Origin of the sequence: Komagataeibacter diospyri, from assembly GCF_006538165.1 — a bacterium.
GTDB lineage: Bacteria > Pseudomonadota > Alphaproteobacteria > Acetobacterales > Acetobacteraceae > Komagataeibacter > Komagataeibacter diospyri.
Genome location: NZ_BDLU01000054.1, coordinates 114,633 through 172,303, shown reverse-complemented (window position 1 = coordinate 172,303; position 57,671 = coordinate 114,633). Strand labels below are relative to the sequence as shown.

The following is a 57,671-nucleotide window of genomic DNA, read 5'->3' as shown; positions in this document are numbered from 1 at the left end:
CACATCATTTTTACCAATTGGCAAAAATGATGCCGGAACATCCCTGATCGCGGCTGCCCAAGGCTTTTTCACGGCGAGGGTGAACACATGGCCGCCAAGGTTTCCAGCGGTCCCTGTACGGCGTTACGCGCCGACTGTTCGATTTCACGATACAGGTGCAGTACGGCCTCGCCTTCGGGGGACAGGCCAGCACCCCCGCCACCGCCAGGCCGGGCGGACACCAGCGGCCGCACGAAGGTCGTATTCATGGCCTCGACCAGCAGCCACGCGCGACGATAGGACATGCCCATGGCGCGTGCCGCCGCCGAAATGGATCCGGTCTGGCCAATCTGTTCCAGAAGCTTGATCTTGCCATGCCCCAGCAGGGGCGAGCCATTCGCGTCCACCCGTAATGTCAGGCGCATTTCTGTCATGGTTTCAAAACTCCTGGCCACAGCTATATCATCGCCCCTTCTACCGGAAACGGCTTCACCTGAAACGGAATTTTCCCATAATGACCCAGCCCATTTCCCCGTCCGGGCCACTGTCAGGCACATGGCGGCCCATGCGGGCACAGGATCTGGCTGCCGTCATGGCGCTGGCCACCGCCATGCACCCCGGCTGCCCCGAACGGGCGGATGTGCTGGATGAACGCCGCAGGCTGTGCCCGGCGGGTTGCCTGATCCTGCCCGATGCATGGGGAAAACCTGGCGGTTATGTATTAAGCCATCCATGGCGCATGGACCGCCCGCCCGCGCTGGATACCTACCTGCGTCACCTGCCCGCGCGGGCGGATTGCTGGCACCTGCACGACATCGCCATTTCCCCCCCCCTGCGCGGACGGGGTGCAATGCATGATGCCCTGCGCATCCTGACACGTCACGCCCGCGAGCATGGCGTGGGATGGATGACGCTAATGGCAGCGGAAGGGGCGCGCCCGGTCTGGACGCATATGGGGTTTGAAACCATGACCGATATTCCGGCGCACATTACCGCATCCTACGGGGCGGATGCCTGCCCCATGCGCCGCGCCATTTCCACAACAATGCAGGCATAAGGTTTCAAGGGAACGCCGCCTTTTTTCAAAAAGGCGGCACCCGAAAACTTCTATTATTTATTATTGCCGGTTTGTTCTGAAACCATTTCCTGTGCAGGCAGGCTGGCCCGCACGCCGCGATCACGGATGGCCCTGCGCGCGGCGACAACCGCCGCATCCAGTGCGGTGGTATCCATGTCCCGCCAGCCATCAAAGGCAGGCAGGCTCAGACCTGCTGCAAGATCACTGTCATTAACCAGCGCAATCTGGTCGGCATCCAGCGTGGGTTCAATCGGGGCATAGGCCTGGCCCTTTTCATCCTGCCCACGCAGCATCTCCAGATAGGCGGCGATGCCAAAGGCGATCCGGTGCAGATCATGCCCGCTGTCCAGTGACCGGCGCACGGTATCGGTCCAGAACACCCGCACCTTGGACGCCCCATCGCTACAGATCCGCAGCAGCGTATCCGCCACCGCACGGTTGGAAAACCGGCTGAGCAGACGCCTGCGATAGGCGTCCAGATCCACGCCCGCCGGGGCATCGATCTGCGGCATCGCATCCTTTGTCCAGTACGCATTGGCCAGACGGGCCAGATCGGCGTCCTCAACCGTTTCATGCGCATAGCGATGCCCCAGCAGAAGACCCGCCGAGCCAAGCAGCAGATGCGCCGCATTCAGCATGCGCACCTTCACCTGCTCATACCCCGCCACATCGTCCACGAATTCGACACCGACCTGTTCCAGCGCGGGGCGGCCATTGCAGAAGCTGTCTTCCAGCACCCACTGGCTGAAATCTTCCGCCAGTACCGGCAGGTCGTCATCCAGACCACCTGCTTCATTCAGTGCGTTGCGGGTTGCGGTATCCACGCCCGGCGTAATGCGGTCCACCATGGAACAGGGGAAGGTCACATTGGCGTCGATCCATTCCGCCAGATCCGCATCCAGCGCGCGGGCGTAGCCCACGAACGCCTCATGCGCGACATGGCCGTTACTGCGCAGATTATCGCATGACAGGACGGTAAACGGTCCCGCCCCCGCTTCCCGCCTGCGGCGCAGCCCTTCGACCACATACCCGAACACGGTCGTGGGACGGCGGGGATTTTTCAGGTCGGCCTGCACGGCAGGGGTATCGAGGCGGAACTGCCCGGTTTCCTCGTTGATGTTGTAGCCACCTTCCGTGATCGTCATGCTGACGATGCGCGTCTGCGGGTCCGCAAGGCGGGCCAGCACGGCTTCGGGATCGGCAGGCGCCAGCAGGTATTCACGCAGTGCGCCGATGATGGAAACCGTGCGCGCGCCATCGGCTGCGACTTCCGTCAGGGAATACAGGCAATCCTGCTGCGTGAAGGCATGGGCCTTGGCCTCACCGCGCGCGCCACCGCCCAGTCCCACGCCCACAATGCCCCATTGTGACTGCCCCGGCAGGGCAAGGCATCTGTTGACGTACCACGCCTCATGCGCGCGAAAGAAGTTGCCGACACCAAAATGAACGATCCCTCGCCCCACTTCCTCCCGCCTGTAACGCAGCGGCTGGACGCTGGCGGGAAGGTGATTCAGGGTTTTTTCATTCAACATGGTGTCTTTTGCACTCCTTTGGTTGTGGTATCGGCCCCCGCCCTATCGCTGCACGACCGTATCGGTGGGGGCAGGCTCGAACGAAGCCTCGGACAGGAACGGATGACCCGAAAGCGGGAACGGCCCGTCATCCGTCTGCCCGTCCGACCAGATGTTGCGCACGGCAAGCCGCATGTCGGCATGCAGCAGTCCGGTGGCAAAACGCATGACAGGGGTCCAGTGTTCCCCCTGACGTTCCAGTTCGTCCAGAATATCACGCATTCCGTCATCGGGCAGCGTGCGTCCGCGATGGAACGTGGCCAGTGTATCACATCGATCGGCCATCTGGGCCAGTATCCGCACCAGCATGTCACGCTCCTGCTGCAGGATATCGCCCGTCCGGGCGGTTTCCCCTTCCACCGCCGCGCGTGAAATGAAAATGGCATCAGAGCGGATCCGGCGCAGAAGCCCCGGCAGGCGCATCACCAGCGGATCATGCCGCGCCAGTGATCCGGGATGTTCGACCTCCGCCTCCTGCACGCCGTCATTGATGTCCTGCAGCAGGGAACGGCACATCACATCCACCGTGCCCAGCGCGTCATGATCGGGATGCGGGTGCAGCGCCGTGGACAGCAGGTCGGACAGGCGCCGCAGCAGGCTTGCGGCATTACGCAGCACTTCGCGCCGCGCTTCGTTGCGCAGGACAAAGAACGAGACCGCGAACGACACCACAACGCCTGTCATGATCGACGCGATACGCTGCAGCGGCCTTGAGAACGGTTCCCCCGTGGCGGGAAACAGCAGCACGACCATCAGGGTGACAATGGCCACCCGCATCTTGGGCCGCAACGCCACCAGCACCGCCAGCGGCATGAGCATGACCCAGAACACCATGCCCACCGACAGCGCGCACCACTGTTCCAGCGCGATGGCCGACATGCCGGCCGCCGCCCCGATCAGGGTGCCCACAATCTGTTCGCGCCCGGTGGACAGCGTCTGGGTCAGGCGGGTCTGGGTAATGACGATGACCGATGTAATCAGCGCCCAGACCGGTTCATCCAGATGGATGATGGTGGCGACAATACCCGACAGGATGAGCGAGACATTCATCCGCACGACCTGCCGCCACGTTCCCCGCCGCATGATGGACAGCAGCAGGTTCTTCAGGCGTTCATGCATACGGTTCAGTGCCCGGCGCCATCCGGCAGGGGAAAGGGCACCCAGCGCAGGCCATCGGAATTCTGCACCAGAAACAGCACGGTCTTGCGGTGCTGGCTGCGGGCGGTATCAAGCTGGCGGCGCAGGTCGGCAGGCGTATTCACGGCCGACTGCTGCACTTCGGTCACCACGTCACCGGGGCGCAGGCCGCGTTCGGCAGCCGGGCTGTCATCCGTCACACCGGTGACCAGCACACCCTTCTGCCCTTCCGCCATATTGTATTTCTGGCGCGCGATGTCATCCAGATCACCCACCGTGAAGCCCATGCCCGTAATGGCCATGCTGCCCTGTGCCGGTTTTTTCGCGGGCGGGTTGGCGCCATCGGCCTTGTCGGTCTTTTCCTCGGGCAGGGCGCCGATGGTGATGGCGACATTCATCTGCTGTCCCTTACGCCAGATCCCCAGATGGGCCACGCTGCCACCCGCAAGCTCGGCCACAAGGCGCGGCAGGGCGCGACCATCGATTTCCTTGCCATTCAGGCTCTGGATCACGTCGCCGGTCTGCAGGTGGGCCACCGCCGCCGGTCCCTTTGGCTCAACTCCCGCAATCAGCGCGCCATGGGGACTTGTCAGGCCCAGCCCATCGGCGATTTCCTGCGTCACGTCCTGAATGCGCACGCCAATCCACCCGCGCGTGACGCGGCCATGACGGCGAAGCTGTTCGATGATGCCCTGCGCCTCGGCCGAAGGAATTGAAAACCCGATCCCGATCGACCCGCCGGAAGGCGAGAAAATGGCTGTGTTGATGCCAATCACCTCCCCATGCAGGTTGAACAGGGGACCGCCGGAATTGCCCTTGTTGATCGGTGCGTCGGTCTGGATGAAATCATCATACGGACCCTGTTCGATATTGCGCCCGCGTGAGGAGACGATACCCGCCGTCACCGTGCCCGACAGGCCGAACGGGTTGCCGATCGCCAGTACCCAGTCGCCCACACGCGCATGATCGCTGTCACCAAAGGGCACGGCAGGCAGCGGCTTCGGGCTGTCCACCTTCAGCACCGCAAGGTCGGTGCGGTCGTCATGGCCCAGCAGCCGCGCCTTGAGCACGGTATTGTCCTGCAGCGTAATGGTGATCTGGTCGGCATGGCGCACGACGTGATTGTTGGTCACGATCACGCCCGAAGGGTCGATGATGAAGCCCGATCCCAGCGCCTGCATCTTGCGCGGTGGCGCGTTGGGGCTGTCCTGCCGGTTCATGAAATCGTGGAAGAATTTCTCGAACGGCGACCCTTCAGGGAAATTGGGCACCTGCGGCGTGTTGTCACCATCATCGCCATCATCATCATCCTCACCGGGGCGGACCATCTCGGTGGTGGATACATTGACGACGGCGGGCAGCAGTTTCGCCGCAAGGTCGGCAAAGCTGTCGGGCATGTTCCGCCCCTCGCCCGGCAGGCGCAGGGGGGCCGTGGCCGCGGGGGCCGCCGCATTCGGGGCGGGAACGGGATCAGCCGCGCGCGCGGCGTACCCCCCAAGGGCCGTAACCAGCCCCATGGCAAGGCAGGATCGGGAAAAGGCAGCGGCACGAAAGGACATGGGGCTTGTATATCCTGCTGAACGGGGTCTGACGCATTCCCTATATCACGCCCTTCATGCGCTCGGAAACCACAGCCTCAGTTCCCGCAAAGGGGCGCGTGCGCGGGCAGGCCGTCCGGTTTCGGCGCCGCCGGCCTGCGGGCCGCCGCACGGGCGCGTTCGCGGTTACGCGCCACCCACAGCAGCACCACGAACCCCACCACGTTCACCACCACCTGCATGACCCAGCCGGTGCCAAAACTGGTCAGCACCAGCCGCCCGTACAGGTCCACCAGCGTGCCCGCCGTAAAGATTTCCAGCGAATGCCGCCCGAACAGCGCCATAAGCTGGCCACCCCGCGTCCCCGCCAGCACGGTGGCCCGCGGCGAGGACTGCACCAGATAGAACAGCGCCAGCACATCCAGCAGCCGCCACGGGGCAAGGATCATCTTGTCCGGCACCGCCATGCCGACGGGCCGCAGGTCGGCGAAGCCCCAGTCCGTCCATGGAAAGGACTGCACGAAGGAAAAGACCAGATACAGCCCGCACACCCCCGCCAGCACGCGCGAACGCGGCAGGCTGCCATCATGCCGTCCGGCCAGACGCGCCCCGCATACACCCAGCACGAACAGGAACTGCCACGCCAGCGGGTCGAAATACCACCCGTCGGGATCAAGCCAGTTGGGAAAGTTCAGGCGCGGGTCCAGGTTGACCAGCAGCCAGACCGCCCCGCTTACCCCCAGCACCACGGGCGTCCCCACCCCGCGCAGCAGCGCGTATAAGGGCGCGAACCCCAGCAGCAGCACGATATAAAGCGGCAGGATGTTCAGGTTGCCCGGCAATGCCTGCAACGACAGCACCCGCCATGCCGAATCCAGACCGTGCGCCAGTTCGGGTTCAAGGAAATCGACCGGCACCGGCCAGAAATGCCGCCATATGCGGATGGTGGAAATGCACACCACCACCATCACCATCTGGAAGACATAAAGCTGCCAGCACCGCCGTCCGATCCGCGCCAGCACCGACATGACCGGCTGCTTCCTGCCAAACGCACGGCCATAGGCCAGCCACGAGGCATAGCCCGCCAGCAGCACGAACACCTCCGCCGCGTCGGCAAAACCGACATTGCGCATGGTGAAACGGTTCAGCACGTCCTGCGGGATATGGTCGATGCACATCATGAGCAGCGCCACCCCGCGCAGCGCATCAATCCGGTGATCGCGCCGGTGGGGTACCGCCCCCCGCGAAGTGGAAATGCTGCCCATCGTATCCCCTGTCCGCCTGAACGATGCACAAAATGGCTGCAACCATCATGGCGCAGCGAGCGTAAAGCAGCAAACCGCGCAGTCAGCCATTCCCCCAATGACAGGGATGCCCCGCATGCCGGGCATGACATGTGACCGGCATGCGGTCGGGTGCCCACCGTTTCATGACTCGACCAGCACGGGCCGCCCCTTCTATACCCGCACGGGCCAGATAGCAGACAGCAGGGAGCGCACAACCATGACCAGTCCCGACAGGACAACCATCGAGACCGTGCTGCAACGCGTGCGCACCGCGGATCATGCCGCCAGTGTTGCGGATATGGGCAGCCTGGACGCCTTCATGGTGCGCGATGGCGTCCTGCATGTCGCCATCGCGACCGACCGTACGCGGGCGGGATCGCTGCAGCCATTGCTGCCCGAACTGGAACGTGCCCTCGTCGCCGCGGTTCCCGGCTGCACGGCGGCCAGCGTCATCCTGACCGCGCACCGCCCGGCACCAGCCGCACCCACGCCACAGACGGCGCCTGCACCCACCGGCGGCGGCCACCGTCCCCTCAACCTTGGGGGTGGCAAGGCATCCCGGCCCGCCACCGGCCCCCTGCCGCCGGGTGTAGGCGTGGTCATTGCCGTGGCATCGGGCAAGGGCGGCGTGGGCAAGTCCACCACGGCCGTCAACCTTGCGGTGGGGCTCGGGCTGGAGGGGCTGAAGGTCGGGCTGCTGGATGCGGATGTGCATGGTCCTTCCCTGCCGCGCATGATGGGCGTGGGCGGGCAGCCCGAAGTGCGTGACAGTCGCCTGATCCCGCCACATAAATGGGGCATCAGCGCCATGTCGATCGGCATGCTGGTAGATGAAAGCAAGGCCATGATCTGGCGCGGGCCAATGGTCATGGGGGCGATCGGGCAGCTGCTGGGTGATGTGGAATGGGGCGCGCTGGACGTTCTGGTTGTGGACATGCCGCCGGGCACGGGGGATGCGCAGCTGACACTGGCGCAGAAAACCGCGCTGGCCGGTGCCGTGATCGTTTCCACCCCGCAGGATATCGCCCTGCTGGACGCCCGGCGAGGCGTGGCCATGTTCGAGAAGATGAACGTGCCGGTGCTGGGTATGGTGGAAAACATGTCCTATTTCTGCTGTCCCAACTGCAACCACCGCACCGAACTGTTCGGCCATGGTGGCGCACGGGCGGAAGCTGAAAAAATGGGCGTGCCGTTCCTGGGTGAAATCCCGCTGCTGGCCGATATCCGCGCCAGTGCCGACAATGGCGCGCCGATCGTGATTGCTGCCCCCGACAGCCCGGCGGGACAGGCCTATCGCGCACTGGCCCATACGGTCGGTGGGGCACTCCGTCGCCTGCTGGAACAGAAGAAAAAGGCTGCGCGCTGATCGGTACGATCCGCGTCATAACATAGGATGGCAGTGGCTTTTTTCGGTCGTCCCTCTCCCGCTGGCCTGATCCATGATCGGGCTGACTGCGCTGGATGGGCCAACGTGATCAATTAAATAACAAAAGTTTTCTGGGTACTGCCTTTTTTCAAAAGGACGGTGTTCCTCGAAGCTTTTGAAAAAAGCTCCACCAAAAACTGTTAATTTTCAGGGTGATTCACAGGCTGGTTTTTACAGCCTGCGGTCGCGCTTGATCCGGTCCCATGCCGCATTGATCTGGGCGATGCGGGCAGCCCCCTGCGCCTGCTGCGCGGATGTCGCCCCACGGGCGGTCATGACATCGGGATGGTATTCACGCACAAGCCTGCGCCAGACCACGCGCACTTCGTCATTACTGGCATCACGTGAGATACCCAGCACTTCATAAGCGTCAATCTCGCTCACGCCCGGCCGCGCGCCACCGTCACGCGCACGGTCCCATGCGCCGGGGCTGAGGTTGAAAGCCTTGTGCACCCCGCGCAGGAAGGTTTCCTCGCGCGCATTGATCTCGCCATCCGCGCGCGCGATCACGAACAGGGACGCCAGCGCGTCTTCCAGCATGCCGGTCTTGTTGGCGAAGGCGCGTCCCAGTTCGGTGGCGAAGGCCTTGTAATCGTCCGTGCGCTGCCGCGCGCTGTCGAACAGGCGGCCAACTTCGCGCATGTTTTCGGGCGGCAGGTGAAAACGGCGCTTGAAGGCATCGATCTCGGCCCGGTTCACCGCCCCGTCGCACTTCGCCATCTTGGCGGACAGGATGATGATGACCAGACCGTACATCTGGTCGCGCTTGCCCATCGCGGCCGCCATCTTGGCCGCCATGAAGGTCGCCGCCCCATTCGGGTCCGCGTTCAGCCGGGGGCCCCAGCGGTCGGTCCATCCCCCCACCGGCGTTTCCAGCAGGGAACCATTATCCGCCGCGTGCCCGAGCGCCGTGCCCACGACAGCGCCCATGGGGCCGCCAACCGCGAACCCCGCAACGCCACCAAAAAGTTTGCCCCAGATTGCCATGCCCCAAGGCTAGCACGGATGCCCGGTCAACCCAACTGATCTTCCCTGTCCGTACCGGCAATTTCCGGCAATGCAGGCATCCATTCCCGCAATGCCTCCACCCGCAGCGCGGATGCCAGCGGGCGGTCCGGCGGACGCCCCGCGTCAATGCGCCCCACCAGTCCGGCAAGGGTCAGACCACGCTTTTGCGCGATCAGGTGCAGGGCATGCCAGAACTCCGGCTCCAGCGCCACGCTGGTCCGGTGCCCTGACAGGTTGAGGCTGCGTTTGCGCAACAGCCGCGCGCCGCGCTGCGCGGGCAGCGGCATGCCCATGGCCTCCCGTCCCGTCACCGGGGCAGCCGCAACATGGCCCAGCGCGCGGCGTCCGCCACCACCGGATCAGCATCGTCACACAATGCCGCGACACTGGGGCGCAGGGCAGGCTGCGCGCTATTGCCAATGGCCACCGCCACGTTGCGCACGAAACGGTTCCGGCCAATGCGCTTGATGGGGGAGCCGGAAAACCGTGCGCGGAAACCGGCATCATCCAGTCCCGCGAGTGTGCGCAGCGCGGGCGCGCGCAGGTCGTCACGCGCGGCCAGCTTCATGTGATTCGTAGCTGCGGCGAAGCGGTTCCACGGGCAGACGGCCAGACAGTCATCACACCCGTAGATACGATTACCCATGGCGGGGCGCAGCGCTTCGGGAATCGGATCACGGTTTTCGATGGTCAGGTACGAAATGCACCGCCGCGCATCCATTACGCCGGGGGCGGGAAAGGCATTGGTCGGACATGCATCAAGACAGCGCGTGCAACTGCCGCACCCGCCACCCGACGGGGCCGATTGAGGCAGGTCCAGCGTGGTATAGACCTCGCCCAGGAACAGCCAGCTCCCATGCTGGCGCGACACCAGACTGGTATGCTTGCCCTGCCAGCCAAGGCCCGCGTTCTGCGCCAGCGGTTTTTCCATCACCGGCGCGGTATCGACAAAGACCTTCACCTGCGTGTCATCCATGCCCTGCCGTCGCCCCTCGTTCACCACGAACTGCGCAAGGTGCTTGAGCATCCCCTTGACCACGTCATGATAATCCCGGTTACGGGCATAAACGGAAATATTGCCCGCATCAGGCACCCGGGTCGTGGCCAGCGCGTCGCTTTCGGGCGCGTAATTCAGGCCAAGGGCGATCACGCTGCGTACTTCGGGCCAGAGGCCACGCGGGTCGCCACGTTGGTCCATGCGCTGCGCCATCCAGCCCATGCTGCCCGCGAATCCGTGTTCCACGAACATGGCCAGACGGGTGCGCACCGCATCATCCAGCCGGGCGGGCGCGAATCCCACCGCGTCAAAACCCAGATCACGCGCGTGGCCTGCAATCCGCGCAGCCATCCGCGCGGGGTCAGGGCCGGGCGGCGCGGCACGCATCAGGCCACCGGGGGAATGTCGGGAAAGGGCATTTCATCACCACTCCAGTCATCCATTGCCCATTGCGCGCGCAGGTGGTCGGCATGAGCGGCAAACGCACCATCGACGATCGCCGCCCGCATCCCGCGCATGAGCCGCTGGTAATAGGCAAGGTTATGCCATGTCAGCATCATGGGACCGAGGATTTCATTGGCCCGGAACAGGTGATGCAGGTAAGCGCGGCTGTGGCGCGAACAGGCCAGACAGTCGCAATGCGGCGAAATGGGCCGTGAATCGGTGGCATGCCGGGCATTGCGCAGGTTCAGCGTGCCCCGTTCGGTATAGGCGCGCGCGGTGCGTCCCGCCCGTGTGGGCATGACGCAGTCAAACATGTCCACCCCGCGTTCCACGGCGCCGAGCAGGTCATCGGGCGTGCCTACGCCCATAAGGTAACGCGGACTGGCATCAGGGATCAGCGGGACGGTGGCCTCAAGGGTCGAGAACATGAGTTCCTGCCCCTCCCCCACCGCAAGGCCGCCAATGGCGTAGCCTTCGAACCCGATTCCGGTCAGCGCCTTCACGCTTTCGGCCCGCAGTTCCGGCTCGGTCCCGCCCTGGATGATACCGTACTGCGCGTAACCGGGGCGCTGCACGAATGCCGTGCGGCACCGTTCGGCCCAGCGCATGGACATGCGCATGGATTTTGCGATCACGTCGGGCGCCGCAGGCAATGCGGGACATTCGTCAAAGCACATGCTGATGGTGGCATCGAGCGCGTACTGGATATCGGTCGAACGTTCGGGCGTCAGCCGGTGCTTTGATCCATCAATATGCGACCGGAAAGTAACCCCGTCCTGATCAAGCTTGCGCAAAGGTCCCAGCGACATGACCTGAAACCCGCCCGAATCGGTCAGGATCGGCCCCGGCCAGTCCATGAACCGATGTAGCCCCCCCAGCGCGCGCACCCGTTCCGCCCCGGGCCGCAGCATGAGGTGATAGGTATTGCCCAGCACGATACCCGCGCCCGTGGACCGCACGCTGTCCATGGTCATGGCCTTGACGGTGCCAACAGTGCCAACGGGCATGAAGGTCGGTGTCGGCACGCTGCCATGGGCGGTGTCCAGCCAGCCGGCACGGGCATGGCCCGCGCGGGCTTCGGGCCGCCAGCGGAATGTGGTCATGGCAGGTCTCCTTCGGTGCGGTGCAGCAGGCAGGCATCGCCATAGGAATAGAAGCGGTAGCCACTGGCGATGGCATGGGCATAGGCGGCCTTCATGCGGTGATAGCCGCCAAAGGCGCAGACCAGCATGAACAGCGTCGAACGCGGCAGGTGAAAATTGGTCAGCAGCATGTCCACCGCGCGGAAGCGGTAGCCGGGGCGGATGAAGATGGCCGTCTCCCCATGGAAGGGATGGACGATACCGCTTTCATCCGTGGCACTTTCCAGAAGCCGCAGTGACGTGGTGCCGACCGCAACAATCCGTCCGCCTGCAGCACGGGCGGCATTGATGCGGGCCGCGGCATGGGGGGAAATCGTACCGCGTTCGGCATGCATGCGATGGGCGGAAATCTGGTTGCTGCGCATGGGCAGGAACGTTCCGGCCCCCACATGCAGCGTCAGCGTCTGACGGATCACGCCCGCCGCATCAAGCCCCGCCAGCAGCCCGGGCGTAAAATGCAGCCCCGCCGTGGGGGCTGCCACCGCGCCACGGTGCTGGGCAAAGATGGTGCTGTAATCCCTGCGGTCCTCGTCCGTGGGACCGTCGGGCCGGGCGATGTAGGGTGGCAGGGCCAGATGGCCCACATCATGCAGGAACTGGTCGAATGCTTCCCCTTCCGCGCTGAAGCGCAGCGTCACGTCGCCCGCGTCCCCGCGCGCAATCACCTGTGCCGTCACATGGGACGCACCAAAGGTCAGCGTATCGCCGGGACGCAGGCGGCGGGCGTTGCGCGCCAGCACGTGCCATGTGCCATCAGGCAGGATACGGTCCAGCGTGACGCCAATTTTCGCGTCCCCCCGCATGGCCGACAACTGGGCCGGAATCACCGCCGTATCATTGGCCACCAGAATATCGCCCGCGCGCAGGCACCCCGGCAGGTCACGCACGTGGCGATCCCTGAACGGGCCATCCACCGGCACATCCAGCAGGCGTGCGCTGTCACGCGGACGGGCCGGATGGTCGGCGATGTTTTCAGGCGGGAGGGTGAAGTCGAAATCAGAAACCAGATCCGTCATGCGGCTCCCTTTACGGAATCCGCACCATACTTGCCAGCCCGAACTGTCATCACCGCCACTGGGTGGCCAGCCCGTGGGGCCCATGCATGGCGATGTTGGACAGACACGGTTGGGGAAGCCAGAATAAGACAGCGATTCCCGCACGGGAATTCCCTGGACCCGGTCCCGGCCGGATCAGTGAACAGATGGAGAAAAAGACCCATGTCCTACGCCGCACTTGATGCCGCCCGCATTACCCGCGCCTGCCACACCGCGCTGCAGGTTCTTGAATCGGTCGAGGAAAAAGACCGCAACGAGACCTATCAGCGCAAGACGCTGATGATCCAGCGCATCGAGGCCCTGGCCCGCGCTGCCGCCGAAAGCAAGAACGGCGATCAGGTCATTACCCTGACATCGGAAGAGTTCTGGCTGATCAGCCAGAACTGGTAACGTCCGATACCCGGCCAACGTTGACCCCCTATCCGCGCGGCAGACCGCGCGGAAAGCAGGAAACCGACATGACCTTTACACTGACAAGCCGTTCCTTCAACGAAGGCGACCGCCTGCCCGCGGCACAGGTGTTTGATGGAATGGGCTATTCCGGCGGCAATATCTCGCCGCCGCTGGCATGGCAGGACGCGCCCGCTGGCACCAAGAGCTTTGCCATCACCATGTACGACCCCGACGCACCGACGGGATCAGGCTGGTGGCACTGGATTGTCATCAACATTCCCGCCACGGTGTCCTCGCTGCCCGCAGGTGCCGGATCGGGTGACAACAACCTGCCCGAACATGCTGAAATGACCCGCACCGATTTCGGTGGCAATGTCTATGGCGGTGCCGCCCCCCCGCCGGGGCCGGATCACCATTACATTTTCACCATCCACGCGCTGGACATCGAACGGATCGACCTGCCCAGTGATGCATCGGGCGCCATGGTGGGCTTTGTCATTAACCAGCACAGCCTTGGTTCAGCCAAGCTGACCGCCGTGTTTGGCAAGCAGCCGAAATGACGACCCTGTCGCCGCGCGTGAATGCGCGGCGACGCAAAAGGTACATTCCCAATAAGATATTGATAAATAATGGAAGTTTTTGGGTGCCATTCTTTTTAAATAAAGGCGGCGTTCCCAGAAGCTTCTTGAAAAAGCTTCACCAAAAACCTCTTTCAATTTCAAATCGCTATCCTGATCCGACTTTTCAAACAGCCTCTAATATGCGCTTAACATTCTGCAGGCGGAATGCTGCAACCGGCCACAAGATCAGCTGCCATGCGGTCTTTACCCCTGATAGGACGCGATTTCGATCAGGTTGCCATCGGGATCGTTACAATAGACCGATGTCACAGGCCCCAGCGCCCCCAGACGGGCCACCGGCCCCTCGGTCACCCGGACGCCACATTTTTCAAGATGTTCGATCACATCGACGCTGTTCAGCGCGGTGGTGAAACACAAATCATTCGTGCCGGGCAGCGCGTCTTCCGCCGTGGTCCAGCCCTCGGCCCCATAGGGACGGAGGTTTATTTTCTGGCCACCGAATTTCAGCGCCGTGCGGTTGTTGCGCCCATATTCCTCGCGCTCCATACCCAGCACGCGCTGGAACCACGAGGCCGAGACCTCAAGGTCGCGGACACTCACCACAAGGTGGTCAAGACGATCGACGGTAAAACGCATGGCGCTCTCAAACCTCCGGTTGTCCGGCCCGACAGACAGGCCGGACGCACCGCAGGAAGGTACGTTCAGCCAGTCAGGCCGTCATAAAAATCATTACCCTTGTCGTCGATTACGATAAAGGCCGGAAAATTCTCGACCTCGATCTTCCACACCGCTTCCATGCCCAGTTCGGGATATTCCAGCACCTCGACCTTGCGGATGCAGTCCTGCGCCAGGCGGGCCGCCGGCCCACCAACGGAACCAAGGTAGAAACCGCCATATTCCTTGCATGCATCCCGCACGGCTTTTGACCGGTTGCCCTTGGCCAGCATGACATACGACCCGCCAGCCTTCTGCAGCATGGCCACATAACTGTCCATGCGGCCCGCCGTGGTAGGACCGAAGGAGCCGGTGGGCATGCCTTCGGGCGTCTTGGCGGGACCGGCGTAATAGACGGGATGGTCCTTGAGGTACTGGGGCAGCCCCTCACCCTTTTCCAGCCTTTCGCGGAATTTGGCGTGCGCGATGTCACGGGCGACGACCATCGTGCCGGTCAGGGACAGGCGGGTGCGCACGGGATACTGCGACAGCTTGCGGCGGATTTCATCCATCGGCTGGTTCAGGTCAATCTGCACTGCCTCCCCGTCCAGATCATCATCCGTGGTTTCGGGCAGGAAGCGGGCTGGATCGGTTTCAAGCTGTTCAAGGAAGACGCCATCGGCGGTAATCCGGGCCTTGACCTGACGGTCCGCCGAACACGAAACCCCGATCCCCACCGGCAGTGATGCGCCATGGCGTGGCAGGCGCACGACGCGCACGTCGTGGCAGAAATACTTGCCGCCAAACTGCGCGCCAATGCCCAGGCGCTGGGTCAGCTTGTGGATTTCCTCTTCCATCTCCAGATCGCGGAAGGCGTGGCCATGCGCGCTGCCTTCGGTCGGCAGGCTGTCCAGCCAGCGGGTGGAGGCCAGCTTTACGGTCTCAAGGTTCTGCTCGGCCGACATGCCGCCGATCACTACGGCAAGGTGGTACGGCGGACAGGCGGACGTGCCCAGCGTCCGGATCTTGCCATCCAGCCATTTCAGCAGGTGCTCCTTGCTGGACAGCAGGGCGCGGGTTTCCTGGAACAGGAAGGTCTTGTTCGCCGACCCGCCGCCCTTGGCGATGAACATGAGGTCCATCTGTTCGGCATGGTAGTCACCGGGATTTGCCGAGATATGGAACTGCACGGGCAGGTTGGTGCCGGTATTCACTTCCTCGAACATCGAAACCGGCGCCATCTGCGAATACCGCAGCGACGTGCCGGTATAGGTGTCGTACACCCCGCGGGAGAAGGCTTCCTCCTCGTTCCCGTCCACCCACACACGCTGGCCCTTCTTGCCATACACGATGGCGGTACCGGTATCCTGGCACATGGGCAGCACGCCACCGGCCGCAATGCAGGCGTTCTTGAGCAGGTCCAGCGCCACGAAGCGATCGTTTTCGGATGCTTCCGGGTCCTTCAGGATCTTGGCAAGCTGCGCCAGATGGCCCGGGCGCAGCAGGTGCGCCACGTCGTTGAAGGCGCGGGCCGCAAGGGCGGTCAGGGCTTCGGGCCGGACATGGACCACCGTGCGGCCACCGAGGACCGAGGTGGTTATCCCCTCGATCTCCAGCTTCTTCCACGGTGTATCATCATCATGCAGCGGGAACAGCGGGCCATAGACAAATGGCTTGCGCGTGGGTGCGGATACATTCAACGGACGGTCTCCTGCCTTTTTTCCCCCGGATTGGTTCCAGGTGGCGGCGTTCAGGTTCAGGGCGCGCCCGGCGCATCCGGCGCGCCCGGATGGAAAATGTGGCTCAGCCCGGTCCCCCCGGCCCCTTCTTGCGGAAGGCGGCGAGACTGACAACCTGCGACCCTTCGCCCCTGTCCGTATCCGCGCCGTCCGCTGCCATATCGGCGGCAGAGGTGGCCTGCGTCGTGTCCGCCATCGCGGGCTGCACCGGCACCACGTTGGGTGCTGCGGCAGCCACGGGCGGCTGTTCGGGCACGGTAAAGCGCAGGGCAAGGCGGATATGCGGGTCGGCAAAGGCTGATACGGCCGCCACCGGAATCACCAGCGTGGAAGGAATCCCCCCGAATGACAGCCCGACCGATATGATCTGGTGCGTGCGGTCCACCTTCAGGTCCCAGAACTGGTGCTGAAGGACAATGGTGATTTCGTGCGGATACTGGGCACGCAGGCGGTCGGGCATTTCAACACCCGGCCAGTCGGTCCTGAATGTCAGGTAGAAATGATGATCACCCGGCAGTCCCTGCGCGGCCGCATAGTCGAGCGCGCGCAGCATGACCTGCCGGTAGGCATCCTCGATCCAGGAATCATAGGGCATGAGGCTGTCGGGAATGGCGGTGTCAAAACCGTTTTCCTCGTCGTGATCATCGGACATTATCGGACTTCTCCGTACATCCGCCCGGACGGTTTCCCCGCCGGACCGGATTTTTGCAGACATGCGGGTTCAGGCCACGCCGTGCCACAGCTTCAAGCTGTGCGTCAAACTTCATGGCGTGAAAAGCCACTGAGGTCGGGCATCCCTTCACGAAGCGGATACCGCACCATCAACCTAACATGAACAGCAGACAAGGTGGGAGGGCTTCTGTTGCCCGGTGCCCTCCCGAACCGCGCTTATCGCTTATGCAGCGACAGCGAGCACCTCAGAGTTATCATTGGCACTTGTAATTTAGCCCGATAACGGTGGTACAATGCCGGGCAAAAGGCGGGTCTTTACCATGCGTGTCGAGCCTGTTTCGTCCCCATGTTCCCCATCCAGGGGGAAATTGGTGGAGACGCCGGGTACCGCCCCCGGGTCCACAACACTTATTCCACGCGCCGTTTATCGCCATAGCCAAGGGGCAAGCCCCTCCGGCACTTCCGGATATAGGGATTGGCCGTGCATCTGGCAAGGGGCCGCCGAAGGTGGCTGCGACATATGGAGCGGGATTCCCGCACCCGAAACAGTCATGGATATTTTTTGTCCCATATCCGACGGCGCCCCCGTTTCGGCAGGGTGCCTGAAATCTGCCCCATGCTGGCCCCGTGATGGCGCGGTCGGGCGGCCACAGACCCTGTTTTTCGTGAAAAAAACACTGGCCCCGCACGTCCGTCACCCGCCATGATACCGCCGTAAAGACGGGTCACAGCCATGCGACCGGGACAGGCCAGGCGGGCCATCGTTACGGGTTGGCGTCTTGGATATGACATGCCCCGTATGGTATGGCCCGCGTCCTTTGCTATGATCGACACAGACTGGACGGGGCGACACATGTTTTCCACTGAGCAGAAATCGGCAATCGAGGCAGCCCGCGCCGGATGGGCGCAGACCCGCCGCCTTGTCGTCCCCGCGGTGGAAGACGTGCTGTATTCCCCCATTCCCGTGCTGGAAACCGGCTTTGTCCGCGCCGTGGACTACATGGGCGGCGATAGCGGGATCGTGCAGGGCGCGCGCGTATCCTACGGCAAGGGCACGCGTAGCACGTCCGATGACCGGGGACTGATCCGCTATCTCATGCGCCACCGCCACACCAGCCCGTTCGAGCTTGCGGTGCTGAAGCTGCATGTGCGCGCGCCCATTTTCGTCACCCGGCAGTGGTTCCGCCACCGCACCGCCAGCATCAATGAATACTCGGCCCGCTATTCGGTGCTGGAAAAGGAATTCTATTTCCCCCGCCCCGAGGATATCGCCGCCCAGTCCACCAACAACAAGCAGGGCCGGGCCGATGCGCTACCGCCCGAGCAGGCGCAGCAGGTACTCGATATCCTGCGTGATGACGCATCGCGCTGCTATGACCATTACCTCGACCTGCTCAACGAGGACGAAAACGGCGAAAAGCGCGACCCGGACCGCCCGGCCATCGCACGTGAACTGGCGCGCATGAACCTGCCGGTCAACATCATGACCCAGTTCTACTGGCAGATTAACCTGTGGAACCTGCTGCATTTCCTGCGCCTGCGCGCGGACAGCCACGCGCAGTACGAAATCCGCGCCTATGCCGACGCCATCCTGCAGATCGTGCAGAAATGGGCACCACTGACATACGAGGCCTTTACCGATTACATGCGTGACGCGGTCCTGCTGTCCGGTCCCGCGCTGAAGGTGCTGCGCGCGGCAATGGCTGGCCAGGCCGTTGATCCGGCGCAGGCTGGCATGTCAAAGCGTGAGATCCGGGAACTGGCGGACATGTTTCCCGAAATCGCATCGAAGCTTGCCCGCTGAGGCCTGCCGTATCTTCAACAAATCGTGATACCATGCCACCGTGCCGGTAGCGTGACGTTGAAGATATTGTGGATTTTACGTCACACTCAGCGCGGCAATTCTGCCAAGTCTCCCCTTCACATGGCCGCTTCAGGGCAGGCTTTGTCCCACCTTCCCCATGCAGGGCAGACACAATATGCCTTCATCCCGTGGCAAGCGGATTGCACAACAGCGATCCCATGCTAGAGAGTGACGCAAGAAAGGGGCGTCATTGCCCGGTTCGGGATTCTTGCCAACACATTGGGCCATCCCGCCATGCCAGCATGGTGGGCAAGCGAATACAGAGGGAAGCGGAAACGAGTATGCGCGCAGAGACAGGATCGAATTCTTGGTCGTCCCGCCCGTCCCCGCGTCGCTCGTCGCTTCGCGTCGCGGGAGTGGCACTTGGACTGCTCGGGCTTGCCTCATGCGCGACCCCGCCACCCAAGGACCCGGACGCGCTGGCTGAATACAAGGAAGCCAACGACAAGTACGAAAAACTGAACCGGAAGAATTTCGACCTGACCATGTGGGCCAACAAATATACCCTGCGCCCGGTGGCCAAGGCGTATATCTGGGCCGTGCCGCGCCCGCTGCGCAATTCGATCGGTGGTCTGTACCAGACCATGAACGAACCCGTCGTGTTCTTTAACGACGTGGGTGCGGGCAAGCCACGCCGCGCGGGCGACGCCTTCGTGCGGTGGTGCATCAACATGACGGTCGGCATTGGCGGCCTGATCGATGTGGCCAATTACGCCGGCTACAAGCACCACGACAACGACGCCGGCCTGACGCTGGCGACGTGGGGCGTGCCATCCGGCCCCTACCTGTTCCTGCCGGTGCTGGGTCCGTCCTCGTTCCGTGACGGGGTCGGCTATGGCATCGACGTCGGCCTGTCACCGTGGAACTACGTGCCCCGCGGTTATGGGCTGCTGACCTTCAACTGGGCCTATAACATCATGGGCACCATCAACGGCATGGCCACCAATGTTGATGCGCTGGACCAGGTCATGAAGGATTCGCTTGATCCCTACGCCACCATCCGCAGTGCTTACCAGCAGCAGCGCAAGGCAATGGCGGAAAACATAAAGAACGACCATCGGGCCACCGTGCCCGACTGGTACCACAACAGATAAAAAGGGACACAGCGATGCAGACATCCATCCCCCGTCGCCATGCACTGGCTCTGCTGGCAGCGACCGCCGCCGCCATGCCTGTTGCTTCAGCATGGGCGGTTGATGCCGGCGCGCAGGCCCGTTCCTTCGTCACCATGTTCGGTAACAAGCTGGTTGGCGTGGTCAACAGCGATATCCCGCTGGAAAAGAAGAAGCAGAATATCCTGCCCCTTCTGGAACAGTATGTGGATGTGGACGCCATCGGCCGCTATTGCCTTGGCCGCTACTGGCGGACTGCAACACCGGAGCAGCAGACGCGCTACATCAAGCTGTTCCATCAGGTACTGGTCAACGCCATTACCGACAAGATCGGCGATTATCGCGGCGTGACCTTCGTGGTCGGTTCCAGCGCGCCCGCGGGTGAGGACACGGCGGTTTCCACCGTCATCAACCGCCCCGGCCAGCCAGGTGCGGACACCCAGTGGATCATCAGCACCACCAGCGGCAGCCCGAAGGTCGTGGACGTGGTGGGCGAAGGGGCCAGCCTGCGCCTGACCCAGCGACAGGATTACGGTTCCTTCATCGCACGCAATGGCGGCAATGTGGATGCCCTGCTGCATGCGCTGGACAAGCAGATCGCCAACCACCATTAAATCTTTCGTCCCCGCCACGCGGGGTCAGGCAGCGTTAAAAAAACCAGCACAAGTGCTGGTTTTTTTATGACGAACATCCGTGCTGAATATCTATTTTTCACCAAATACCTGACTGATACACACAAAAAAAGAGAAATTTATGCACTGATCGGACATGCCCTTTGAACCGAAATGATTTGTAATCTAGAGCAATTCCACTGAACTCTGGCTCAGTAGAATTTGCCCTAACTCGTTGTTTATCGTGCATCTTCACCAATTCGAATGTGTCCATTCAAACTGGATCTGCTCTAATTATGAATGTGCTGCATAAAGAAATATTAACAAGAAAATTATTTATAATTATTATATATCCCGCTGATCTTTTAATAATATTCTGAAATTAATACACAACAATAATTGATATTTTCAATTAATTCAGATCATGCGTCATTTATGTATTCGATAACAAATCAACAGATGATACTGTTTCATTAATATGTCAGGCGGGCGCAACCGTATGCTGATCCGATGCGTCACCACAGTATCTGATAATCAGATTTCCGATTTGCTGTCCGGTTATCGTGTATTATCCAGACGGTATATGAAATATTTCCCTATTATTTGAATAGGTTTTTGAGAGCAGACCTTTCTTGCGATGCATGCGCTTGAACTGGCCACAGGAATTCGCGCAAAGAGAAGAACTGGTGATACTGCTTGTTTTCCCTATGCCTTACCAGTTGGGCGGCAGGGTTGGCGTGCCATGATAACGGGCATACTGGTCGTAATTGGATTTACGGTTAAACCGTTCTTCCTTCTCCCGTGGCTGTTGATTGAAATTGGGCGCAAACCCTTTCGTACCGGGCAGTTGACCCTCGTGGTAATGGAGATCCTGTATGCCATTCCCTGCTCGTATTCTCCCCTACTTTTGTATTTCACCAGACCCCGCTACGGTCGAAGTATACAGTGGATTCAATAGGCCATCAGTTTTTATGGGCTATACGTTCATGCCCCGCATGTTTTCCATAATATTTCGTATTTTTATGTAAATAAAATTATATAATAATAATTTGCAAACATATTATTATATAAATATTTAATATAATTTTATTATTATTTTAAAAAATATATTACGGTATATTTACTTATATATTTACATTCACACACAGACGAAATCTGATCGATCGTAATTTAAGGACCATGAATCAAAATCTTCCCCGAAGCCGCGTCTCCTTAAAAAGCTTCAGGGAAAAGGCGCGCACAGCTTCACTGCTATTGGTGTGCATCCTTACCCAGTCTATCCATCAATGAGTATCATCAGGGATGCATGGTATCAATTTTATCGGATCAGCAAGCAGATACGGGTATCTACCAGCCGCAGCACAGGGCAATACAGATGAAACAGCCCTGAGTCAGCAGCCGTTACTTACTGATCTGGGTCATAAGCCTGATGTCACCATTGCGAATACGGACTGGCGTAGTCATACCTCTGTTTCACGCAATTTTAATGGACTGAACCTGTTGTTGCAGGATTCACGTATTGTGCATGAATGGGAGAATTATGCTTAGTATTATAATATTAATAAATATGCATTCTACAAAAAAGATAGAAAAATTAACCAAACACCAAAACATAAATAATTATTATTTTATATGATGTATAAAATCAATTCCAATGGAATCACAATGTCGCATTGACCTGCTGTGGTGGAAACTGTCCGTCAATGCATGCTGTTGCCTGCCGGTGCCCCACGCAGGCTGTGATACAGCAGGATATCCGGCCCACAGCATTCCGGCTGTTCGGTGCACAGGCTCATGCCTGCCCCGCCAAAAACCTGCCGGGCGATAATATCGTTGTCACGTACATAGGAAATGATGCGCCCGACCCCGGCCTCGTGCGCAAAGGCGAGTGCCATACTGGTCGCCTGCCGTGACAGGGCCGTATCACGCGCATGGGGCAGGATGGCGAACTGCAGTTCATGACAATCCGCCGTAGTGCTGGAGGGCTGAACCCCCGCAAGGCCGATAAAGCTGTCCTGCTGGCGCACGGCAAACATCCCCACGCCTTCCCGTCCCCATGTCATGAGGTCGGTCATCATATCCTGTTCACTCAGGACACGGCTGCACACGCCGCTGGCCAGCCGACCGGTGACACCGGCACTGGCCTTGAGCCGGACCACATCTTCCAGATCGGTCCAGGAAACCGGGTCAAGTCGCAGGTGCCCGGTCTGTATGCTGTATCGACATCCCATGACTGCCTCCATCGTGGCAGGTGCGTGAACCTGACCACTATTGAAGGCAGATAATGTTGCCGATGGCAAATGGAATCAGCGTTCGATGGGACGGTACTTGATGCGGCTCGGCTCGGTTGCATCTGGACCAAGACGGCGGCGCTTGTCTTCTTCATACGCCTGGAAGTTGCCCTCGAACCACTCGACGTGGCTGTCCCCTTCAAAGGCGAGGATATGGGTCGCCAGACGGTCAAGGAACCAGCGGTCATGGCTGATGATGACCGCACAGCCCGCGAATTCGGCCAGAGCCTCCTCCAGCGCGCGCAGGGTATCAACGTCAAGGTCGTTGGTCGGCTCATCGAGCAGGATGACATTGCTTTCCTGCCGCAGCATCTTGGCCAGATGGACGCGGTTACGCTCACCCCCCGACAGGACGCCCACCTTCTTCTGCTGGTCCGGCCCCTTGAAGTTGAAAGCCCCGACATAGGCGCGTGACGGCACGGCCCGCTTGCCCAGATAGATGACATCCGTCCCGCCGGAGATTTCTTCCCACACGGTCTTGTCGTCATCAAGGCTGAAGCGCGACTGGTCCACATAACCCAGCTTCACGGTCTCACCGATGGTCAGCGTGCCGCTATCGGGCGTTTCCTGCCCCATGATCATCTTGAACAGGGTGGACTTGCCCGCGCCATTCGGCCCGATCACGCCCACGATGCCGCCCGGTGGCAGCTTGAAGTTCAGGTCATCGATCAGCAGGCGGTTGCCGAAGCCCTTGCGCAGGTCCTCGGCCTCGATCACCGTGCCGCCCAGACGGGGCCCGGGCGGAATGATGATGTCGGCCACACCACCGCCCTTCTCGTTATTCTGGGCCAGCATTTCCTCATAGCGCGCGATACGCGACTTGCTCTTGGCCTGACGGGCCTTGGGCGAGGAGCCGATCCATTCCTGCTCGGCGGCAAGGGCGCGCTGGCGGGCGCTTTCTTCCTTCTCTTCCTGCGCCAGACGCTTGCGCTTCTGTTCCAGCCAGGAGGAGTAGTTGCCCTCGAACGGATAGCCGCGGCCGCGCTCGAGTTCGAGAATCCAGTTGGTGACGTTGTCGAGGAAGTAACGGTCATGGGTAATGACCATCACGGTGCCTTCGTAATCACGCAGCGTCTTTTCCAGCCACGATACGCTTTCCGCATCAAGATGGTTGGTCGGCTCATCCAGCAGCAGCAGGTCGGGCTTTTCCAGCAGCAGGCGGCACAGGGCCACGCGACGGCGTTCACCACCGGACAGCTTGTCAACGGGGCTGTCGGCGGGCGGGCAGCGCAGGGCTTCCAGCGCGATTTCCAGCTTGCGGTCCAGTTCCCAGCCATCGCCCGCGTCGATCACTTCCTGCAGTTCGGCCTGTTCGGCCAGCAGGGTGTTCATTTCGTCATCGGACATGGGTTCGGCGAACTTCATCGAAATCTCGTTGAAGCGGTCCACGGCCTTTTTCAGTTCACCAAAACCCAGGGCCACGTTTTCGCCAACCGTCAGGCTTTCATCCAGCTTGGGTTCCTGCTCCAGATAGCCCACGCGCGCGCCTTCGGCCGCCCATGCCTCGCCGCCGAATTCCTTTTCCACGCCCGCCATGATCTTGAGCAGCGTGGATTTACCGGCACCGTTGACACCCAGCACGCCAATCTTGACGCCGGGCAGGAAGGACAGGGTAATACCCTTGAAGACTTCACGCCCACCCGGATACGCCTTGGTCAGGTCCTTCATCACATAGACATATTGCGTGGCGGCCATGACGGTCGGCTCCTGATAAACTGAAAGAAAAACTGGCAAGTCACCCGCACGGCGTGGACTGGCACGGGGCCATTACCGCTGTGCTGCATGCTAAAAAGCCTGCGCCCGGCAGGACTTGAACCCGCAACCAAGCCGTTATGAGCGGCCCGCTCTAACCAATTGAGCTACGGGCGCGCAGGCAGCCCCTGATCTCGCGCATGTAGAAGGATTTGGCAAGATCCACGTGCCTTTTTCCGCGTAATTTTTTCCATTCCGATGGCGATATCGCCATAAAAAAAACAACTTCATGATCTGGCTCATGGTTGGACATCCTGCCACGGAACATGACTTGCACAGGAAACGGTGGGAGATATACCGTCATCCCCCGTTAATTCATGCCGCAACACCCCGGGGCGGCCCTTAACGCACATACAGGCAGCAGGAGGCCTGAACAGCAATGGACGTATCGAAGATTTCCCCCGGCAAGGACGTACCCAACGACATCAACGTCGTGATCGAGATCCCGCAGGGTTCAGGCGTCAAGTACGAGATCGACAAGGACAGCGGCGCGCTGGTCGTGGACCGCATCCTGTTCACGCCCATGGTCTATCCCGCAGCCTATGGCTTCATTCCCAACACGCTGGCCGCCGATGGCGACCCGACCGATGCGCTGGTGCTGATGCCCGCAGCCGTCGTGCCGGGTGTTGTGGTGCGTGCGCGCCCCATTGGCGTGCTACGCATGGAAGACGAAAGCGGGCAGGATGAAAAGATCATCTGCGTACCGCATGACAAGGTGCATCCCTACTACTCCAAGGTGGAGAAGCTGGAAGACCTGCCCGAGATCGTGCTGAAGGAAATCGAGCATTTCTTCACCCGCTACAAGGATCTGGAAAAGGGCAAGTGGGTCAAGGTCGCAGGCTGGGCCGACAAGAAGGTCGCCGGCGAAGTGATCCTTGAATCCGTCAAGGCCGTAGCTGGCAAGTAAGCCACGCCCTGCTGTCCGCCGGGCCATGCGGCCCGGAGGTCACGCAACGGCATCGGTCAGCGCGGCGTGGGCCATGCCTCCCGCAAGCTGACCGATCAGCCGGTGATAGCGCGCCATGTAGGCGTGCATGTCCAGCATGCGTTCCGCCTGTGTGCGGACATTGGCCCGCAGCCTGTGCGCCAGACGCCTGTCTTCCAGCAGTTCCAGCACGCCTTCGGCAATCCGCCGGGGTTCAAGGAACGGCACCAGCCGCGCCGTCCTGCCATCACGCAGGAATTCCTCGACTGGCGGCGTCCGGCTTCCCACGATGGCGCAGCCACACGCCATTGCTTCACGCAGCGACCATGACGCCACGAACGGATATGTCAGGTAGACATGCGCATCCGATCGCTGCAGCAGGCGGCAGAAATCACCGTAACCGACCTTTCCCGCAAAATGGACGCGCCCCGCATCCAGCGTGGAGCCCAGTTCCGCCAGCATATGCTGCCGCCAGGTCCGGCCATCCGGCGCGCGACCGCCGTAGCTTACGCCATCGCCGCCGACCATGATCACCCGTACGTCGCCGCGTTGGCGCAGGATATGTGGCAGGGCGCGCATGAAGACGTGAAACCCGCGATATGGCTCCAGATCACGGGCAATATAGGTGACCAGCTTTTCATCCGTGCCCACATGGATGTCCCCCAGTGCAAAGGGCTGCGTGGCTGCCTGCGGGTCGGGGGCGCATCGATCCAGATCCACTCCTTCAGGCAGGAGCGTTATGCGCGCGCGCGCCCAGTCGGGATAGGTGTCGCGCTGGAAGCGGGTGGGGGAATGCCCCCAGCCTGAACCGGCAAGGGCCAGCAGGTTCAGCGTATTGCGTGCCCGGACCAGGGGGGCAACGCCAGCGGCGGGGGCGAATTCCGGGTCAAAGCCCACATCCAGGCCGGTAGGGTGGTAGAAGAATTCGTAATATCCCAGCATCGGCACATCGGGATAGACATCGGCCAGTTCCAGCATCTCGCCCCAGCCATGGTGGCCGATGATGATGTCAGGCACGTAACCCAGCCCCCGCAACGTTCGGGCCGCCCGCGCCACCTCGGCCGCGCGCTGCATGGCGCGGGCCAGTTCGGCCACCGGGGCCGGGGCCGCCATCCGCACGGGTGGCGGCAGGCGATAGGATACCCGCCGCACGCCGGGCATATGCCCCTGTCCCGTTTCACTTATGAAAACGATTTCATTCCCGCCCCGCGTCCGCAGGTCACGCAGCAGATGCACGAACTGGGCGGGAAAATTCTGGTGCACGAACAGGTATTTCATCCCCTGTCGCCCCGATTGTTCCTCCGGCACGCCGGCTGTTTCCAGAACCAGACCGTTCGGGCCGGGCATGGTGGAAGGGTACTACGTGCTGGCAGGTCGCAAATGTTCACGACCCCACCATCGTGCGTGACTGTCGCCCCGCCTTGCGGCGCCGGTCGCGCGGCGGGGCGGCGGATGCGGGTGCTGCGGCATGCTTTTCGGGCCTGCGGTGCCACCATGGCACGGACTGGCCAGACTTGTTTTCGGGTGTTTCGGACTGATGCGCCGGCACACGCGCGGGCGGGGTGCGCCTGCCCCGCCGCACGCGGGGGACGGGCGATGGCGCCGGTTCGTCATGTGGAACGGTCGCCTGCAATGCGTCTTCCGCCCCGCCATCGGGACATGAGGATGGCGGCGGAACAGCCTGCCGGGGCAGGATTTCAATCCGGAAGGCTTCCAGTGGCGCATGCGAAGGCGCCATGACCGGCGCGTCCTCCAGCGGGCCAAGACGGGTACCATCGGTAAAGCAGGCTTCGATATGGCATGTAAACCGCCGCGCGGCGTCCCCCTTCAGCCGGGCCCGCAGGCCCAGCAGGGGCAGCGCCATGCCCCGGCTGCCGCAATAGGCCCCACCGTCCACCCATGGCGAAAACCAGTCTTCGCCCAGAATGGCCTGATACTCCATGTCACCTGCGGCAAGGCCGGAAGCGGGCTGGATGGCAAACCCTTCCAGCCACTGCCCGCTGCCACCCTTGCCCAACCACGTCCCGAGCGGGGCGCTGATATCACCCCGGCCCTGAATATGGGCGATCATGCTGCCTGCATCGATTCCCCCGGCGTCCACCGCCGCTGGTGGCGGGGCGGCGACTGCCGCGTCCACTGCCTGTGGGCCGGACAGTCTGACCACCTGCAATCCCGGCAGGGCAGCCCCATCATGCGCCGGATCACGATAGGTGGTGACCAGCACCCCGCCGCCGCCATCAGGCATGCGGACCAGGGCCGCCCCACCCTGCGCCCCCATCCAGCCATCCGCATCGAATGCACTGACCTTTACCCCAGCCATGCCGGGTGGCGCGGTCACGCGCATGCCCGACAGAGGGCTGAACCCGGCACCTGCGGGGGCAGAGGCATGGAAAATGCAATACGTGCCACCTTCCAGCCGCATAAGCTGCGCGCTGGCCTGTATGTCACCTGCCCGCGGGGCAGTTCCTGTGGTCCCCATTACCGGCATCCCGCCACGAAAAGGCACAACACCGCACGCACATGGGCTGGGACAATAACGATCAAGACGGGCCTCTTTCGCTTAAATCAATGGATGGACGCTGGCCGTGGCGGGATGCCCGGCCCGGGCATAAGACAGCAAAAACGTATTCAATTGGTGAACGGGCAGCCCCAGCGGCAGACATGTCCCCCGCCCCGTTGCGCGGATGCGGGCCGCGACGGCACCAAGGTCAAATGCCACGCAGCGCAGTCCTGCACGCCAGAGCTGGGTCAGGGTGAAGCACCATGTCTCGGGACAGATGGAGGGCACGAACCCCACATCTCCCGCCGCCCCACGCAGCAGGGACACCGCTTCCTCCCCCTCATACCGTCCGGTAATGAACACGCGCCCGGTTTCCAGCAGGGCCGCGTCATCGGACGTATGGCCCACCACGATGAATTCCAGCGGCAGGTCCCGCGCCTGCGCGTCCCGTGCAGCCGCAAGCATGATCCCATGCCCCTTGTCCGGTCCGATGCCCCCCGCCACCACGACGCGGCACCGATCATTACGCGGCGGCAGGCCGATTGCGGGCCGGTCCGCGCAGGCTGCAGCGAACTGGTGCAGGGACAGGCCGGGACTGTCATGTTCCAGCGCGGATATTTCATACGGAACATCCGGGACGTAACGCGCCAGCCTGCTGGCCACATCCGCCGACGGCACGATCACGCGCCGCGCCCCGGCAAGTTCACACGCCGTAATGCTGCGCAGGCGGTCCACATCCGTCTCATCCACCAGTGAACCCAGCGCATCGACACAGGCCCGGCACCCCGCCACATCCGGCTCCCCGCAATAACGCCCCGCAGGCCCCACCAGCGTAATACGCGGGCAGATCCCGGCATAATCATGCACATGCCGGTCATATGGCACGTCCAGTCGCGCACACAGGTCACGCACCCGCGCACCATGGCCCAGATGGTGGTGTACCTCGACCAGACGCAGACCAACTGCCCGCAACAGCGCCACCAGCGCGTCCCCCTGTGCCGGCCATGCAAAATGCAGCGCGGGACACGGGCTGGCCTGCCTGCCGTCACGCAGCAAGAACCCATCCGCCGCCGGTTCCAGCACAAGCGGGCTGCAACCCGCCTTCCCCCATTCCCGCACGCGATGGGCGACCACGCGGGCTACGCCCCCCGTCCCGGCATGGGTTACCAGCAGGACCGCACCATTCCCCCCCATCTGGCGCGCGGCACGATGCCACACCAGAAGCGACAGGCGCTGGCGTGCCGCCGCCAGCGGGTCCGCCGCGATATGCGCCTGCACCAGTGCGTCATAACCGGGAAACAGCCGGTTCAGTATCCACAGGTTACGCTGCTGCAGCGCCCTGCGCTGCGCCCCGAACGACACACCGCCCACATGCCCCACGAATACGCCCGCCGCCACCCGGTGCCGCCAGCCCGCCAGCCGGGCGCGCATGGAAAAATCATTTTCCTCCCCATATCCCCGGCCATAGAATTCAGGGCGGAACAGGCCGGTCTGGCGCAGGCAGTCATGACGGACCAGCATGCAGAAACCATGCGCGGTGGGGATTTCCACATCCTGCCCCCCATTGGCGTGCAGGCTGGCCGCCATAATCCGGTGGACCGTCTCCATGTCACAGGGCCAGGGCGCCTCCGGCTCGGGCCATGTCAGGATGGAGGCATCATTGGACAGGGGAGAGACCGTGCCCGTATCAATCCGCATGTAAGCCACGCGCAGCATTTCATCCAGCCAGCCAGGAGCCAGCAGCGTGTCGCTGTTCAGCAGCACGACATCCATGCCATCCGCGTCGGACAGGGCGGTATTGACCGCTGCCGGATACCCCAGATTGGCATCATGCCGACGCAGGCTGATCCGTCCCGCCTCCGCCAGATCATCCAGCGCCAATGCCAGCGCCGGCTCCGGCGTCGCATCGTCCACCACCATGATTTCCGTGACTGTGCCATCAGACCGCCGGGCCAGCGTGTCAAACACGCTGTTCAGGCAGGCCAGCGTACGCACCCGATTGGCATAGACCGGGATCACCACCCGGCAGCGCGCCGCACGCGGGGACATATGGGCGGGGATGCGCACCCGTCGTCGCATGGTAGGAAACACCTGCCGCGCCCGTGGCAGGCACACCGGCAGCGGGGCACCAGTCAGTTGCCGCCCATCAGGCAAGGCGACATGCACCATGCCCTGTGGCGCAAGATCGGCCCACGCCATGCCAAAGCCCCATACCGGCGCGCCTGGACCAGCAATATCGTCCCCCCCTGCCCCCCACTGCCGCGACAGGACAGGGGAACGGCTGCCGTAGGCATCATCGGATACGGACAGCACGGGGGGCTGATCAGGCTGCGCGGGCATGAAGGCCCAGCCTGTCATGCCCTGAGCATCGGGCATGACAGCCCCTGTTACATGCAACAGTTCCGCCCGGTCCGGCCGTGCGCCCAGCAGGGGTATGCCGTCATACTGCACCACGATATCATGGGCCTGCCGCCAGTACCGAGGCAGTGTCACGCACAGCCCGTCATGCCGTCGGGGCGTCCATACCTGCCCATCCAGTATCACATCCGGCGCACAGCCGTCGGGCAGCCCGCCCCAGTGCAGAACGCCATCAGGCTCCAGCGCACACCAGCCACGCAACGTCATACGCTGGCATACCAGTCCCGCCGGAATGCGCAGGGCCGGGTCAAAGCCGTAACAGGTAAAAAAACGCCCCAGGAGACGGGCCGCCTGTGTCCAGGCGCGCGCCACGCAATGGGCCAGCACCTGCAGGCGCAGGCCCGCGCGGAATTCCCCCGTCGCCATGACCGTTTCAACCGCGTTGGCCGCGCCAGTCCCGTCACCGGCACCCAGACGGGCTGCGGCCAACGCGTACAGCACGCCCCTGTCCGTCGGAGCCAGACGGGCCGCACGTTCCATCCACGCCAGCGCCAGCTCATGCTGCCCCTGTTCAGCCAGATGACGCGCATGCCGCATGGCATCCACGACATCCGCACCCGGTCCGGCCGCCACGCCCGCTTCACGTTGGGGCATGTTCATCCGTACGGGTCATATGGTCCAGTTCATCACGTGCGGCACGCACGCCCCCTGCCGCCGCCTGTTCCAGCCAGTACCGGGCACGCACACGGTCCACGGAGCCAGCCAGCCCCCTTGCCAGATACCGACCCAGCATGAGCTGCGACAGGGCATTGCCCCCTTCGGCACCCTGCGTGAACCAGTGCAGCGCCTGTGCCCGGTCCGGCGGCAGGTCATGGCCGCCGCCATACATGGCGCCAAGGGAAAACATGGCATCGGCCCGACCCGATCGTGCCGCACGATGGTACAGCGCCAGCGCGCCCGCATGGTCACGCGGACCACCCCGCCCTTCCAGCCGCAACTGCGCGGCCGCCACGCAGGCCTCGGCCAGTCCATGTTCGGCGGCACGTTCCAGCCAGAGACGGGCGTGGACCGCGTCCGCCGCCACCCCGTCCCCATCCAGCAGCATGCGTCCATACCAGTATTCGGCATTGACCACGCCCGCATGGGCGGCCCGTTCCATCCACGACGCGGCCTGTACCGGATCCGTCACGCCCCCCACCCCGTCATGCAGGCAGACCGCAAGGTTGAAAGCCGCAACCGGATCCCCCGCCTGTGCCGCGGACATGAAATCGGGCAGTGGCAGACCGGTGACGGAATGCATTTCCTGTCCCTGCGCCACCAGTGATGCAGCCAGGTCGGTCATGGCCGCGACATCACCCAGTTCGGCCGCCCGCGCCAGCCAGTGACGGGCCTGATCAGGATCGGCCGCCGCGCCGCGACCGTGCATGTAAAGCAGCGCCAGCATGCGACAGGCCACTGCATGATCCTGTTCCGCCGCCCGGCGGTACCAGATCATGGCTTCATGATCGCCTGGCAGGGCTGCTTCCCCACGCGCATGCAGGTCCCCCAGCAGGGCCGCCGCCTCCCGATCACCTGCAAGGGCGGCACGGCGCAGCCATGTCTCGGCTGTCATGGCGTTGCGCGGCCTGCTGCCCGTATCCTCCAGCAGCAACGCGCCATAACGCGCCTGTGCGGGACGCACGCCCTGTACTGCGGCACGGGCATACCACTGTTCAGCCTGCGTCCGGTCCAGCGACAGACCCCAGCCCCGTTCATGCAGCAGACCCAGCATGTACTGCGCGGTTGGCAATCCGCTATCCGCTGCACGGATCAGGGCCGCCACCGCGTCAGGATCGGTTCCCGGCAACTGGTCCGATGCCGAAAAATGGGTCACCGCCAGCCCAAGGTCCCCCTGTGGGCAACCGGCCCGTGCCGCGCGTTCACACCACATCCGCGCGGCCTGCGGGTCGCGCACGGATTCCGGGCCGGTCGCCAGCAGGTAACCATACAGGGCCTGCGCGTCCGCCAGCCCTGCCTGCGCCGCCTGCCGCGCCCAGCCGGTTGCGGCTTCAGGGTCAGGCCAGCGGTCGATGCCTTCGGGCAACGCCATGGGCAGCAGACCATCAGCCCCCCTGTGATCTCCCCCGTGGCCCGGTGGATCAACCAGCAGCATCAGGGCAAGGGAAAAGCAGGCCTCCACATGCCCCGCGCACGCGGCCCTATGCATCCAGCGCACGCCCTCGAGCGGGCTGCGCGGAACGCCGCTGCCATCAAGGTAGGCACGCGCCACCTGATACTGCGCGACTACCATGCCCCCACGCGCAAGACGCCCCAGAAGGGCGAACCCCTGCGCCGAACGCCCTTCATGTTCCAGCAGGCGGCACGCATGGCGGAAACGGGCGGCGGGCGTGATCCCCCCCAGCAGGCCAGACAGAAATTTGCGCACCAACGCTGTCCCCCGATCAGGGTTCGCGCATGCCGTCGGTCACGGCAGGCAGGAGGCGGTTGAGCAGGTACTGCATGATGGTGCGACGCCCGACATGGATATCCGCCTCGACCGGCATACCCGGCTGGGGCCGGAAGAAGGGCGGCACCCCATGCAGGGTGTACCGGTCGATGGACAGGCGCACACGGTAATAGGCATTCATCGTATCGCCCGTATCACCACCCTGTTCGGCGCTGGCGCCGGGCTTTGCACCAGATGTAGTAAAGGAATCCGGACTTATGACACGTACTGTCGCATCCCCCCCGCCATACTGGGTGTAGGGGAAGGCTGCGAATTTCAGCAGTGCCGGGTCCCCCGCCCGCACGTAACCCGCATCCACCCCGCGCAACGTGGCCACCATGTCCAGATGGCTGCCTGCTGGCACCAGCGTCAGCAGCGGGGTCGCCGCCTGAATGACCGAACCGGCGGACAGGTGCGCGATGCTCAGTACCACCGCGTCCCGGTCGGCACGCATGACGATCAGGTCATGATGCAGCACCGCCTTGCTGTAACTGTCATCGGCATCCGCCAGACGATGCTGGGCCAGGGCAAGGTCCTGATATACCGTGGCGTGCCAGTTGCTGGCATATCCGTCGCGCTGGGCCTTCATGGCCTCCAGCCGGGCGCGGGTGCTGTCGGCGGAATGGCGGGCGGACACCTGTGAGCGTGTCACCTCCATAAGCGTATCCTGCGCCGCCAGTGTGGACAGCCGGCTGCCCACCTGTTCATGCTGCAGGCGCACGCGCATGTCCTGTACATCACGTGCGACACGGGCGCGGGCGGCATACATTGCCGCACTGGCCTCATACCCCTGCAGTTCACTTTCCAGTCCGGCAACCTGCCGGTCGTAATTGGACATCTGGGCGGTATATTCCGCCTGACGGCGCAGGTAGGCGGCGGCTTCCTGCACGGATGCGGGATCGTTCATGTCCGCCGTGTAGGGACGCCCTTCGGCTTCGGCCGTGCGGCGGGCGACCTCCGCCCGGTAGGCCGCGACCTGGCGGCGCATGTTGGTGACATCCGCATCCGTTACCGTGGGGTCCAGCCGGGCCAGCACCTGCCCCTTGTGTACGGTATCGCCCTCATGCACCTCCACCATGCGGATGATGGAGGTTTCCAGCGGCTGCAGCACCATCGTGTCGTCAAACGGCGTCAGGCGGCCATTCACGCTGACCACCCGGTCCAGCGGGAAAAACGTCATGACCAGCAGCCCCGCCCCGGCCAATGCCGCAACCAGCCAGATGACATAGCGTGCCGCATCGGACGGCGGCATGTCGATGAGTGCAGCAGATGGGGAATAGAACGCCAGCAGCGCGGGGGGCAGGTCAGTGGGAATATCCGCCGTGGGTGGCGGCAGGACCGACAGCATGCCGGATTCTTCCGCCGCCTCGGACGTGGGAGGCACAAGGTCATGACCACTCATGCCGCGTCCCCATGCATATGGGGGACGGCAGGCGGCCCATCGCCATCATTCATGCCATCGGGATGGTTCTGCTGCATCCACAGCGTGCGGTAGATGGTACAGCGTGCCAGCAGTTCGTCATGCGTGCCGATATCGACCACCTGCCCATGGTCCATGACACAGATCTGATGGCACGCCACCAGCGAGGCAAGACGGTGCGAGACGATCACCATCGTGCGTCCCCGCGCAAGGTGACGCAGGTTGGCGTTGACCACCGCCTCGCTTTCCGGGTCAAGGGCGGAGGTCGCTTCATCAAGGATCATGAGCCTGGGGTCGGAGATCACGGCGCGCGCAATGGCAAGGCGCTGGCGCTGGCCGCCCGATATGTTGGTGGACCCTTCCTCGATCCATGTATCGAAGCCCGCGGGCATGCGTTCTATGAATTCTTCCGCCCCCGCAAGGCGCGCGGCCCGCACCACGTCTTCCAGCGTCAGGCCGGGGCGGCCTGCGATGATGTTGTCGCGGATGGTGCCGCGGAACAGGAAATTGTCCTGCAGCACCACCCCGCAGGACCGGCGCAGGTAGGTCAGGTTGATTTCACGCAGGTCGATGCCATCCAGCCGCAGGTGACCGGTATAGCTGCGGCTGACACCCTGCAGCAGGCGCGTGATGGTGGACTTGCCCGACCCGCTGCGCCCGACCAGCCCCAGCATGGTGCCCGCGGGCACGCTGAACGTGACACCCGACAGCGCGGGCGCGGGCGCACCGGGATAGGTGAAGCACACATCCGAAAACGCCAGCGCGCCATGGATGGGCGGGCGCAGGCCGGTGGTCAGCGCCCGGGTTTCGGTCGGGCGGTTGAGGACGGACCCCGCTTCCGCCAGCGCGCTGCGCACTTCATTCAGGTCGTCAATCAGCCGCGCCATGCCCACCAGCGGGGCCGCAACCCGGCCACCCAGCATGGTGAATGCCATCAGCGCCCCGGCCTCCATCCCTGAAGTGGTCGAGGTAATGGCCAGATACGCCCCGATCAGGATGATGCCGCGATTGATGAACAGGTCCAGCGGCATAACCGCCGTCGCGACACAGTTGCCCATGCGCCCCGCATCAAGGGACGCGGCCACCACATCAGCGGTCTTTTCATCCCAGACTTCGCGCCGCACGGGTTCCAATGCCAGCGTCTTGATGGTGCGGATACCGGCCACCGTTTCATACAGCGCGCCGCTGCGCTCCATCTCGGCGCGGACCTGCCGGCCCATAAGCCGCGCCACGGCAGGCATGGCCAGCAGGATGACCACCCCGATCAGTCCGGCCGCAACCACCGTCAGGCAGGCCAGCGTGGCGCTGAGCCAGAACAGGAAGGGCATGACGACCAGCAGGGTGAACATGTCAAGGAACGTACCCAGCAGCCGCCCGGTCATGAACTGCCGGACCTTGTAGATCGCGCTGACGCGGCCGATCACGTTGCCCGCCTGTTCGCGTTCGAAGAATTCCAGCGGCAGGGCCAGCAGGCGGTCGAACACCGCCAGCGATATGCGCGTATCCAGCCGCGTGGTCAGTACCAGCGTGATCTCGCGCCGGGCATAGGTCAGCAGGATTTCATAAAACGACATCACCCCCACCAGCCCGGTCAGGGAAACCAGCGTGGACATGGAATGGAAGTTCACCACCCGGTCAATGACCTGCATGACGATCAGCGGCGGGAAGATCGCCAGCACGCTTATGACCATGGAGGCGATAATCACGTCGCGCAGCAGCCGGCGTTCCCCCAGCACCATGCGCCGCAGCCATGCGAAGTTGATGGCGTCTTCCCTGCGTGCGCCGTCCTGCCCGCCGCGCACCAGCAGCACGTCGCCACTCCACACGCCCTCCAGCCGCAGTTCGTCCACCGCCACGGGGGATGTGTCAGGACTGGCGAAGGGATCAGCCAGCCAGACCACGCCACGGGCCGCGTCCGCCCCCACCATCAGCCCCGCCGACCCGTCCGTGAACATCAGGACAACCGGCGGCACGTCACGCAGGCGCACGACTTCACGCCATTGCAGGCGCATGCCCCGTGCGCTGCCGCCATTTTCCTCCACCCACCGCGCAAGGGCGGGAATGGTGGGCACGGACTGGCCGGCCTCGCCGGCAAAATCACGCACGTCAAGGTCAATGCCGTGGAAACGGGCCGCGCGCAGCACCGCCTGCAGGCGGATCAGTTCCGGTGCATGCCGGGTATCCGCCTGTCCATGTGCGTCCGGGTCCGCTGATTGGTCTGGATGGCCCACGGCACCCCTTTTGCTCTACACGCTCTGTCCATTCACGCGGTTCAGACTAGGAGCAGAAAGCAAAGGGTTCCTTAACGGGACTGTTTTTCAGGCCGAATCCGGATGCGGGGGCTGCATGGCAAAGCGCGCATTGACCACGACATCCCCCGAGAGTGCTGCCCGCCAGGCCGTTTCCTGCCCTTCGGGTGGCAGCACGGCAACGCGGTCGAACCATTTCAGGTCGCCCGTGGCACGCCTGCGGACAACATCACCCAGCACCGCTGCAAGTTCCCCGCCGCGCCCCGTGCAGCACACGCATCCCTTTGCATGCGTGAACGGCGATGCGGCAGGCTGGTCCACCGTGACGACACCGGCCCATGCAGCCCCCGACACGGATGCATGCGCATGATCCACCACCAGCAGGGTATCGGCGCGCGGATGGGGGATTGCGGGGCGGGTCAGGAATTCCAGCACGATACGCCCGTCACGGGTCATGGCATTCTCCATTTATCCATACGGGCCTGCGGGTATGCTCCATCTGGGGCAATGGCGCTGGACACTGGCGGGAAGTTAAGGGAATAAAGGGCACCGGACATAACTTTATGCAAGACAGTTACCGGACACCCGACGGCACAATGCCATCGCCCGCCGTGTCCCCTTTCATGAGACATCAGGATAACAATGACCACTCGTCCCCATCTTCTCGATGCCCTTCGCGATCAGGTCCTGCTGTGTGACGGCGGCATGGGTTCGCGCGTACAGCTTCTGGACCTTGAGGTCGAGCGCGATTACTGGGGGCAGGAAAACTGCACCGAAATCCTGAACCTGTCCCGGCCTGAACTGGTGCGCGAAATTCACCGCGGGTATTTCGAGGCCGGGGCCGATATGGTGGAAACCAACAGCTTTGGCGGCTCGCCCATAACACTGGCGGAATTCGGGCTGGCGGACCGCGCGCGTGAAATCAACCGCACGGCCGCCCATCTGGCGCGTGAAGCTGCCGAGACCTTTGCCGATGGCCGCCACCGCTACGTTGTCGGCTCCATCGGGCCGGGGACCAAGCTGCCTTCGCTGGGCAATATCGATTACGACACGCTGGAAGCGGGCCTGGCCGAGCAGTGCCGTGGCCTGATCGAAGGGGGTGTTGACTGCTTCCTGATCGAGACATGCCAGGACACGCTGCAGATCAAGGCCGCCGTGAATGGCGCCAAGATCGCGCGCGCCGAGATGGGCGTGGATACCCCCATTTTCGTGCAGGTCACAGTGGAAACCACGGGCACGCTGCTGGTCGGCCCCGACATTGCCGCCGCCGCCACGGTCATCAACGCGCTGGACGTGCCGCTTATGGGCCTGAACTGCGCCACCGGCCCGCAGGAAATGGCGGAACATGTGCGCTGGCTGTCCGAAAACTGGCCGGGCCTGATCTCGGTCCAGCCCAATGCGGGCCTGCCCGAACTGGTCAATGGCACGACGCACTATCCGCTGACACCTGCCGAAATGGCAAGCTGGGTCGAGCGTTTCATTACCGAGGACGGGCTGAACCTGATTGGCGGGTGCTGTGGCACCTCCACGCCGCATACGCAGGCCCTGGACCAGATGCTGCGCAAGCGCGCCGAGGGCACGGGCCGCATCCGTCCCGCCCCCGTGCCGCGCAAGCCGGTATGGATCCCGTCGGTCGCCAGCCTGTACTCACAGGTGCCGCTGCGGCAGGAAAACAGCTATTTCTCGATTGGCGAGCGCTGCAACGCCAACGGATCGAAAAAATGGCGGCAGCTGCAGGAAGCCGGCGACTGGGATGGCTGTGTCGCGCTGGGCCGCGAACAGGTGGCCGAAGGCTCCAACGCACTTGATATCTGCACCGCCTTCGTGGGCCGTGACGAAATGAAGGAAATGAACGCGGTGGTCACCCGCTTCACGTCCTCGGTCAACGCGCCGCTGGTGATCGATTCCACCGAAACCCCGGTGATCGAGGCGGCGCTGAAGCTGCATGGCGGCAAGCCGATCATCAACTCCATCAATTTCGAGGATGGGGAGGCAATCGCCACCGAACGCATGCTGCTGGCACGCAAGTTTGGCGCATCGGTCATTGCGCTGACCATTGATGAAGTGGGCATGGCCAAGACTGCGGAAGACAAGCTGCGCATCGCGACAAGGCTGGTTGAATTCGCATGCGAAAAGCACGGTCTGCCGCAATCCGACCTGATGATCGACCCGCTGACATTCACCATCGGCACCGGCACGGAAGATGACCGCAAGCTGGGCGAATGGACGCTGGAGGGCATCCGCCTGATCCGCGAACGCTTCCCCGATATCCAGATCGTGCTGGGGCTGTCCAACATATCGTTCGGGCTGAACCCGGCAGCGCGCGCGGTGCTGAACTCGGTCTTCCTTGACCACGCGGTGCGCGCGGGGATGACGGCGGCGATCGTGCATGTGTCGAAAATCCGCCCGCTGCACCTGATCGCGGCCGAGGAAGTGAAGGTCGCCGAAGACCTGATTTTCGACCGCCGCGCCGAAGGCTATGACCCGCTGCAGCGCATGCTGGAAATCTTTGCCGACCGCAAGGCCGCGGACGCAGTAAAGAAGGCCCGGGCCGAAACCGCGCCCGAACGCCTGAAGGACCGCATTGTCGATGGCGACCGCAAGGGGCTGGAAGACGACCTTGCCGAAGCCATGCAGGACATGGCGCCGCTCGACATCATCAACACCGTGCTGCTGGATGGCATGAAGGTGGTGGGCGAACTGTTTGGCGCAGGCAAGATGCAGCTGCCATTCGTACTCCAGTCAGCCGAGACGATGAAGGCCGCCGTTGCATGGCTTGAACCCCACATGGAACGCACCGAAGGGCAGGCCCGTGGCACCATGGTGCTGGCCACCGTAAAGGGCGACGTGCATGACATCGGCAAGAACCTTGTCGACATCATCCTGACCAATAACGGTTACCGGGTCATCAACCTGGGCATCAAGGTGCCGGTGGCCGACATGATCGCGGCCGCGCGTGAGCACAGGGCCGATGCGATCGGCATGTCCGGCCTGCTGGTCAAGTCTACCGTCATCATGCGCGAAAACCTTGAGGAAATGCACCGTCAGGGCATTGACGCCCCGGTCATGCTGGGTGGGGCGGCGCTGACGCGCAATTACGTGGAAGAGGACTGCACCGCGGCCTATGGCGAAGGCGGGCGTGTCGCGTACGCACGTGACGCGTTCGATGGCCTGTCGCTTATGGACAAGGTGGTGCAGGGTGAGTTCGATACCTACCTTGCCGCCATCCAGTCCCGTCGCGCGGGCAAGGCCACGCGCGCCAACCGCACGCAGGATATCGAAGCCGCCGAAACCCGTGGCTTCGGCCCCGTGGACAAGGTTGCAGCCCGCGCACGACGCGAAAAACTGACAGCGGACGAACCCGTGCTGACCCCGCCCTTCTGGGGGCCGCGCGTGCTGGAAGCAACGCCGGAGGCAGTGCTGCCGTTCCTTAATGAACGTTCGCTGTACCAGTTCCAGTGGGGTTTCCGTAAACAGGGTCGTTCGCTGGATGATTTCATGGTCTGGGCACGCAGGGAACTGCGCCCGGTGCTGCGCCAGATGCTGACCCTGTGCGCGGATCAGGACATCCTGCACCCGCGCGCCAGCTACGGCTACTGGAAGGCGGCAGGCGAGGGCAATGACCTCGTGCTGTTTGGCGAGGACGGCACGAATGAGGTCGCCCGCTTCACCCTGCCCCGCCAGCCACGCGCGGACGGGGCCTGCATTGCCGACTTCGTGCGCGACATTGACGATGCACAGCGCGATGTGATCGGCCTGCAGGTCGTGACCGTAGGACAGAATGCATCGGACCGCGCGCGTGAATGGTTCGAGGCGAACCGTTACAAGGATTACCTCTACCTGCATGGCCTGTCGGTGGAAATGGCGGAAGCCATGGCGGAATACACCCACAAGCGCATGCGCGCCGAAATGGGGTTCGCCGCCGAGGACGACCGCGACATGGCGAAACTGCTGCAGCAGGGCTACCGGGGGTCACGTTATTCCTTCGGCTATCCCGCCTGCCCCCGGCTGGAGGAACAGGAGCCGATCCTGAAGCTGCTGGATGCGGAAAAAATCGGTGTATCCCTGACCGATGGCTTCCAGCTGCACCCCGAACAGTCCACTTCGGCGCTGGTGATTTTCAACCCGCACGCGAAGTATTTCTCGATCTGAAAAACGCATCGGGGCCATCCGGCGGGACTTGTTGACCGGTGGGCGAAATAATGTCCATCATCATGCCATGTCCCGTTCCCGCCCCACGCCTTCCCCGCCATCAGACCGGCCCGGCGCCGACCATGCGCTTGGCCGGTTGCAGGCGCGTCTGGACGCGGCCCGCATCCCTGATGGCAGGCCCCGCAATACCCGTGTCACGCGCGAGGCCGGTCGGGCCTTCACCTGTGCTGCCGAACAGTGCGTGATGGATCTCATGACCCATGACCGTACGGGCCTGATCGCACACAGCGCCGATGTCCTGACCCACCTGCTGGAAATCTGGGCCGCCGATAGCATCGATCCCGAGGATGTGTGGACCGAACTTGACCGCCGCACCCGCATGGGCAACCTGCTGCTGGCGCTGAACATGACCGAACGCACATCCATATCCACCGCCGCGCGCAGACGGCCATGGAAAATCCGTACCACCAAGCTGCCCTGACCCCCCTAGTACGGGTACGAAATCGAAACGGACCATTTTTGGCCTATGCGTTACCGCATGCCGGTGGCATAAGCTGGCCGCAGGCGGAACAGCAGGAAATGTCGCGATAGATGGACCAGGTCCATGCCTGTTACCTGCCGGCGGGCACTCCCCCGGTCCGGCACGCATGAACTGGATTGACGCAACAGGCATCGCCATTGTCGCCCTGTCGGCTGTGGTGGGTGCGGTCCGCGGCTTTTCACGCGAAGTACTGGGCCTTGCCGCCTGGGTCATGGCCATCATCATGGCCGTGGCGTGGTATGGCGCGCTCATGCCCTATGCCACGCAATGGATCAGCAACCATACGCTGGCAGCCCTTGCGTCCTTTGCCGTGCTGTTCCTTGTACTCCTTGTCATTTTCACCACGACTGCCCATCTGTCAGGGCAGGCGGTACAGGGGTCCATCCTGTCGGGGATCGACCGTATGCTGGGCCTGATATTCGGGCTGGGGCGCGGGTATGTCTGCCTTATACTGCTGTACGCGGGCATCACCGCCCTCATCCCCGCAGCCGAATGGCCCGATGTCATGCGATCGAGCCGTATCGTTCCCCTGATTGGCGACAGTGTGACGTATCTGAACGCCTATACGCCCGATAACTTTCACGCGCACCTTGCGCAACCCGCCGGGACGCGGCATGACGCGCCCATCTGAACCTTCTGTCGGTACCCCCCGCACCCGTCCGTCAAGGAAAGATTGCTGACCATGTCCCGCACTACCTTCCATGCTGTTTCCGGCGATCCCACAACACAGCACGAACGCGATGATATCGCCGCCCAGTGGCGGCATGATGATGACAAGCCGCATGAGGAATGCGGAGTTTTTGGCGTATGGGACACCAAGGATGCTTCCGCCCTGACCGCCCTTGGTCTGCACGCGCTGCAGCATCGCGGGCAGGAAGCCAGCGGCATCGTGTCCTTTGATGGCGAACGCTTCCACACCCACAAGGGACTTGGGCTGGTTGGCGAGGTATTTGGCGATGCCCGCGTCATGGCCACCCTGCCGGGCAACTGCGCGGTGGGCCACAACCGTTACGCCACAACGGGGGCGACGCTGATCCGCAATGTGCAGCCGCTGTTTGCCGATTTTGAATTCGGTGGGCTGGCGGTGGCCCATAACGGCAACCTGACCAATGCCGAAACCCTGCGCAAGGCGCTGGTGCGCCGGGGCTGCATCTTCCAGTCCACTACGGATAGCGAGGTATTCATTCACCTGATCGCCATCTCGCTCTATTCCAACGTGGTGGATCGTCTGATCGATGCGCTCAAGCAGGTGCTGGGGGCGTATTCCCTGATCGTGCTGTCGCGCAATGAACTGATTGGCGTGCGCGACCCGCTGGGCGTGCGTCCGCTGATTCTTGGCCGCCTGCGGGAAGAAGACGGCTCGGAAGGCAAATGGGTTCTGGCCAGCGAGACCTGCGCGCTGGACATCGTGGGTGCGGAATTCGTGCGCGACGTGGAACCAGGCGAGATCGTGATCATCAACGATGATGGCATCCGTTCCCTCAAGCCGTTCGACAGCAAGCAGTCGCGCTTCTGCGTGTTTGAATACATCTATTTCGCCCGGCCCGATTCCGTCATGGATGGCAAGGCCGTGTATGACACCCGTAAACAGATTGGCGTGGAACTGGCGCGTGAAAGCGCGGTCGAGGCAGACGTGATCGTGCCGGTGCCCGATTCCGGCGTGCCATCAGCCATGGGGTTCGCCGCCGAAAGCGGTATCCCGTTCGAACTGGGCATCATCCGTAACCATTACGTGGGCCGCACCTTCATCGAACCGACCGACCAGATCCGCAATCTGGGCGTGAAGATGAAACATTCCACCAACCGTCCCGTGCTGGATGGCAAGCGTGTGGTGCTGGTGGATGATTCCATCGTGCGCGGCACCACGTCGCGCAAGATCGTGGACATGGTGCGCGCGGCGGGGGCCAAGGAAGTGCATATGCGCATCTCCTCCCCGCCGACCACGCATTCATGTTTTTACGGTATCGACACGCCCGAGCGCAGCCAGCTTCTTGCCGCCCAGCACAATGTCGCGGAAATGGCCAAGCTGATCGGCGTGGACAGCCTTGCCTTCATCTCGTTCGACGGGCTGTACCGCGCACTGGGCTACAAGGACCGCAAGAGTGCGGCCAACCGCTACTGCGATGCCTGCTTTACCGGCGATTACCCGATTGAACTGGTGGATTACGAAGCCGAACACCACCCCGAACCTGCATGACGGGTTCGCTTACCGACCTCGTCGGGCGCATCACCCTGGTTACCGGCGCCAGCCGGGGCATCGGGCGGGCGGTTGCCGTGGCACTGGCACGGGCGGGCGCGCACTGCATCCTGACCGCACGCACGCAGGGTGGGCTGGAACAGACGGATGACCTGATCCGCCAGCATACGGGTCAGAACGCCACCCTGCTGCCGCTGGACCTGCTGGATGGCGAAAAGCTGGATACGCTTGGGCCTTCCATCGCCATGCAGTTCGGTAGGCTGGACTGCATGGTCCATTGCGCGGGGGAACTGGGCATGCTGTCCCCGCTGGCCCACATGCAGCCCGGTGACTGGGAACGGGCCATGCAGGCCGGCCCCCGGACAACATGGCGGCTGATCCGCACGCTGGCCCCCCTGCTGGAACGCAGCCCCGCCGGGCGCGCCGTCTTCCTGACCGACAGCCATGGACAGACGCCCGCCCCTTTCTGGGGGCTGGTGGCCGCGACCCGCGCAGCGCAGGACGCCATTGTCAGGACATGGGTCAGTGAACTGCCACAGGGCAGCGCGCTGCGCATCAACCTGTTTGAACCTGGCATGGTCGCGACCCGGCTGCGCCGGCTGGCCATGCCGGCACTGGACATGGACAGCCTGACCCCGCCCGAGGCGGTAGCGCCCCGGATCGTCAGCCTGTGCCTGCCCGGTCCCCAGCCACAGGGGACTTATGTACATTTCGGGATTGAAACAGCCTATTGAAAAATAAAAGTTTTTGGGTTCCACCTGTTTTCAATAAGGCGGAAGTCTTTCGAAGCTTTTTGAAAAAGGCTTCACCAAAAACTTTTGTATGATTTCAGGGAAAAGGAAACCGTATGAGCAGGGCGACACCCGCCACGGCGGCACTGGAAAAGGCAGGCGTTACATTCAGCGTCATTGAATATGAATATGACCCCAATGCCGGACAGACGGGCAACCATGCCGCCGCATCAATCGGGGACGATCCCGCGCGGGTATTCAAGACCCTGATGGTGATGGTGAATGGACGCCCCGCCTGTGTTGTGGTGCCGGTCGCTGCCACCCTGAGCATGAAGAAGGTGGCTGCCGCATTTGGCGGCAAATCAGCCGAAATGATGCCACCCCCCGATGCCGAACGCAGCACGGGTTTCCGCGTAGGCGGGATCAGCCCGTTCGGCCAGCGCAAACGCGTGCGGACCGCCCTGGCGCAGGAAGCGCTGACACAGCCCTATGTTGTCATCAACGGAGGAAAACGGGGCTATCTGGTCCGGCTGGCGGCCACTGATGCCGTATTGGCAACCGGGGCGATCACAGCCGACCTGCTGGCCTGAAAATCATAAAGAAGTTTTTGGTGAAGCCTTTTTCAAAAATCTTCAAAAAGAATGCCGCCTTTTTTGCAAAAGGCGGCACCCAAAAACTTTTACTACTCTTTAAATGACCGTCAGATGATCATTCGCCGCCGTTATCGGCCGGCTGGAACGGCATGACCGGGTATTTACCGCTCTTGGCGATTTCTTCAGGATCTTCCGTAGCACTGGGCAGGTACACCGATGGCAGCGCCTGATTCAGATAGGTCACGACCTGATCGCTGATATCAAGGCTGTTGTCATGCAGGGCGGCGGTGCCAGCCTGCAGCACCATGGTCATGCCACGGGCTGTGGCAATGGCGCTGACAATCTGCTGCATTTCACGCTGCACCTGGTTCAGGGCAACCTGCGCATCTTCTTCCAGAATCCGGTTCCGGTTCCCGAATTTGGTACGGTCGGCATTCACACGCTTCTGCAGTTCCTGCTGCTGTTCCGGCGTGGGAGCCTTTCCTGCCTTGATGATGGACTGGCGCAGGGCCTGCAGTTGCCCGTCCTCGGCGCGGACGTCACGCACCAGCGCCTCGCGCCGGGTGCCCAGTTCGGTCTGCAGCTTCTGCACTGCCGTGGACTGCGCCATGATCTGCTGGGTATTGAAAATACCGATGACAGGCGCCACAGGCTTCGTGCCCGGGGGTAGCGGCTTGAATTCCGGCACGGGCGGCATGGGCAGTATGGGTGCCTGCTGCTGGCCGCCACCGGCATCCTGCGCCATGGCAAGGACAGGGATCAGGGCAAGTGCCGCCCCACAAACCGCGCCACATAGCCGCGCGTATCCGGTCCGGGCCATAATGCTGCTGCGCATACCTGTCATTATCCGATCCATTATTGTTCCGCTATCGTGGTTTCTGCGTAGCGGATCGTATGTCGAATGAACATACCCGCACAGCCCAAAAAACGCATTTTCCCGAAATGCGCCCCGCGTCACACCCTTACAGCCGCCAGATCAGGGGCGTATGCGACAGGAAAATCAGGCACAGGCCGCCAAGAAACAGGACGCGGAACCCGCGATTGGCCCCTTTTTCCAGAAGTTCGTCACGGGTGAGTATCTGCATGAAGGAATCGGATATGCCGCCGCGTGCCTCTTCGGGCAGGGCGGCCAGCCTGCCGCGCCATTCGTTACGATGCCGTGCCTGTTCGGTATGGGAAATGTTGGCGCGGCGATAGAGGCTGTCCACGTATTCATCCAGATCCTCGATCCGGAACATGACCCCGCTCTTGTTGCGCATGGCGGCATGGGGCCCCGCATTCACAAGACGCAGGCTACGCAGCCGCAGCAGCGTGATGCCCACATACTCCGCTGCCTCGCGCAGCGACAGCATGCGCTTGAGGGGGAACATGTGTACCGTCGCCTGCGGGTCGCCTACGCTATCGGATGATGGGGGGAGGCTCATGATGTCCCAAAGGGTCAACCATCCATCCGGACCAAGTCAATCGGAATATGACGCCCGCCTGCCCGCCCGTGGTATATGACCCATGCAGCGTGTTGTGCCCCGGGCGCTAGCGGCAGACCCGCCGGCTGCCATCGGCGGCGATATAGGTACCGGTCTGCGCATCGAAACATGCATTGGCGGCGCAACTGCTGGCCGTTGGGGTGATATCGGGGTGGATGGTGGCGCCAATGCTGTTCGCCTCCCTTGCCGCATGGCCACATAGCGGCGTATCCGCAGGTGCCGAAGGGTCATTGGTCAGGATGGCGCCCTGTGGGGGGGTCCCTTCCTCCCCCGTCAGGCCGGGAGCGAAATCCTGTGGGGGAATACGTCCCGGCGGCGTGGCCGCCTGTCCCGCGGCGGGACGGGGTGCGGGCCGGTGCGCCGCCTGTCCCGCGCACCCCGCCAGCAGCAGGGCGGCGCCCATGGCGCAGAATCGTATCGTTATCGTCATGTTTCGTGCCTGTATGTGCATTACAGATCCAGATGCCCCTGCTGCGTTTTTCCCGGACCGATGGGACGGGCCGCGACCTTGCCATCGGCAAAGGTCAGGGTCACCTGTGTCGCCCGGCGGGCCTGTGCCGCATGTGCCAGGGGTTTGCCCGCGCTGTCGGTCACCAGCACGTAACCACGTTCCAGCACGGCCTGCGGGGAAAGGGAGGCCAACTGCCCAGCCGCCCCGGCAAGGCGGCTGGTGCTGGCATGCAGCTGCGCCACCAGCATGGCGGGCGGTACACGCAGGCCACGCAATGTGGAAACGCGGCGATGCAGGAAACCGGCCATGGCCTGCCGGGATGCCGCGTCAACACGCGCAAGGTCCGCGCGGCGCAGGGCAAGGACCATCTGCGGCGCGGGCAGCCGGTCGGACGCATTACGCAGGCGGCTGCGCAACTGTTCCATCCGCGTTGGCAGCGCCAGATCCAGCCGGTAGGCCCGGTCATCCAGCCGCCGCCGGGCATTTTCCACAACGGCGGGCAGGTCCGGCAACCCCGCCGCCGCCCGGTCCAGACGTGCGCGCGCCAGTTGCAGCGTGCGCCCAAGTCCACCGCGCAGACGCGCATCACGCTGCGCAAGGCCCGCCTCCAGTTCGGCACGCACCGGCACCGCCATTTCCGCCGCCGCCGTGGGCGTTGGCGCGCGGCAGTCGGACACGAAATCGACCAGTGTCGTATCCGTTTCATGCCCCACGGCGGAAATCACCGGGATACGGCACGCCGCTACCGCACGCAGCACGGCTTCGTCATTGAACGCCATAAGGTCTTCCAGCGACCCACCGCCACGCGCAACGATCAGCACATCGGGACGAGGTACCGTACCGTCCCCCGTAATCGCGTCAAAACCCGTGATGGCACGGGCGATCTGTTCGGCCGCATCTTCTCCCTGCACCGCCACCGGCCAGACCAGGACGGGATGGGGAAAGCGGCGGGCAATGGTGGTGCGGATATCATGCAGCACCGCGCCCTGTGGCGATGTGACCACCCCGATCACACGCGGCAGGAAGGGCAGTGGCTGCTTGCGGTCCGCATCGAACAGGCCCTCCGCCGCAAGGCGCAGGCGCAGGCGTTCGATCCGGGCCAGTAGCGCACCCTCACCTGCATATTCCAGCCGGTCGATCACCATCTGGTAGGAAGACCGTTCGCCGTAGGAGGAAATCCGGCCCGTGGCGATGACCTCCACCCCGTTTTCCGGTTTCAGCCCCAGCCGCGGCACGGTCCCCCGCCACACGACGGAGGACAGCTTGCCCCCTTCGTCCTTGAGCGCGAAATACAGGTGCCCGGACCGGGCGCGCATGAATTCCGTGATTTCACCACGCACGCGAATACGGCCGAACGTGCCTTCAAGCACCCGGCGGATGGCCCCTGAAATCTCGGCGACCGAAAATTCCGGGGTATTGCCGCCCATGGCGCGGCCGGAGTCGGGAAACTGTTCATCCATCCGCGCAAGGTATGATAGAGACGGCCACCCCGAAAGGGCAGAGATGAAAAACGGGAGAAACGAGTGATGCGGGTGCTGCTGGTTGGATCAGGCGGACGGGAACATGCCATGGCCGCTGCCATTGCGCGGTCGCCATTGCTTGATGCCCTGTTCATTGCGCCGGGCAATCCGGGCACTGCGGCGCTGGGCACGAACTGCCCCGTCCGCGCCGATGACGTACCGGGACTGATTGCGCTGGCGCAGCGTGAGCGCATCGACCTGGTCGTGCCCGGCCCCGAAGCGCCACTGGTGGCGGGCATTGCCGATGCCTGCGCCAAAGCGGGCATTGCCTGCGCCGGTCCCACGCAGGCTGCCGCGGCACTGGAAGGCAGCAAGACCTTCACCAAGGAAGTCTGTGATGCAGCAGGCATTCCCACCGCGCGGTGGGAACGCTTTGACGCAGCCGGTCCCGCACTGGATTACGTGCGCCGTCATGGCGCGCCGGTCGTGGTGAAGGCCGATGGCCTTGCGGCAGGCAAGGGCGTGGTCGTGGCCCAAAGTGCAGCCGAGGCCGAGCAGGCGATTACCGACATGATGACCGACGGCACGCTGGGACAGGCGGGCCACAGCGTGGTGATCGAGGACTGCCTGATGGGGGATGAGGTCTCCCTGTTCGCCTTCTGCGCGGGGGAAACCGCCGTGCTGATCGGCGCGGCGCAGGACCACAAACGCATTGGCGATGGCGATACCGGCCCCAATACCGGCGGCATGGGCGCTGTTTCTCCCCCCACCGGGTTTGACCGTGCGCAGCAGGAAGCGGCGCTGGACCTGCTGGTGCGCCCCATGCTGCGTGAAATGGCGCGTCGCGGCACGCCGTTCACCGGCATCATTTTCGCAGGCATCATGCTGACCCGGACCGGCCCGCAACTGATCGAATACAATGTCCGCCTTGGCGACCCGGAAGCACAGGCCCTGCTGATCCGTCTGGAAAGCGACCTGCTGGCCGCCCTTGCCGCCGTGGCGAAGGGGCAACTGGAACAGACCGATATCCGCTTTTCCAACCAGTCGTCCATAAGCGTGGTCATGGCCGCGCGTGGCTATCCCGGCAAGCCGGTGACCGGCGGCGTGATCCGCAATATCGCAGCGGCCGAAGCCATGCCGGGCGTGCATGTATTCCAGGCGGGCACGAAGCAGGATGCGGCAGGCGAACTGGTGGCCGCAGGCGGTCGCGTGCTGGCGGTCTGCGCCACGGGGGACACATTGCGGCAGGCCCGCGACCGTGCGTATGAAGCCGTTCAGGTCATTAACTGGCCCGATGGCATCTACCGCCATGACATCGGCCAGCGCGCGCTCAACGCACAGGGCTGACCTTAAATATCCTGCCGCACGGTCGTCCCCCGTATCCGCATGGATACCGGGGCATTGCGGCGCGACCACATGCCGTTACATTATCATAACAGATACTCCCGCCTGAAAAGCCGCTGCCATGCCCCCCCGATCGACCCCTGTCCTGACCGAAGGCGAAGGCCTGCATGGCGCGGCCCGCGTCCGCGCGGTAACCGCCGTGGCGCTGTCGGTTCTGCTGGCGTTGCTGGATTACGCCATCGCCAATGTCGCCCTGCCCACCATTGCGCAGGATATCCATGTCTCGCCCGCATCAGCAGTGTGGATCGTCAATTCCTACCAGCTGGCCAGCGTGGTCTCGCTGCTGCCCATGGCGGCGCTGGGTTCACGCATCGGCTTTGCGCGGCTGTGCCAGATCGGCCTGGCCCTGCTGACGGTGGCATCACTGTTCTGCGCGCTGTCGCATTCGCTGCTCATGCTGTCACTGGCGCGCGCGGTACAGGGCGTGGGTGGCGCATGCATCATGAGTGTCAGCATCGCGCTGATCCGCTTCATCTATCCCCATGCCATCCTTGGTCGCGGCATTGCGCTGAATGGCGTGATGGTGGCGCTGGGCGTAGGCGGCGGGCCGACGGTAGCCTCCATCATCCTGACGGTCGCCACATGGCCATGGCTGTTCCTGATCAACATTCCGCTGGGGCTGACAGCCCTTGTGCTGGCGCTGGTTTCCCTGCCGCGCACGCCCCTCAGCGCGGGAACGTTTGACGGAATCAGCGCCCTGCTGAACGTACTGGCCTTCGGCGCGCTGATCATGGCGGGGGATTCGGTGGCGCACCATGCAGGCATGCCGCAGGTCATCGCACTATTGCTGACCGGGATTGTCGCGGGCTGGCTGCTGGTACGCCGCCAGCGCGGGCGGGCACACCCCATGTTCCCGGTGGACATGCTGCGTATTCCCGCCTTCCGCATGGGTACACTGGTCGGATTCGTGGCCTTTGTCTCCTCCAACCTGTTCATGATTTCCTTTCCGTTCACGCTGCAGTCGATGTTCCATTACCCGCCATCCATCGTAGGGCTGCTCATGACACCGTGGCCGGTCGGCATCATGGCCGTTGCCCCCGTCATAAGCCGACTGACAGACCGGGTACCGGCTGCCATCCTGTCATCAGTCGGGCTGTTCATGACCTCAATGGGGTTTCTGACGCTCTATTTCCTGCCACCCCACCCGGAATGGTACGACATTGCGTGGCGCATCACGATTGCGGGTATGGGGTTTGGTGTTTTCCAGCCCCCCAACAACCGCATCATGATGATTACCGCGCCACCAGGACGTTCGGGCGGCGCGTCGGGCATGGTGCAGATCGCGCGCCAGTGCGGGCAGGCCACCGGGGCCATGTGCGTGGCCATGGTCTTTGGCCTGATCGCGCATGACGCGGAACGCAGTTGCCTGGGATTCGGGTCGGCTGTCGCCTTTATCGGCATGCTGTGCAGCGCCAGCCGCCTTGTCTTCCGACCCCGCAGCAGCACAGCCTGAAAGCCATTACGCGCCAACCTGCGCAGGCTAAATGGCGGCATCTGTCCTGTTATCTTGATGGCCAAATGCCTGCACCCTGGCGGAGAAACGACGTCTGCTGCTCACAGGCGACAGACCCTATCTGCCCCCGCAACCATATATGCGGCCTGTATTTTACCAAGGCCGTGTACAGGCACACCGGATTCCGTGAAAACATGAACCGGCTGAACACTGTTCCGGTTTATGTGGTTCTTTTTACCCGGCTGAAAGGCAACATCGTGCAAACACAGGGCTGGCACATGCCTGAAAACGACCGGGACGACAATAACGCTGATCTGCACAATCCTTTCCGTCCCTGAAAGGCTGCCCTTAACCAGTCCTGACAGTCTGCGACAGGGTCGGTGTGTCTTTTGCCCCCTGAACCGCGGCATCCTCCACATCAGGCGTACTGCTTCTGCGTCCCACCAGCAGGTTGAGTAGTACGCCCGACAGGATACACAACAGCACGCCATTGCCCAGCAGCAGCCGCGCCAGCCCGTTCAGATGGATAAACAGGTCCGGGCATGCCATGGGCAATACGCCCAGACCAATGGACACGGCGGCAATCAGGCCATTGCGTGTCCCCTGAAAACGCACATGCAGCAGTTCACGTATGCCACCAATGGTGGTCATGCCGAACATGACCAGACCACATCCCCCCAGCACCGGCGGCGGCAGGGCCGCGATCAGCGCGCCCAGTTTGGGAAACAGCCCCAGTCCGATCATGACCACACCAGCGGCAGCCACGACAAAGCGGCTTCGGATATCGGTTATGGCGATCAGCCCGGTATTCTGCGTAAAGGCGTTGTAGGGAAAGCTGTTGAACATCCCGCCCAGCATGGTGGACAGGCCATCCGCCCGCAGCGCGCCCGCAATAGTGGCGTCGGTCACCGGCATATCAACCACGCGACCAATGGCCAGACAGTTGCCGGTCGTTTCGGCTACGATGATGACCATGCTCAGCAGCATGATGACCACCGGCATGACCTGGAATTCCGGCAGCCCGAATGCAAAGGGCATGCTGACGGCAAACCACGGGGCATCCGCCACCATGCCATAATGCCCCATGCCGCACAGGGCCGCGAGGATACTGCCCGCGATCAGCCCGACCAGCACGCTGATATTGGCCACGAACCCCCTGCCCCACGCCTGCACCCCCACGGTGATGAGGATGGTGACAAACGCCAGCCCAAGGTTTGCTATGCTGCCAAAATCGGGCGCGCCAGGTGTGCCGCCGCCAATCCACCGCCCCGCCACCGGCACCAGCGTCAGGCCGATGATCGTAATCAGGCAGCCGATCACCACAGGCGGAAAAAACCGCATGAGCCGCGCCATGACCGGCGCCAGCACCACCATCGCCAGCCCCGCGCCAATGACTGCGCCAAAGACCGAGCGCACCCCGTATATCTGGCCGATCAGAAGCATGGACGCCAGCATGGCGAAGGATGACCCCTGCACGATGGGCAGGCGGGAACCGAATTCGCCTATACCGATGCTCTGGATGATCGTGGCGATACCCGATGTCATCAGCCCGCAATTGATCAGCAGGACAGTCTGTGCCGGTGACAGGTGCATGGCCGCGGCAAAGACCAGCGGCACGGCGACCGTACCGGCGTACATGACCAGCGCATGCTGCAGGCCAAAGGCAAACAGCATGCCCGCGGGCAGCATTTCATCAACGGGGTGTATCGGGCCTGTTTTCACAATCCGTTTCCCAAGCTGACTGCCCCCGCGTTTTCGCTACGACGGGACAGCATTGACACAAAGAACCCCGCCTTTTTTGCAAAAGACGGGGTTTGCCGTGTGTGATGATGATCAGAAGGAAGTGGAAATCGTGCCGGTCATGGTGAAGCGTGGCTCGACCATGAAGGAGTTGCCGTCTGCTGCACGACCCGTGGGGCTGGATGCACCATAAAACACCGGATAACTGCCGCTCTGGCTGCCGGCATGATAGATGGCCCCCATGGCCCCTGTCCGCACGATGGAACCGGTCAGGTTGCTAAAGTTCAGCTTGAAGGAAGGCGACTTGGCATACATGAACGGCTTGAAGTGATATCCCAGCGACAGGGTATCGGTCACGTAGCCGGGCATGCGCTCGCTGTTGTCCAGCGCGACAGACTGCGGACCCGTGTAGTGCACGGCAGCATTGGCAAAGAAACCCCTGTACTTATAGGTCAGGCCAAAGTTTGCCATCACATGCGGCGCCATGATGGCCTGCTGGCCTTTTGCCGCGATCGTCTTGCCATAGCTGGCATCAAACGGGTTGGAGTCCACTACATTGGAATCCTGCGTTGCGTGCAGGTATTCAAACGAAGCGTAGGGACTGAACCCGTGGAACGGGCGGCTGGCGATCATGACGTCAAAGCCACGCATGGTCTGGTTGCCACCCTCGATCGGCATGTACTGGTTGGCGCCCAGATAGGTGCTGAGAATACGGTTCGTCACATTGTAGTTGAACAGTGACAGGTCAAGCATCACGTATTTGTCGTGATAGCGATAACCCAGTTCTTCCTTGATGGAATACTGGTTTTTCAGCATGGGTGAACCCGTCGTGGGTGACAGCCAGCCCAGATCCGTAGCACTCGGCTGACGGTAATCGCCCTCGGCATTCACATAGATCTGGTGATGATCGTTGAAGGTGTAGCTGATGGAAAGCTGCGGCAGGGGTTCAGTCGTATTGGCGCCGTTATGGCCCGTTTGCTGCCCATTCTGGCCATAAACCCACTTGCGCGCATCGGAATTGGCTGCCCAGCCCTTGTTCCATGCATCAGACATGACGAACTTGAAGCCCGCATGGATCTGCAGCTTGTCGTTAAAGTACTTCGCGGTATCCTGAATGAACAGCGAATGCAGTTCATAACCGGCATTAACACCGGTAATGCCGTACCCATTGGCGGCCGTACCCTGATATTGCTGCCAGTTGGGGCTGGGTGCCGCCCCGTTCGCCATGGTGTACCCAGTGGGATAGTTCTGGATGGTCTGGTTGTTTTCATACCAGTACCCAAACGAAAGATGGTTGTGCCGGTCGATGTCGTAACTCACCTTGGCGACCGCGCCGACCTGTCGGGCTTCGTTTTCCAGGAAATAGCTGGTGTAGTTCCGGTTTTCGGACGCGCTCCAGTTCTGGCCGTACAGGGTATTGTTCCCCGGTGAGGCATCCCACCCCTGCCCGAAGCTGAAATAGGGCTGCAGGTCGAAGGCGAATTTCGCAGGCAGCACGACATGGATCGGCGCCGTCAGGAAAATCTGGTTCCAGTGGTCGTTGTTGTTTTTCCAGTAGTTGTCGCTGGTCGGGTCGGAATTACGGCCGTAACCGGTGCCCGTGTGCTTGTAGTTGTAGAACGCCGTGCTGTCGGGATAGGCGTCGATCGTGAAGTCCTCGGAGTTCCATGACACGAACAGCCTGGCATTGGATCCGTTGTCCCAGTCCTTCTGCAGCCCGAAATCGATATGCTTGCGCTGGTTGATGCCCGAACCCATCCACGAACGTGAATGCGTGTTGGAAAACGAGAAGTAGCTACGGATACCGGTCTTGCCGATATCGCCCGATTCAAGGCGGATGAACTCACGCGACATGTTGTTCGTCCCGTAGGAGAAGTCGGTCATGCCACCGAATTTGTGCGATGCCGTGTGGGAACGCTCGTTCATCACACCGCCTGCAGCGGACATGGCGGGCAGGTCCGTGGCGGAACTGCCGGGCGTGACTTCCACGCTTTCCAGATTTTCGGAATCGATATCCTCGTTGAGATACTTCGCCGCCGCTGCGGGTGCACCATCCAGCATAAGTCCCATATCCAGATCGGTCAGGCCGCGGGTCTGGATCTGGCCACCTTCCATACCTGACGGATCGGGTGTGGTCACGTTCATGCTGGGCAGGTTCTTGACCAGATCCAGTGCGGTGCTGGTCGGATTACGCATTTCAATGAACTGCTTGCCAATGGTCTGGACCGCATGTGGCGCCGTTTCCAGCCGCATCATGCCGCCGCCGCCATCACGCGCCTGACGGGACGAGGCAACGCGGATCGTTTCCGGCCCCTGCTGGTCCACGATACCCGCGGGCTGTGCCGGGGTGGCAGTCTTCGGCTGTGCCGCCGCAACATGCCCTGGCGTGACATGGCGGTGCTGTGCCGGTGTGGTGGGCGTGGCTGTCTGTGCCCACGCATCTGCCCCCGTGGCGATACAGACGGTCCCCACCAGGCAGGACATGGCACGCAGCCGTGTCTTCAGTCCCGGCATCCGCAGACCGGCCAGTCCGGCGCGTCCCCCCGCGACCCGTACCTGACGTTTTACTGCGCTATAGAAATCCCGGCCCGTCTTCATGTATTCCCCCGCAAATATATGTGGTGCCCACGCTCACGGACAGCCATACGGTTTCCAGTGGCAGCCATCCCCGTCTGCCTTCCTGTCCACAGCCCCGTCCCGTCCGGTCATGCTGAAGTAATTACGGAAACTGAACATTCCGCCTGTCTGTTGACTTATGAAATACACATGCACAGGCAAAGTTTAAAAAATGCAACGCGCTGTTTATCTATCTGACCACAGCCTGTTGCCCCCGGCAGGTATCAACCCGTATCCCGCACAAATACAACGATTTTCGCATTTTTTCTGATTTTCCGGACCAGATATCGACGGCTGAAACAGCCTGAACAATGTGGCATGTGTGCCTTTTATACCACAGGGCAAATCACCGGAATGCCTTAAAAAGCAGCATTCCTTACGGCTGGAACCGGGCACAAAAAAACGGCCCCTCCCGAAGGAAGGGCCGTTGTGCTGACCGTTATACAGTAATCAGGAACTGGCTGGCTTACTGCGCATCCATGAACTGATCGCTGCCCATGATACCCAGCTTGCTCACACCCAGGCGCTGCGCATCCGCCAGTACCTTCGCCACGACCTTGTAGCTGGCCAGGCGGTCGGGATGAATGTGCATTTCCGGCTGGACCGGCTGGGCCGCCGCATCCTTGAAACGGGCCTGCAGGTCCGCATCATCGGCAACGGGTTCGCCATTCCATGTGATGGTGTTGTCAAAATCGATCGCTACCGTGTCCACCACGGGATCAGGCTGCGGAGAAGACGGCGGCGGATTGCCCTGCGGCAGATCGATCGAGACTGAATGCGTCTGAAGCGGAATGGTGATGATCAGCATGATCAACAGCACCAGCATGACGTCAATCAGGGGCGTGGTATTGATATCGACAATACCTTCGTCCTCGGTCGTGCTGTCTGAGCCGATATTCATGCCCATGGTCTACTCTCCCGAAATTGGCCGGAGCACACAGGCCCCGGCCGGGAATGGATATCAGCCGTGCGGCTGCTCGGTAATAAAGTCGATGTGGACGATACCGGCCTGCTGACAGGCTGCAATCACTTTGCCCACACCTTCGTATTTCGCCGCCTGGTCACCACGGATCTGGATCTGTGGCTGCGGGTTTTCCGCCGCCACGTGCTCCAGATGCGATTCCAGGTCGGCATAACTGTTAAGCGGCGTTTCGTTCCAGTATGCCTGCCCCTGCGGGGTCACCGCGATGACGATGTTGTTCATCATCGTCCGGGTGGGCTGGTTAGCATCCATGGGGAGGCTAACCTTGATGGTATGTGTCGCGACGGGGATGGTGATCAGGAAGATGATCAGCAGCACCAGCATGACATCGACAAGCGGTGTGGTGTTGATGGCGGACACCACCTCGTCTTCATCGCTGCCACCTCCAACTTGCATACCCATGATCAGGCCACCCGGTTATCGATAGTCGTCGTGGTCGGGGAGTTGTCCGGATGAACGGTGATTTCCGCACCATGGCGATAACCACCCATCAGGATCGACTGCACGTCAGCGGCGAAGTTGCGGATCTTGTCCATCGCACCCTTGTTGCGGCGGACCAGCAGGTTGTAGCCCAGAACCGCAGGCACGGCGGTGCCCAGACCGATGGCGGTCATGATCAGCGATTCACCAACCGGGCCGGCAACCTTGTCGATCGATGCCTGACCTGCAATGCCGATGGCCGTCAGCGCGTGATAGATACCCCAGACGGTCCCGAACAGACCCACGAACGGCGAGGTCGAACCCACGGTGCCGAGGAAGGCCAGGCCGCCCTGCAGCTTGGTCTGGATCACGTCAACCGAACGCTGGATGGACATGGTGGTCCAGGAATGCAGGTCAATGGATTCCTGCATCGTGCCCTCGTGATGTTCGGCAGCCTTGACGCCGGTATCGGCGATGTAGCGGAACGGGGAGTTCGCGGGCAGGGCGGCAGCACCGTCCTTGATGGAACCCTTGGTCCAGAAGTCGCTCATGACCTGCTTGGCGGCATTCATGACACGCGCCTGCTCAAAGAACTTGGTAATCATGATGTACCATGTGCCAAGCGACATGAAGACCATGATCAGCAGGACGCCACGGGCAATGAAATCACCATTGGCCCACAGCGCGCCCAGACCGTACGGGTTGCCTTCGGGTGCCTTGGGGGCATCAGCCGGCGGGGCTTCAGCGGCAGGCGCGGGCGCCGGTGCTGCGTCAGCAGGGGCAGCATCGGTCGGGGCGGCGTCGGTCGGGGCGGGTGCCTGCGCGGCCGGGGCATCAGCGCCGGGGGCCGGGGTGGCGGCAGCGCCGGTGCCATCGGTCGCAGGGGCGGAAACCGCCGGTGCCGTGGCCGCATCGCTAGCGGCCGGGGCGGCATCCTGGGCCAGCGCGGCGAGCGGGGAAGCCGCGCACAGCATGGCAGCGAAAGCAGCCGAGGCAACAAGAGTGTGTTTACGATGCAGTCTGATCATTTAACCAAAATCCTCTGGAGCAGGATGTTTTTTCCGAGGCGGCGGGGTGCTGCCGGCCCCCGCCGTGCCTGACCTAACATTCAGGCTCAGTCATTCAGACTGAACGTGATCGTATAGAGATGGTGGAACTCCTTGACGGGCACACCATTTTT

Annotated in this window: 49 protein-coding genes, 1 tRNA gene and 1 other RNA gene (1 of these 51 only partly in view); 17 read left to right on the top strand and 34 right to left on the bottom strand. The window is 62.5% G+C overall.

The window, feature by feature from the left end; all coding sequences use genetic code 11:
* Positions 1-68: 68 nt before the first annotated feature.
* Entirely contained in the window at positions 69-413 is a 345-nt protein-coding gene (locus tag MSKU9_RS12810; RefSeq protein WP_141261789.1) for a winged helix-turn-helix domain-containing protein, read from the bottom strand.
* Positions 414-493: 80 nt separating this feature from the next.
* Here MSKU9_RS12810 and MSKU9_RS12805 point away from each other — a divergent pair, with 80 nt between their 5' ends.
* Positions 494-1,036, top strand: coding sequence for a GNAT family N-acetyltransferase (locus MSKU9_RS12805; protein ID WP_141261788.1), 543 nt, complete (start codon positions 494-496; stop codon positions 1,034-1,036).
* Between the two features lie 53 nt (positions 1,037-1,089).
* On the opposite strand, the gene MSKU9_RS12800 is transcribed toward MSKU9_RS12805, so the two are convergent.
* From MSKU9_RS12800 to MSKU9_RS12785, 4 genes are all read right to left on the bottom strand, one after another.
* Positions 1,090-2,589, bottom strand: coding sequence for a mannitol dehydrogenase family protein (locus tag MSKU9_RS12800; protein ID WP_141261787.1), 1,500 nt, complete (start codon positions 2,587-2,589; stop codon positions 1,090-1,092).
* A 42-nt stretch (positions 2,590-2,631) separates the two neighbouring features.
* Positions 2,632-3,747, bottom strand: a complete 1,116-nt coding sequence (locus MSKU9_RS12795; RefSeq protein ID WP_141261786.1) for an FUSC family protein — start codon at positions 3,745-3,747, stop codon at positions 2,632-2,634.
* Between the two features lie 5 nt (positions 3,748-3,752).
* Positions 3,753-5,324 carry a DegQ family serine endoprotease gene (locus MSKU9_RS12790; protein ID WP_141261785.1) on the bottom strand — a complete coding sequence of 524 codons (1,572 nt, stop codon included), beginning with the start codon at positions 5,322-5,324 and terminating at the stop codon, positions 3,753-3,755.
* Positions 5,325-5,401: 77 nt separating this feature from the next.
* Entirely contained in the window at positions 5,402-6,568 is a 1,167-nt protein-coding gene (locus tag MSKU9_RS12785; protein WP_141261784.1) for an OpgC family protein, read from the bottom strand.
* Positions 6,569-6,674: 106 nt separating this feature from the next.
* Here MSKU9_RS12785 and MSKU9_RS12780 point away from each other — a divergent pair, with 106 nt between their 5' ends.
* Complete coding sequence (locus tag MSKU9_RS12780; protein WP_141261816.1) at positions 6,675-7,955, top strand: P-loop NTPase; 1,281 nt, start codon at positions 6,675-6,677, stop codon at positions 7,953-7,955.
* A 231-nt stretch (positions 7,956-8,186) separates the two neighbouring features.
* Here MSKU9_RS12780 and MSKU9_RS12775 read toward each other — a convergent pair whose 3' ends face one another.
* Genes MSKU9_RS12775 through queA form a run of 5 tightly spaced genes read right to left on the bottom strand, consistent with a single transcriptional unit; the run spans position 8,187 to position 12,622 of the window.
* Entirely contained in the window at positions 8,187-9,002 is an 816-nt protein-coding gene (locus MSKU9_RS12775; RefSeq protein WP_141261783.1) for a TerB family tellurite resistance protein, read from the bottom strand.
* Between the two features lie 26 nt (positions 9,003-9,028).
* Positions 9,029-9,310: a ribbon-helix-helix domain-containing protein gene (locus MSKU9_RS12770; protein WP_370685929.1), complete on the bottom strand. Its 282-nt coding sequence runs from the start codon at positions 9,308-9,310 to the stop codon at positions 9,029-9,031.
* Positions 9,311-9,330: 20 nt separating this feature from the next.
* A complete protein-coding gene (gene queG / locus MSKU9_RS12765) occupies positions 9,331-10,407 on the bottom strand; it encodes a tRNA epoxyqueuosine(34) reductase QueG (protein ID WP_141261782.1) in 1,077 nt (358 codons plus the stop codon).
* The gene (gene tgt, locus MSKU9_RS12760; protein WP_141261781.1) at positions 10,407-11,567 is read right to left on the bottom strand and encodes a tRNA guanosine(34) transglycosylase Tgt; all 1,161 of its coding nucleotides are present in this window, start codon (positions 11,565-11,567) and stop codon (positions 10,407-10,409) included. The genes queG and tgt overlap by 1 nt, the downstream gene beginning before the upstream one ends.
* Positions 11,564-12,622, bottom strand: a complete 1,059-nt coding sequence (gene queA / locus MSKU9_RS12755) for a tRNA preQ1(34) S-adenosylmethionine ribosyltransferase-isomerase QueA (RefSeq protein WP_141261780.1) — start codon at positions 12,620-12,622, stop codon at positions 11,564-11,566. The genes tgt and queA overlap by 4 nt, the downstream gene beginning before the upstream one ends.
* A 201-nt stretch (positions 12,623-12,823) precedes the next feature.
* Here queA and MSKU9_RS12750 point away from each other — a divergent pair, with 201 nt between their 5' ends.
* Together MSKU9_RS12750 and MSKU9_RS12745 are read left to right on the top strand one after the other, a co-directional pair.
* On the top strand, positions 12,824-13,051 hold the full coding sequence (locus MSKU9_RS12750) for a hypothetical protein (RefSeq protein ID WP_025439670.1): 228 nt from the start codon (positions 12,824-12,826) through the stop codon (positions 13,049-13,051).
* Between the two features lie 68 nt (positions 13,052-13,119).
* Positions 13,120-13,614 carry a kinase inhibitor gene (locus MSKU9_RS12745; RefSeq protein WP_141261779.1) on the top strand — a complete coding sequence of 165 codons (495 nt, stop codon included), beginning with the start codon at positions 13,120-13,122 and terminating at the stop codon, positions 13,612-13,614.
* 264 nt (positions 13,615-13,878) lie between these two features.
* Here MSKU9_RS12745 and MSKU9_RS12740 read toward each other — a convergent pair whose 3' ends face one another.
* From MSKU9_RS12740 to ssrA, 4 genes are all read right to left on the bottom strand, one after another.
* Positions 13,879-14,271, bottom strand: a complete 393-nt coding sequence (locus MSKU9_RS12740) for a VOC family protein (protein WP_141261778.1) — start codon at positions 14,269-14,271, stop codon at positions 13,879-13,881.
* Between the two features lie 65 nt (positions 14,272-14,336).
* Entirely contained in the window at positions 14,337-15,989 is a 1,653-nt protein-coding gene (locus tag MSKU9_RS12735) for a fumarate hydratase (RefSeq protein ID WP_141261777.1), read from the bottom strand.
* A gap of 103 nt (positions 15,990-16,092) precedes the next feature.
* A complete protein-coding gene (locus MSKU9_RS12730; RefSeq protein ID WP_141261776.1) occupies positions 16,093-16,680 on the bottom strand; it encodes an SspB family protein in 588 nt (195 codons plus the stop codon).
* Between the two features lie 196 nt (positions 16,681-16,876).
* Positions 16,877-17,198, bottom strand: a transfer-messenger RNA (tmRNA) gene (gene ssrA / locus MSKU9_RS12725).
* 355 nt (positions 17,199-17,553) lie between these two features.
* Here ssrA and thyX point away from each other — a divergent pair.
* The 3 genes from thyX to MSKU9_RS12710 all read left to right on the top strand — a co-directional run bounded on the left by thyX (position 17,554) and on the right by MSKU9_RS12710 (position 20,290).
* The gene (gene thyX / locus MSKU9_RS12720; RefSeq protein ID WP_162853819.1) at positions 17,554-18,504 is read left to right on the top strand and encodes an FAD-dependent thymidylate synthase; all 951 of its coding nucleotides are present in this window, start codon (positions 17,554-17,556) and stop codon (positions 18,502-18,504) included.
* Positions 18,505-18,920: 416 nt separating this feature from the next.
* Entirely contained in the window at positions 18,921-19,658 is a 738-nt protein-coding gene (locus MSKU9_RS12715; RefSeq protein WP_025439676.1) for an MlaA family lipoprotein, read from the top strand.
* Between the two features lie 14 nt (positions 19,659-19,672).
* Positions 19,673-20,290, top strand: a complete 618-nt coding sequence (locus MSKU9_RS12710; protein WP_141261775.1) for an MlaC/ttg2D family ABC transporter substrate-binding protein — start codon at positions 19,673-19,675, stop codon at positions 20,288-20,290.
* Between the two features lie 1,697 nt (positions 20,291-21,987).
* Here the strand turns inward: MSKU9_RS12710 and MSKU9_RS12705 are convergent.
* The 3 genes from MSKU9_RS12705 to MSKU9_RS12695 form a co-directional block, all read right to left on the bottom strand.
* The gene (locus tag MSKU9_RS12705; RefSeq protein WP_141261774.1) at positions 21,988-22,530 is read right to left on the bottom strand and encodes a GNAT family N-acetyltransferase; all 543 of its coding nucleotides are present in this window, start codon (positions 22,528-22,530) and stop codon (positions 21,988-21,990) included.
* A 63-nt stretch (positions 22,531-22,593) separates the two neighbouring features.
* Entirely contained in the window at positions 22,594-24,273 is a 1,680-nt protein-coding gene (gene ettA, locus MSKU9_RS12700; protein ID WP_141261773.1) for an energy-dependent translational throttle protein EttA, read from the bottom strand.
* A gap of 100 nt (positions 24,274-24,373) precedes the next feature.
* Positions 24,374-24,447 (bottom strand) — tRNA-Ile (locus MSKU9_RS12695).
* A 262-nt stretch (positions 24,448-24,709) separates the two neighbouring features.
* On the opposite strand from MSKU9_RS12695, the gene ppa reads away from it, so the two are divergent.
* Positions 24,710-25,237: an inorganic diphosphatase gene (gene ppa / locus MSKU9_RS12690; RefSeq protein WP_010508257.1), complete on the top strand. Its 528-nt coding sequence runs from the start codon at positions 24,710-24,712 to the stop codon at positions 25,235-25,237.
* A 39-nt stretch (positions 25,238-25,276) separates the two neighbouring features.
* On the opposite strand, the gene MSKU9_RS12685 is transcribed toward ppa, so the two are convergent.
* From MSKU9_RS12685 to MSKU9_RS12655, 7 genes are all read right to left on the bottom strand, one after another.
* The gene (locus MSKU9_RS12685; RefSeq protein WP_141261813.1) at positions 25,277-26,533 is read right to left on the bottom strand and encodes a glycosyltransferase; all 1,257 of its coding nucleotides are present in this window, start codon (positions 26,531-26,533) and stop codon (positions 25,277-25,279) included.
* Positions 26,534-26,639: 106 nt separating this feature from the next.
* On the bottom strand, positions 26,640-27,734 hold the full coding sequence (locus MSKU9_RS12680) for a hypothetical protein (RefSeq protein ID WP_141261772.1): 1,095 nt from the start codon (positions 27,732-27,734) through the stop codon (positions 26,640-26,642).
* 81 nt (positions 27,735-27,815) lie between these two features.
* On the bottom strand, positions 27,816-30,767 hold the full coding sequence (locus tag MSKU9_RS12675) for a glycosyltransferase (protein ID WP_141261771.1): 2,952 nt from the start codon (positions 30,765-30,767) through the stop codon (positions 27,816-27,818).
* Positions 30,754-32,541: a tetratricopeptide repeat protein gene (locus tag MSKU9_RS12670; protein ID WP_141261770.1), complete on the bottom strand. Its 1,788-nt coding sequence runs from the start codon at positions 32,539-32,541 to the stop codon at positions 30,754-30,756. The genes MSKU9_RS12675 and MSKU9_RS12670 overlap by 14 nt, the downstream gene beginning before the upstream one ends.
* A gap of 13 nt (positions 32,542-32,554) precedes the next feature.
* Positions 32,555-34,000: an HlyD family type I secretion periplasmic adaptor subunit gene (locus MSKU9_RS12665; RefSeq protein WP_141261769.1), complete on the bottom strand. Its 1,446-nt coding sequence runs from the start codon at positions 33,998-34,000 to the stop codon at positions 32,555-32,557.
* A complete protein-coding gene (locus MSKU9_RS12660) occupies positions 33,997-36,249 on the bottom strand; it encodes a peptidase domain-containing ABC transporter (protein WP_141261768.1) in 2,253 nt (750 codons plus the stop codon). The genes MSKU9_RS12665 and MSKU9_RS12660 overlap by 4 nt, the downstream gene beginning before the upstream one ends.
* A gap of 87 nt (positions 36,250-36,336) precedes the next feature.
* Positions 36,337-36,723, bottom strand: a complete 387-nt coding sequence (locus tag MSKU9_RS12655; protein WP_141261767.1) for a hypothetical protein — start codon at positions 36,721-36,723, stop codon at positions 36,337-36,339.
* A gap of 186 nt (positions 36,724-36,909) precedes the next feature.
* On the opposite strand from MSKU9_RS12655, the gene metH reads away from it, so the two are divergent.
* The 6 genes from metH (at position 36,910) to ybaK (ending at position 44,478) form a co-directional block, all read left to right on the top strand.
* Complete coding sequence (gene metH / locus MSKU9_RS12650; protein WP_141261766.1) at positions 36,910-40,419, top strand: methionine synthase; 3,510 nt, start codon at positions 36,910-36,912, stop codon at positions 40,417-40,419.
* Between the two features lie 67 nt (positions 40,420-40,486).
* Positions 40,487-40,900, top strand: a complete 414-nt coding sequence (locus MSKU9_RS12645) for a phosphoribosyl-ATP pyrophosphatase (RefSeq protein WP_141261765.1) — start codon at positions 40,487-40,489, stop codon at positions 40,898-40,900.
* Between the two features lie 166 nt (positions 40,901-41,066).
* A complete protein-coding gene (locus tag MSKU9_RS12640; RefSeq protein WP_141261764.1) occupies positions 41,067-41,591 on the top strand; it encodes a CvpA family protein in 525 nt (174 codons plus the stop codon).
* Between the two features lie 51 nt (positions 41,592-41,642).
* A complete protein-coding gene (gene purF / locus MSKU9_RS12635) occupies positions 41,643-43,157 on the top strand; it encodes an amidophosphoribosyltransferase (RefSeq protein ID WP_141261763.1) in 1,515 nt (504 codons plus the stop codon).
* Positions 43,154-43,891, top strand: a complete 738-nt coding sequence (locus MSKU9_RS12630; RefSeq protein WP_141261762.1) for an SDR family NAD(P)-dependent oxidoreductase — start codon at positions 43,154-43,156, stop codon at positions 43,889-43,891. Before purF ends, MSKU9_RS12630 begins: the two co-directional genes overlap by 4 nt.
* Positions 43,892-44,004: 113 nt before the next feature.
* Positions 44,005-44,478 carry a Cys-tRNA(Pro) deacylase gene (ybaK, locus tag MSKU9_RS12625; protein ID WP_141261761.1) on the top strand — a complete coding sequence of 158 codons (474 nt, stop codon included), beginning with the start codon at positions 44,005-44,007 and terminating at the stop codon, positions 44,476-44,478.
* A gap of 118 nt (positions 44,479-44,596) precedes the next feature.
* On the opposite strand, the gene MSKU9_RS12620 is transcribed toward ybaK, so the two are convergent.
* From MSKU9_RS12620 to xseA, 4 genes are all read right to left on the bottom strand, one after another.
* The gene (locus tag MSKU9_RS12620) at positions 44,597-45,316 is read right to left on the bottom strand and encodes an OmpH family outer membrane protein (RefSeq protein WP_141261812.1); all 720 of its coding nucleotides are present in this window, start codon (positions 45,314-45,316) and stop codon (positions 44,597-44,599) included.
* A gap of 127 nt (positions 45,317-45,443) precedes the next feature.
* A complete protein-coding gene (locus tag MSKU9_RS12615) occupies positions 45,444-45,851 on the bottom strand; it encodes a DNA-binding protein (RefSeq protein ID WP_141261811.1) in 408 nt (135 codons plus the stop codon).
* Between the two features lie 160 nt (positions 45,852-46,011).
* Entirely contained in the window at positions 46,012-46,368 is a 357-nt protein-coding gene (locus tag MSKU9_RS12610; RefSeq protein ID WP_141261810.1) for a BA14K family protein, read from the bottom strand.
* Between the two features lie 47 nt (positions 46,369-46,415).
* On the bottom strand, positions 46,416-47,876 hold the full coding sequence (gene xseA, locus MSKU9_RS12605) for an exodeoxyribonuclease VII large subunit (RefSeq protein ID WP_141261760.1): 1,461 nt from the start codon (positions 47,874-47,876) through the stop codon (positions 46,416-46,418).
* 66 nt (positions 47,877-47,942) lie between these two features.
* On the opposite strand from xseA, the gene purD reads away from it, so the two are divergent.
* From purD to MSKU9_RS17920, 3 genes are all read left to right on the top strand, one after another.
* Positions 47,943-49,223 (top strand): phosphoribosylamine--glycine ligase, encoded by a 1,281-nt coding sequence (gene purD, locus MSKU9_RS12600; protein ID WP_141261809.1) that lies wholly within the window; start codon positions 47,943-47,945, stop codon positions 49,221-49,223.
* Between the two features lie 118 nt (positions 49,224-49,341).
* Entirely contained in the window at positions 49,342-50,733 is a 1,392-nt protein-coding gene (locus tag MSKU9_RS12595) for an MFS transporter (protein WP_141261759.1), read from the top strand.
* A 194-nt stretch (positions 50,734-50,927) separates the two neighbouring features.
* A complete protein-coding gene (locus MSKU9_RS17920) occupies positions 50,928-51,071 on the top strand; it encodes a hypothetical protein (RefSeq protein WP_154670677.1) in 144 nt (47 codons plus the stop codon).
* A 10-nt stretch (positions 51,072-51,081) separates the two neighbouring features.
* Here MSKU9_RS17920 and MSKU9_RS12590 read toward each other — a convergent pair whose 3' ends face one another.
* The 6 genes from MSKU9_RS12590 to MSKU9_RS12565 all read right to left on the bottom strand — a co-directional run.
* A complete protein-coding gene (locus MSKU9_RS12590) occupies positions 51,082-52,455 on the bottom strand; it encodes a uracil-xanthine permease family protein (RefSeq protein WP_227002491.1) in 1,374 nt (457 codons plus the stop codon).
* Positions 52,456-52,566: 111 nt separating this feature from the next.
* On the bottom strand, positions 52,567-55,071 hold the full coding sequence (locus tag MSKU9_RS12585) for a TonB-dependent receptor (RefSeq protein ID WP_141261758.1): 2,505 nt from the start codon (positions 55,069-55,071) through the stop codon (positions 52,567-52,569).
* A 484-nt stretch (positions 55,072-55,555) separates the two neighbouring features.
* The gene (locus MSKU9_RS12580) at positions 55,556-55,996 is read right to left on the bottom strand and encodes an ExbD/TolR family protein (protein ID WP_141261757.1); all 441 of its coding nucleotides are present in this window, start codon (positions 55,994-55,996) and stop codon (positions 55,556-55,558) included.
* A gap of 54 nt (positions 55,997-56,050) precedes the next feature.
* A complete protein-coding gene (locus MSKU9_RS12575) occupies positions 56,051-56,473 on the bottom strand; it encodes an ExbD/TolR family protein (RefSeq protein ID WP_141261756.1) in 423 nt (140 codons plus the stop codon).
* 2 nt (positions 56,474-56,475) lie between these two features.
* Positions 56,476-57,519 carry a MotA/TolQ/ExbB proton channel family protein gene (locus MSKU9_RS12570; protein WP_141261755.1) on the bottom strand — a complete coding sequence of 348 codons (1,044 nt, stop codon included), beginning with the start codon at positions 57,517-57,519 and terminating at the stop codon, positions 56,476-56,478.
* A gap of 86 nt (positions 57,520-57,605) precedes the next feature.
* On the bottom strand, positions 57,606-57,671 hold the 3' end of the coding sequence (locus tag MSKU9_RS12565) for an energy transducer TonB (RefSeq protein WP_141261754.1). The gene runs 603 nt beyond the window's last position; the window shows 66 of its 669 coding nt (coding positions 604-669); its start codon lies beyond the right edge, outside the window; it ends in the stop codon at positions 57,606-57,608.

Excerpts from the sequence above, each read along its gene's own strand:
- MSKU9_RS12685 (WP_141261813.1), bottom strand. The coding sequence starts at position 26,533 with ATGAAATACCTGTTCGTGCACCAGAATTTTCCCGCCCAGTTCGTGCAT.
- MSKU9_RS12680 (WP_141261772.1), bottom strand. The coding sequence starts at position 27,734 with ATGGGGACCACAGGAACTGCCCCGCGGGCAGGTGACATACAGGCCAGC.
- MSKU9_RS12645 (WP_141261765.1), top strand. The coding sequence starts at position 40,487 with ATGTCCCGTTCCCGCCCCACGCCTTCCCCGCCATCAGACCGGCCCGGC.
- MSKU9_RS12710 (WP_141261775.1), top strand. The coding sequence starts at position 19,673 with ATGCAGACATCCATCCCCCGTCGCCATGCACTGGCTCTGCTGGCAGCG.
- MSKU9_RS12730 (WP_141261776.1), bottom strand. The coding sequence starts at position 16,680 with ATGTCCGATGATCACGACGAGGAAAACGGTTTTGACACCGCCATTCCC.
- queA (WP_141261780.1), bottom strand. The coding sequence starts at position 12,622 with ATGACGGATCTGGTTTCTGATTTCGACTTCACCCTCCCGCCTGAAAAC.
- MSKU9_RS12580 (WP_141261757.1), bottom strand. The coding sequence starts at position 55,996 with ATGGGCATGAATATCGGCTCAGACAGCACGACCGAGGACGAAGGTATT.
- MSKU9_RS12610 (WP_141261810.1), bottom strand. The coding sequence starts at position 46,368 with ATGGGCGCCGCCCTGCTGCTGGCGGGGTGCGCGGGACAGGCGGCGCAC.
- MSKU9_RS12810 (WP_141261789.1), bottom strand. The coding sequence starts at position 413 with ATGACAGAAATGCGCCTGACATTACGGGTGGACGCGAATGGCTCGCCC.
- thyX (WP_162853819.1), top strand. The coding sequence starts at position 17,554 with ATGTTTTCCACTGAGCAGAAATCGGCAATCGAGGCAGCCCGCGCCGGA.
- MSKU9_RS12620 (WP_141261812.1), bottom strand. The coding sequence starts at position 45,316 with ATGCGCAGCAGCATTATGGCCCGGACCGGATACGCGCGGCTATGTGGC.
- MSKU9_RS12805 (WP_141261788.1), top strand. The coding sequence starts at position 494 with ATGACCCAGCCCATTTCCCCGTCCGGGCCACTGTCAGGCACATGGCGG.
- MSKU9_RS12665 (WP_141261769.1), bottom strand. The coding sequence starts at position 34,000 with ATGAGTGGTCATGACCTTGTGCCTCCCACGTCCGAGGCGGCGGAAGAA.
- ybaK (WP_141261761.1), top strand. The coding sequence starts at position 44,005 with ATGAGCAGGGCGACACCCGCCACGGCGGCACTGGAAAAGGCAGGCGTT.
- MSKU9_RS12740 (WP_141261778.1), bottom strand. The coding sequence starts at position 14,271 with ATGCGTTTTACCGTCGATCGTCTTGACCACCTTGTGGTGAGTGTCCGC.
- MSKU9_RS12795 (WP_141261786.1), bottom strand. The coding sequence starts at position 3,747 with ATGCATGAACGCCTGAAGAACCTGCTGCTGTCCATCATGCGGCGGGGA.
- tgt (WP_141261781.1), bottom strand. The coding sequence starts at position 11,567 with ATGACCACATTCCGCTGGCGGCCCGAAGCCCGCGCGGGCCATGCCCGT.
- MSKU9_RS12615 (WP_141261811.1), bottom strand. The coding sequence starts at position 45,851 with ATGTTCCCCCTCAAGCGCATGCTGTCGCTGCGCGAGGCAGCGGAGTAT.
- MSKU9_RS12750 (WP_025439670.1), top strand. The coding sequence starts at position 12,824 with ATGTCCTACGCCGCACTTGATGCCGCCCGCATTACCCGCGCCTGCCAC.
- queG (WP_141261782.1), bottom strand. The coding sequence starts at position 10,407 with ATGCGTGCCGCGCCGCCCGGCCCTGACCCCGCGCGGATGGCTGCGCGG.
- MSKU9_RS12790 (WP_141261785.1), bottom strand. The coding sequence starts at position 5,324 with ATGTCCTTTCGTGCCGCTGCCTTTTCCCGATCCTGCCTTGCCATGGGG.
- MSKU9_RS12770 (WP_370685929.1), bottom strand. The coding sequence starts at position 9,310 with ATGCCGCTGCCCGCGCAGCGCGGCGCGCGGCTGTTGCGCAAACGCAGC.
- MSKU9_RS12780 (WP_141261816.1), top strand. The coding sequence starts at position 6,675 with ATGCCCCGCATGCCGGGCATGACATGTGACCGGCATGCGGTCGGGTGC.
- MSKU9_RS12575 (WP_141261756.1), bottom strand. The coding sequence starts at position 56,473 with ATGGGTATGCAAGTTGGAGGTGGCAGCGATGAAGACGAGGTGGTGTCC.
- MSKU9_RS12785 (WP_141261784.1), bottom strand. The coding sequence starts at position 6,568 with ATGGGCAGCATTTCCACTTCGCGGGGGGCGGTACCCCACCGGCGCGAT.
- xseA (WP_141261760.1), bottom strand. The coding sequence starts at position 47,876 with ATGGATGAACAGTTTCCCGACTCCGGCCGCGCCATGGGCGGCAATACC.
- purD (WP_141261809.1), top strand. The coding sequence starts at position 47,943 with ATGCGGGTGCTGCTGGTTGGATCAGGCGGACGGGAACATGCCATGGCC.
- MSKU9_RS12585 (WP_141261758.1), bottom strand. The coding sequence starts at position 55,071 with ATGAAGACGGGCCGGGATTTCTATAGCGCAGTAAAACGTCAGGTACGG.
- MSKU9_RS12675 (WP_141261771.1), bottom strand. The coding sequence starts at position 30,767 with ATGCCCCAACGTGAAGCGGGCGTGGCGGCCGGACCGGGTGCGGATGTC.
- MSKU9_RS12640 (WP_141261764.1), top strand. The coding sequence starts at position 41,067 with ATGAACTGGATTGACGCAACAGGCATCGCCATTGTCGCCCTGTCGGCT.
- MSKU9_RS12775 (WP_141261783.1), bottom strand. The coding sequence starts at position 9,002 with ATGGCAATCTGGGGCAAACTTTTTGGTGGCGTTGCGGGGTTCGCGGTT.
- MSKU9_RS17920 (WP_154670677.1), top strand. The coding sequence starts at position 50,928 with ATGAACCGGCTGAACACTGTTCCGGTTTATGTGGTTCTTTTTACCCGG.
- MSKU9_RS12745 (WP_141261779.1), top strand. The coding sequence starts at position 13,120 with ATGACCTTTACACTGACAAGCCGTTCCTTCAACGAAGGCGACCGCCTG.
- ppa (WP_010508257.1), top strand. The coding sequence starts at position 24,710 with ATGGACGTATCGAAGATTTCCCCCGGCAAGGACGTACCCAACGACATC.
- MSKU9_RS12705 (WP_141261774.1), bottom strand. The coding sequence starts at position 22,530 with ATGGAGGCAGTCATGGGATGTCGATACAGCATACAGACCGGGCACCTG.
- MSKU9_RS12595 (WP_141261759.1), top strand. The coding sequence starts at position 49,342 with ATGCCCCCCCGATCGACCCCTGTCCTGACCGAAGGCGAAGGCCTGCAT.
- MSKU9_RS12570 (WP_141261755.1), bottom strand. The coding sequence starts at position 57,519 with ATGATCAGACTGCATCGTAAACACACTCTTGTTGCCTCGGCTGCTTTC.
- purF (WP_141261763.1), top strand. The coding sequence starts at position 41,643 with ATGTCCCGCACTACCTTCCATGCTGTTTCCGGCGATCCCACAACACAG.
- MSKU9_RS12630 (WP_141261762.1), top strand. The coding sequence starts at position 43,154 with ATGACGGGTTCGCTTACCGACCTCGTCGGGCGCATCACCCTGGTTACC.
- MSKU9_RS12800 (WP_141261787.1), bottom strand. The coding sequence starts at position 2,589 with ATGTTGAATGAAAAAACCCTGAATCACCTTCCCGCCAGCGTCCAGCCG.
- MSKU9_RS12655 (WP_141261767.1), bottom strand. The coding sequence starts at position 36,723 with ATGACCCGTGACGGGCGTATCGTGCTGGAATTCCTGACCCGCCCCGCA.
- metH (WP_141261766.1), top strand. The coding sequence starts at position 36,910 with ATGACCACTCGTCCCCATCTTCTCGATGCCCTTCGCGATCAGGTCCTG.
- ettA (WP_141261773.1), bottom strand. The coding sequence starts at position 24,273 with ATGGCCGCCACGCAATATGTCTATGTGATGAAGGACCTGACCAAGGCG.